This window comes from Pedobacter sp. JCM 36344 (assembly GCF_046546555.1).
Taxonomy (GTDB): Bacteria; Bacteroidota; Bacteroidia; order Sphingobacteriales; family Sphingobacteriaceae; genus Pedobacter.
In genome coordinates this window covers 57,672-115,342 of sequence record NZ_JBKHKK010000013.1, presented here as the reverse complement: position 1 = coordinate 115,342, position 57,671 = coordinate 57,672, and the positions used below count along the sequence as shown (strand labels likewise).

At 39.4% G+C, this 57,671-nt stretch carries 48 protein-coding genes and 1 tRNA gene (1 of these 49 only partly in view); 29 read left to right on the top strand and 20 right to left on the bottom strand.

Translation table 11 applies throughout. The features are described 5' to 3' along the window. Positions 1-7 precede the first annotated feature (7 nt). Positions 8-334 (top strand): hypothetical protein, encoded by a 327-nt coding sequence (locus ACHFIZ_RS13535; protein ID WP_410886724.1) that lies wholly within the window; start codon positions 8-10, stop codon positions 332-334. A 267-nt stretch (positions 335-601) separates the two neighbouring features. Here ACHFIZ_RS13535 and ACHFIZ_RS13530 read toward each other — a convergent pair whose 3' ends face one another. Further along, positions 602-1,282 (bottom strand): type 1 glutamine amidotransferase domain-containing protein, encoded by a 681-nt coding sequence (locus ACHFIZ_RS13530; RefSeq protein WP_410886722.1) that lies wholly within the window; start codon positions 1,280-1,282, stop codon positions 602-604. Positions 1,283-1,297: 15 nt separating this feature from the next. After that, a complete protein-coding gene (locus ACHFIZ_RS13525; protein ID WP_410886720.1) occupies positions 1,298-2,293 on the bottom strand; it encodes an NADP-dependent oxidoreductase in 996 nt (331 codons plus the stop codon). A gap of 518 nt (positions 2,294-2,811) precedes the next feature. Between ACHFIZ_RS13525 and ACHFIZ_RS13520 the strand changes: the two genes are divergently transcribed. Both ACHFIZ_RS13520 and ACHFIZ_RS13515 read left to right on the top strand, forming a co-directional pair. After that, positions 2,812-4,914, top strand: coding sequence for an InlB B-repeat-containing protein (locus ACHFIZ_RS13520; RefSeq protein WP_410886718.1), 2,103 nt, complete (start codon positions 2,812-2,814; stop codon positions 4,912-4,914). Between the two features lie 14 nt (positions 4,915-4,928). Beyond that, on the top strand, positions 4,929-6,881 hold the full coding sequence (locus ACHFIZ_RS13515) for an OmpA family protein (RefSeq protein ID WP_410886716.1): 1,953 nt from the start codon (positions 4,929-4,931) through the stop codon (positions 6,879-6,881). 146 nt (positions 6,882-7,027) lie between these two features. On the opposite strand, the gene ACHFIZ_RS13510 is transcribed toward ACHFIZ_RS13515, so the two are convergent. After that, positions 7,028-8,005 (bottom strand): family 43 glycosylhydrolase, encoded by a 978-nt coding sequence (locus ACHFIZ_RS13510; protein ID WP_410886714.1) that lies wholly within the window; start codon positions 8,003-8,005, stop codon positions 7,028-7,030. Between the two features lie 473 nt (positions 8,006-8,478). On the opposite strand from ACHFIZ_RS13510, the gene ACHFIZ_RS13505 reads away from it, so the two are divergent. The 11 genes from ACHFIZ_RS13505 to ACHFIZ_RS13455 all read left to right on the top strand — a co-directional run bounded on the left by ACHFIZ_RS13505 (position 8,479) and on the right by ACHFIZ_RS13455 (position 21,139). Continuing rightward, positions 8,479-10,803 (top strand): PSD1 and planctomycete cytochrome C domain-containing protein, encoded by a 2,325-nt coding sequence (locus ACHFIZ_RS13505; protein ID WP_410886712.1) that lies wholly within the window; start codon positions 8,479-8,481, stop codon positions 10,801-10,803. 2 nt (positions 10,804-10,805) lie between these two features. Continuing rightward, on the top strand, positions 10,806-12,254 hold the full coding sequence (locus tag ACHFIZ_RS13500; RefSeq protein ID WP_410886710.1) for a DUF1501 domain-containing protein: 1,449 nt from the start codon (positions 10,806-10,808) through the stop codon (positions 12,252-12,254). A gap of 1 nt (position 12,255) precedes the next feature. After that, positions 12,256-13,281: a hypothetical protein gene (locus ACHFIZ_RS13495; RefSeq protein ID WP_410886708.1), complete on the top strand. Its 1,026-nt coding sequence runs from the start codon at positions 12,256-12,258 to the stop codon at positions 13,279-13,281. Between the two features lie 6 nt (positions 13,282-13,287). Beyond that, positions 13,288-15,459: a c-type cytochrome domain-containing protein gene (locus tag ACHFIZ_RS13490; RefSeq protein WP_410886706.1), complete on the top strand. Its 2,172-nt coding sequence runs from the start codon at positions 13,288-13,290 to the stop codon at positions 15,457-15,459. Between the two features lie 227 nt (positions 15,460-15,686). Next, positions 15,687-15,833 (top strand): hypothetical protein, encoded by a 147-nt coding sequence (locus ACHFIZ_RS13485; protein WP_410886704.1) that lies wholly within the window; start codon positions 15,687-15,689, stop codon positions 15,831-15,833. Positions 15,834-16,033: 200 nt separating this feature from the next. Beyond that, a complete protein-coding gene (locus tag ACHFIZ_RS13480; protein WP_410886702.1) occupies positions 16,034-16,369 on the top strand; it encodes an arsenosugar biosynthesis-associated peroxidase-like protein in 336 nt (111 codons plus the stop codon). 3 nt (positions 16,370-16,372) lie between these two features. After that, complete coding sequence (gene arsS / locus ACHFIZ_RS13475; protein WP_410886700.1) at positions 16,373-17,419, top strand: arsenosugar biosynthesis radical SAM (seleno)protein ArsS; 1,047 nt, start codon at positions 16,373-16,375, stop codon at positions 17,417-17,419. 68 nt (positions 17,420-17,487) lie between these two features. Next, positions 17,488-18,078 (top strand): TIGR04282 family arsenosugar biosynthesis glycosyltransferase, encoded by a 591-nt coding sequence (locus ACHFIZ_RS13470; protein WP_410886698.1) that lies wholly within the window; start codon positions 17,488-17,490, stop codon positions 18,076-18,078. Between the two features lie 15 nt (positions 18,079-18,093). Then, positions 18,094-18,789, top strand: a complete 696-nt coding sequence (locus ACHFIZ_RS13465; protein WP_410886696.1) for a TIGR04283 family arsenosugar biosynthesis glycosyltransferase — start codon at positions 18,094-18,096, stop codon at positions 18,787-18,789. Positions 18,790-18,820: 31 nt separating this feature from the next. Next, a complete protein-coding gene (locus ACHFIZ_RS13460) occupies positions 18,821-20,257 on the top strand; it encodes a dihydrolipoyl dehydrogenase family protein (RefSeq protein ID WP_410886694.1) in 1,437 nt (478 codons plus the stop codon). Positions 20,258-20,350: 93 nt separating this feature from the next. Then, positions 20,351-21,139: a sterol desaturase family protein gene (locus ACHFIZ_RS13455; RefSeq protein WP_410886692.1), complete on the top strand. Its 789-nt coding sequence runs from the start codon at positions 20,351-20,353 to the stop codon at positions 21,137-21,139. A gap of 475 nt (positions 21,140-21,614) precedes the next feature. Here the strand turns inward: ACHFIZ_RS13455 and ACHFIZ_RS13450 are convergent, their stop codons facing one another. From ACHFIZ_RS13450 to ACHFIZ_RS13440, 3 genes are all read right to left on the bottom strand, one after another. Beyond that, positions 21,615-23,303 (bottom strand): PAS domain-containing protein, encoded by a 1,689-nt coding sequence (locus ACHFIZ_RS13450; protein ID WP_410886747.1) that lies wholly within the window; start codon positions 23,301-23,303, stop codon positions 21,615-21,617. Between the two features lie 23 nt (positions 23,304-23,326). After that, complete coding sequence (locus tag ACHFIZ_RS13445) at positions 23,327-24,259, bottom strand: PAS domain-containing protein (protein WP_410886690.1); 933 nt, start codon at positions 24,257-24,259, stop codon at positions 23,327-23,329. A 101-nt stretch (positions 24,260-24,360) separates the two neighbouring features. Next, a complete protein-coding gene (locus tag ACHFIZ_RS13440; protein WP_410886688.1) occupies positions 24,361-24,561 on the bottom strand; it encodes a hypothetical protein in 201 nt (66 codons plus the stop codon). Positions 24,562-24,738: 177 nt separating this feature from the next. Between ACHFIZ_RS13440 and ACHFIZ_RS13435 the strand changes: the two genes are divergently transcribed. Then, positions 24,739-27,102, top strand: a complete 2,364-nt coding sequence (locus ACHFIZ_RS13435) for a beta-L-arabinofuranosidase domain-containing protein (protein WP_410886686.1) — start codon at positions 24,739-24,741, stop codon at positions 27,100-27,102. Between the two features lie 690 nt (positions 27,103-27,792). Beyond that, the gene (locus tag ACHFIZ_RS13430) at positions 27,793-28,419 is read left to right on the top strand and encodes a discoidin domain-containing protein (RefSeq protein WP_410886684.1); all 627 of its coding nucleotides are present in this window, start codon (positions 27,793-27,795) and stop codon (positions 28,417-28,419) included. Between the two features lie 648 nt (positions 28,420-29,067). Here ACHFIZ_RS13430 and ACHFIZ_RS13425 read toward each other — a convergent pair. Further along, entirely contained in the window at positions 29,068-29,937 is an 870-nt protein-coding gene (locus ACHFIZ_RS13425; protein ID WP_410886682.1) for an AraC family transcriptional regulator, read from the bottom strand. Positions 29,938-30,064: 127 nt separating this feature from the next. On the opposite strand from ACHFIZ_RS13425, the gene ACHFIZ_RS13420 reads away from it, so the two are divergent. Together ACHFIZ_RS13420 and ACHFIZ_RS13415 are read left to right on the top strand one after the other, a co-directional pair. Beyond that, the gene (locus ACHFIZ_RS13420; RefSeq protein WP_410886680.1) at positions 30,065-30,886 is read left to right on the top strand and encodes a phytanoyl-CoA dioxygenase family protein; all 822 of its coding nucleotides are present in this window, start codon (positions 30,065-30,067) and stop codon (positions 30,884-30,886) included. Between the two features lie 5 nt (positions 30,887-30,891). Beyond that, a complete protein-coding gene (locus ACHFIZ_RS13415) occupies positions 30,892-31,725 on the top strand; it encodes a sugar phosphate isomerase/epimerase (RefSeq protein WP_410886678.1) in 834 nt (277 codons plus the stop codon). Positions 31,726-31,931: 206 nt separating this feature from the next. Here the strand turns inward: ACHFIZ_RS13415 and ACHFIZ_RS13410 are convergent, their stop codons facing one another. From ACHFIZ_RS13410 to ACHFIZ_RS13390, 5 genes are all read right to left on the bottom strand, one after another. Continuing rightward, on the bottom strand, positions 31,932-32,090 hold the full coding sequence (locus ACHFIZ_RS13410; protein ID WP_410886676.1) for an Arm DNA-binding domain-containing protein: 159 nt from the start codon (positions 32,088-32,090) through the stop codon (positions 31,932-31,934). A gap of 312 nt (positions 32,091-32,402) precedes the next feature. Continuing rightward, a tRNA-Lys gene (locus ACHFIZ_RS13405) sits at positions 32,403-32,475 on the bottom strand. Positions 32,476-32,555: 80 nt separating this feature from the next. Beyond that, positions 32,556-34,493 carry a KUP/HAK/KT family potassium transporter gene (locus tag ACHFIZ_RS13400; protein WP_410886674.1) on the bottom strand — a complete coding sequence of 646 codons (1,938 nt, stop codon included), beginning with the start codon at positions 34,491-34,493 and terminating at the stop codon, positions 32,556-32,558. 90 nt (positions 34,494-34,583) lie between these two features. Beyond that, the gene (locus ACHFIZ_RS13395) at positions 34,584-36,635 is read right to left on the bottom strand and encodes a beta-L-arabinofuranosidase domain-containing protein (RefSeq protein ID WP_410886672.1); all 2,052 of its coding nucleotides are present in this window, start codon (positions 36,633-36,635) and stop codon (positions 34,584-34,586) included. A gap of 8 nt (positions 36,636-36,643) precedes the next feature. Continuing rightward, positions 36,644-38,500 carry a glycoside hydrolase family 2 protein gene (locus tag ACHFIZ_RS13390; protein ID WP_410886670.1) on the bottom strand — a complete coding sequence of 619 codons (1,857 nt, stop codon included), beginning with the start codon at positions 38,498-38,500 and terminating at the stop codon, positions 36,644-36,646. A gap of 144 nt (positions 38,501-38,644) precedes the next feature. Here ACHFIZ_RS13390 and ACHFIZ_RS13385 point away from each other — a divergent pair, with 144 nt between their 5' ends. The 3 genes from ACHFIZ_RS13385 to ACHFIZ_RS13375 all read left to right on the top strand — a co-directional run bounded on the left by ACHFIZ_RS13385 (position 38,645) and on the right by ACHFIZ_RS13375 (position 42,865). Then, positions 38,645-41,497 carry a two-component regulator propeller domain-containing protein gene (locus ACHFIZ_RS13385; RefSeq protein ID WP_410886668.1) on the top strand — a complete coding sequence of 951 codons (2,853 nt, stop codon included), beginning with the start codon at positions 38,645-38,647 and terminating at the stop codon, positions 41,495-41,497. 184 nt (positions 41,498-41,681) lie between these two features. Beyond that, on the top strand, positions 41,682-41,849 hold the full coding sequence (locus ACHFIZ_RS13380) for a hypothetical protein (protein ID WP_410886666.1): 168 nt from the start codon (positions 41,682-41,684) through the stop codon (positions 41,847-41,849). A 557-nt stretch (positions 41,850-42,406) separates the two neighbouring features. Continuing rightward, positions 42,407-42,865 (top strand): ferritin-like domain-containing protein, encoded by a 459-nt coding sequence (locus ACHFIZ_RS13375; protein ID WP_410886664.1) that lies wholly within the window; start codon positions 42,407-42,409, stop codon positions 42,863-42,865. A gap of 34 nt (positions 42,866-42,899) precedes the next feature. Here the strand turns inward: ACHFIZ_RS13375 and ACHFIZ_RS13370 are convergent, their stop codons facing one another. Continuing rightward, a complete protein-coding gene (locus ACHFIZ_RS13370) occupies positions 42,900-43,079 on the bottom strand; it encodes a hypothetical protein (protein ID WP_410886662.1) in 180 nt (59 codons plus the stop codon). 80 nt (positions 43,080-43,159) lie between these two features. On the opposite strand from ACHFIZ_RS13370, the gene ACHFIZ_RS13365 reads away from it, so the two are divergent. After that, the gene (locus ACHFIZ_RS13365) at positions 43,160-43,285 is read left to right on the top strand and encodes a hypothetical protein (protein WP_410886660.1); all 126 of its coding nucleotides are present in this window, start codon (positions 43,160-43,162) and stop codon (positions 43,283-43,285) included. A gap of 23 nt (positions 43,286-43,308) precedes the next feature. Here the strand turns inward: ACHFIZ_RS13365 and ACHFIZ_RS13360 are convergent, their stop codons facing one another. After that, a complete protein-coding gene (locus ACHFIZ_RS13360; protein ID WP_410886658.1) occupies positions 43,309-43,650 on the bottom strand; it encodes a hypothetical protein in 342 nt (113 codons plus the stop codon). Between the two features lie 725 nt (positions 43,651-44,375). Here ACHFIZ_RS13360 and ACHFIZ_RS13355 point away from each other — a divergent pair. Then, positions 44,376-45,236 (top strand): NAD(P)-dependent oxidoreductase, encoded by an 861-nt coding sequence (locus ACHFIZ_RS13355; protein ID WP_410886656.1) that lies wholly within the window; start codon positions 44,376-44,378, stop codon positions 45,234-45,236. Positions 45,237-45,339: 103 nt separating this feature from the next. Here the strand turns inward: ACHFIZ_RS13355 and ACHFIZ_RS13350 are convergent, their stop codons facing one another. Next, complete coding sequence (locus ACHFIZ_RS13350) at positions 45,340-45,792, bottom strand: rhodanese-like domain-containing protein (protein WP_410886654.1); 453 nt, start codon at positions 45,790-45,792, stop codon at positions 45,340-45,342. Between the two features lie 85 nt (positions 45,793-45,877). Here ACHFIZ_RS13350 and ACHFIZ_RS13345 point away from each other — a divergent pair, with 85 nt between their 5' ends. After that, a complete protein-coding gene (locus ACHFIZ_RS13345; protein WP_410886652.1) occupies positions 45,878-47,227 on the top strand; it encodes a Gfo/Idh/MocA family protein in 1,350 nt (449 codons plus the stop codon). Here ACHFIZ_RS13345 and ACHFIZ_RS13340 read toward each other — a convergent pair. Together ACHFIZ_RS13340 and ACHFIZ_RS13335 are read right to left on the bottom strand one after the other, a co-directional pair. Beyond that, positions 47,224-48,273 carry a phosphotransferase enzyme family protein gene (locus ACHFIZ_RS13340; protein ID WP_410886650.1) on the bottom strand — a complete coding sequence of 350 codons (1,050 nt, stop codon included), beginning with the start codon at positions 48,271-48,273 and terminating at the stop codon, positions 47,224-47,226. The genes ACHFIZ_RS13345 and ACHFIZ_RS13340 overlap by 4 nt on opposite strands. Positions 48,274-48,349: 76 nt before the next feature. Beyond that, positions 48,350-48,733, bottom strand: coding sequence for a response regulator transcription factor (locus ACHFIZ_RS13335; RefSeq protein ID WP_410886648.1), 384 nt, complete (start codon positions 48,731-48,733; stop codon positions 48,350-48,352). Positions 48,734-48,853: 120 nt separating this feature from the next. Between ACHFIZ_RS13335 and ACHFIZ_RS13330 the strand changes: the two genes are divergently transcribed. Both ACHFIZ_RS13330 and ACHFIZ_RS13325 read left to right on the top strand, forming a co-directional pair. Beyond that, positions 48,854-49,390 (top strand): pyridoxamine 5'-phosphate oxidase family protein, encoded by a 537-nt coding sequence (locus tag ACHFIZ_RS13330; protein WP_410886646.1) that lies wholly within the window; start codon positions 48,854-48,856, stop codon positions 49,388-49,390. Between the two features lie 356 nt (positions 49,391-49,746). Then, on the top strand, positions 49,747-51,909 hold the full coding sequence (locus ACHFIZ_RS13325; RefSeq protein ID WP_410886644.1) for a GH92 family glycosyl hydrolase: 2,163 nt from the start codon (positions 49,747-49,749) through the stop codon (positions 51,907-51,909). On the opposite strand, the gene ACHFIZ_RS13320 is transcribed toward ACHFIZ_RS13325, so the two are convergent. Then, the gene (locus ACHFIZ_RS13320) at positions 51,910-53,103 is read right to left on the bottom strand and encodes an MFS transporter (RefSeq protein ID WP_410886642.1); all 1,194 of its coding nucleotides are present in this window, start codon (positions 53,101-53,103) and stop codon (positions 51,910-51,912) included. A 69-nt stretch (positions 53,104-53,172) separates the two neighbouring features. On the opposite strand from ACHFIZ_RS13320, the gene ACHFIZ_RS13315 reads away from it, so the two are divergent. Further along, positions 53,173-53,922 (top strand): DUF1080 domain-containing protein, encoded by a 750-nt coding sequence (locus ACHFIZ_RS13315; RefSeq protein ID WP_410886640.1) that lies wholly within the window; start codon positions 53,173-53,175, stop codon positions 53,920-53,922. Here ACHFIZ_RS13315 and ACHFIZ_RS13310 read toward each other — a convergent pair. Further along, a complete protein-coding gene (locus ACHFIZ_RS13310) occupies positions 53,919-54,389 on the bottom strand; it encodes a hypothetical protein (RefSeq protein WP_410886638.1) in 471 nt (156 codons plus the stop codon). The genes ACHFIZ_RS13315 and ACHFIZ_RS13310 overlap by 4 nt on opposite strands. Before the next feature lie 152 nt (positions 54,390-54,541). Here ACHFIZ_RS13310 and ACHFIZ_RS13305 point away from each other — a divergent pair, with 152 nt between their 5' ends. Further along, positions 54,542-55,147, top strand: coding sequence for a competence protein (locus ACHFIZ_RS13305; protein WP_410886636.1), 606 nt, complete (start codon positions 54,542-54,544; stop codon positions 55,145-55,147). A 625-nt stretch (positions 55,148-55,772) separates the two neighbouring features. Here the strand turns inward: ACHFIZ_RS13305 and ACHFIZ_RS13300 are convergent. Continuing rightward, the gene (locus ACHFIZ_RS13300; protein ID WP_410886634.1) at positions 55,773-56,777 is read right to left on the bottom strand and encodes a LacI family DNA-binding transcriptional regulator; all 1,005 of its coding nucleotides are present in this window, start codon (positions 56,775-56,777) and stop codon (positions 55,773-55,775) included. Between the two features lie 120 nt (positions 56,778-56,897). Here ACHFIZ_RS13300 and ACHFIZ_RS13295 point away from each other — a divergent pair, with 120 nt between their 5' ends. Continuing rightward, positions 56,898-57,671 carry the 5' portion of a glycoside hydrolase family 2 TIM barrel-domain containing protein gene (locus ACHFIZ_RS13295; RefSeq protein WP_410886632.1) on the top strand. The gene runs 1,977 nt beyond the window's last position, so 774 of the gene's 2,751 nt are visible here — the first part of the coding sequence; the start codon lies at positions 56,898-56,900; its stop codon lies off the right edge, out of view.

Below are 57,671 nucleotides of genomic sequence, written 5' to 3'. Positions count from 1 at the left end.
AACCACTATGAAGGCAATAGTGGACAAAGTATCTAAAACATTCAATGCGTTTCCGTTTTCCATTGTCGCTTACATTATATCTTTGGTACCATGGGCTATTATTTACATTGCCTTAATCAGAATAAACTTAGATCCTGCTCCCAAAGGCATTAAAGACTTTAGAGGTGAATTTTTAACAATAGGGGTAATATTTGCGCTCTTGTTGGCTGGGGTTTTGGTAATTATAACAAGTTTAAACCTCATATTTCAAAAGAGTAAATCCTTTTATACCAAGCTACTTGCCGTGATCATCATTGGAAACTTAGTTTTATATAGCGTTGGGATGATTGTATAGCGCTATATTGCAGGTCTACCCACCTTGTGCCCAATTGCTCTGTGTAAATTGCCTTTAACTATAGCACCCAATTTCCCACCAATGAATATCAATTATTGCTACAACCTTACTCGATGCTTTCATTATATTAAAATTAGTGTTTGATCGCCACATGCGATTAACATTCCAATTCTAGTAAGAACAGCTTAATAAGCTAAATAATACCCTACCAAAATGAAAAGGTTATTTGCATTTTAGTAGGGTAGACTGTTAAAAGACTTTTAACGATTAGCCTTTTAACATTTTCAATAATTCTCGTGCCGCCTCTGCAGATGAACCAGGGTTCTGTCCCGTAATCAATAAGCCGTCTTTGAGTACATATGATCCCCAATCGGCTCCTTTACTGTACTTTCCACCCAGCTTTTTTAATTCATCTTCTACCAAGAATGGAACGACATTAGTTAGCTTGACAGCTTCTTCTTCAGTATTCGAGAAACCGGTTACTTCTTTACCTTCCACCAGCGGTGTACCATCAGCTTTTTTAGTTTTGATCAACACACCCGGAGCATGACAAACAAGGGCCAATGGTTTTTTGTCGTTGTAGAATGTTTCAATTAGTTTGATAGAATCAGCATCATTGGCTAAGTCCCATAGCGGTCCGTGGCCACCCGGATAGAACACAGCATCATAATCAGCGGCATTCAGTTCACCCAACTTGTGCGTGTGTGCTAATTTATTTTGAAGTTCTTCATCTTTGTCGAAACGATGAGTAGCGTCTGTTTGAAAATCAGGCTGTTCACTTTTAGGATCTATCGGAGGTTGTCCGCCTTTTGGTGATGCCAAGTCAGTTTCCACTCCTGCATCCGCCAGCACATAATAGGGAGCTGCGAATTCTTCTATCCAAAAACCTGTTTTTTCGCCGGTGTTACCCAGTTCACTGTGTGATGTCAATACGATTAATACTTTCATTGTTACCTATTTTAATTAAATTTTTACGATCATTTTTCCTTCGTTTTTACCGCTAAACAAATCGATAAACGTTTGAGATGTGTTTTTAAAGCCTTCGACAATGGTTTCAGCATAAGTTAATTTACCCGCCTTGTACCAAGCTAACAACTGGGCTATAGCTTCAGGAAACTCCTTCGCATGATCAGAAACGATGAAGCCCTGCATTAGCACACTGTTTTTCACTAGTATCGGCTGCAAACGCGGGCCTTTAGCTTCTGCTGTGTTGTTGTAAAGAGAGATAGCGCCGCAAACTGGTACACGGGCATATTTATTCAGATGTGTCATTACTGCATCGGAAATCTCGCCGCCAACGTTATCAAAGTAGATATCTACTCCATTTGGACAGCTTTTGCCGATTGCATCAGCCATATTGGTAGTTGTTTTGTAGTTAATGGCATCATCGAAGCCAAACTTTGATTTTAGTAGCGCAACTTTTTCGTCGGTGCCAGCTATTCCAACTACGTGGCAGCCCATAATCTTACCAATTTGGCCAACAATACTACCTACGGCACCAGCAGCCCCAGATACGACAATAGTTTCACCTTCTTTCGGTTTCCCGATTTGGGTCAGGCCTATTTGGGCTGTCAAGCCTGTCATTCCCAAAAGTCCAAGGTAGGCGCTTAAGGGCGCAGCATTAGGATTAACCTTTGAAAGCCCTTTCCCGTTCGATAGCTGGTTTTCTTTCCATGGTAGTTGGCCTGCTACGAAATCACCGGCCTCGAAATCAGGATGATGAGATGTGGTAACTTTGGCAATTATCAAGGACTGTATAGGCTTATTTAACTCAAAAGAAGGTACATAAGATTTTACATCACTCATCCTGCCTCTCAGGTAAGGATCTACCGAAATGTATAAGGTCTGCAAAAGCACTTCTCCATCCGCGGGTTCTGGTATGTTTTCTTCAATGATTTTAAAGTCGGTTAGTTGGGGGAGACCCACTGGTCTGTTATTTAATAAGATTACTTTGTTCATGACTTAATTTTTAAACTTTCTTTCTTGGCTTATAAATGTTTTCTTCCAGGTCGGTTGCTCTTTAAACACAGAGTTGTGGCAAAGGTTTCCCTTACCCTGGGTAGTCAAGTTATTATAACAAACAGGAGACAAAGCCAACCCATAGCTGGGAAAATTCCATATAAATGCGTAACAACGGTGATTTTACTTTAATATATAGATGTTTATCTTCGAAAACATTAGTCAAAATGTTACACTAAATCCTAAATAGAGAGCATTCTAGAAATTTACAGTACTCGTTGATATCTATTCTTAAAATCCAATATCGAAGAGGCATACCGCTTCTGCTGTAGCCTGGGATAACTAAATCAGAAAATATATGTTACTTATAGTTATTATTATAATCTAAAAAGCCGAACGTGGCATCTTGCTTGCAATCGACTGTACAACTGAAGGTTTTATTCACCATATTCCAATCTTAGAGCGACAGACTGTCATTTATTTAGATCTTCATTCACATTTTTTAAAAATTACCTATAATGAAAAAAACATTTACCTCTAATGGGGTTAACAATTCTGTGCGCCAACCTCAGCGCTATCTTAAACTGCTTACAATCATCATTTCTTCAATGGTGGTTCTTACTTCATTCGTGATCGGATGTAAGAAAGACGATTTTAAAGGTGAAGTATTTGGCGATTGTCCGGTGGTCGTCTCTACAGATCCCATGGATAAAGCTGTAGATGTAGTAGTCAATAAGCTGATTTCCATAACGTTTAACACGGATATGGACGCGACTACGATAAACAGTACTACGCTAATCATAAAGCAGGGAGCAAATCTAATTTCTGGTAAAGTAGAGAGTACTGACAACCCAAAAACGTTTACATTTAAACCTGATATGGCTTTATCGCCGTTTGTCGTTTATAATGGAACTGTTACTACGGGTGCGAAAGATCTTTTCCATACTGCCATGGTAGCAGATTATTTATGGAGTTTTACTACGATTCCAAATGTCACGTTAAGTGTTCTCCCAGTTTTGGGTGGTACAACTACAGGTGCTGGATCGTTTGCTCAAGGATCTACAACCACAGTAACCGCAGCGCCTAACACAGGTTTTACCTTCACAAGTTGGACAGAAAACGGAACAGTAGTCTCTACGAGTTCTAGCTATCAATTTACAATGGCTGGTAACAGGGCATTAGTTGCCAACTTTACTGCGATACCTGCAGGGAGTGTTGCAGTTTTACTATCTTCAAATCCAACTGCGGGTGGTACCAATAGTGGGTCAGGTGCTTACGCAATCGGTTCAACAGTTACCATTGCGTCAGTAGCTAATGCAGGTTTTACGTTTGTAAGTTGGACAGAAAATGGTACAATCGTTTCACCCAGTTCAAGTTATTCGTTTGTGATTGCGAGCAACAGAAATTTTGTTGCCAACTATAAGGCAGTTCCGTCATCGCAATTTGCTGTAGTCTTAACTTCAAATCCAACTGCAGGTGGAACTACAGATGGAGAGGGCTCTTATGCTTCAGGTACTTCGGTAACCATCACAGCTGCCCAGAACACAGGCTATACTTTTGCGAATTGGACTGATAAAATTAGCGGAGTAGTTGTCTCGACAAGTCCTAAATATTTATTTGCACTGACTACAAATAGAAGTTTCGTTGCGAATTTTGTGATCAATACCTACTTGTTAAATGTAACGGCGGTTAATGGCGTTGTGGTAAAAAATCCAAATCAACCGACTTATAATCATGGTACTCAAGTTTTGCTTACAGCAACCGCGAATCCTGGTTATGTATTTAGTTCTTGGTCTGGAAATGCTTCAGGATCTGCTAATCCACTTACTGTCATTATGAATGATGATAAGAATATAACAGCTAATTTTACGCTGATTCCGCCACCATCTATACTAGGTAGTGCAGCTTTATTTGGAGCCTTCGGAGGTAACAAAGGTATAACCAATGATGGATTATTTACGGTTATCAATAATGGCAGCATTGGTACGACGGCGGCTTCATCCTTAATCACCGGATTTCATGATGGAACAACAAATGATGTCTATACGGAAACCCCTCTTAATAAAGGTAATGTAACCGGAAGAATCTATACTGCTCCACCAGCTCCTGGAGATGCAACTTCATTTGCTATTGCTCAGCAGGCATTACTCGACGCTAGGAAAGCCTATGATGCAATTTCACCCGCTTCGAAACCAGGAGGAATTGATCCAGGTGCAGGAGAGCTAGGTGGGTTAACGTTGGCACCTGGTGTTTACAAATCTGCCAGTGGTACGTTTAAAATTACCAATGGTACGCTTACACTTGATGCTAAAGGTGATCCGAACGCAGAGTGGGTCTTCCAAACAGCCGCGAGTCTTACCGTAGGTATTGCTGGTCCGGCAGGTGCTAGAAGTGTAGTCATTATCAATGGTGGTTTTGCCAAGAATGTGTACTGGTATGTAGGAAGCGCAGCTACGATAAACGGAGCTGGAGGTGGAGTAATGACTGGTACAATCATTTCTACTGCTGGCGTAACTTTCTCTACTGTTGGAAATGTTGTTCAAACAGTTCTAAACGGAAGAGCACTTTCATTAGTGGCATCGGTAACTATGGTTAACACAACTATTAATGTGCCTCAATAAGCTAATCATCTAAATTGAATTATTTTAAAAAGAAAAATTTAACCATGAATAATATCATAAAAACACTTATCAGCTTCGGCTTGATGATGCTGCTCATACAAGTTAATACCAAGGCACAAACAGTGCAACCAAAGTGGTGGTTCGGTGTATCGGGTGCAGCGAATGCAAATTTCTACGATGGTACTACACAGCGATTAAACGATAATTTGATTGTACCAACGGCTTTTCACAAAGGGAAAGGAATACGTCCATTTGGTTCAGTTTTAATGGAGTATCGTCCTAACCAAACCTGGGGAGGGGCTTTAAACATCGGCTATGATGGGCGTGGAGGAAAATTTGATGACAAAGTAGCTCCATGTAATTGTCCTACTACTTTGAACACAAATTTAAGTTACCTAACGGTAGAGCCAACCTTGCGCTTAAACCCATGGCAAAGTGGCTTTTATATCTTTGCCGGGCCAAGATTCGGTGTGAATTTAAAAAAGAATTTTTCGCATACCCAATTAAAACAGCCAAATACAGATGCCGAGTTTAGTGAGGTACGTAAATATCTATTCTCTGGCCAGGTTGGAGTGGGATATGATATTCCAATGTCATCTGAAAGCAGCACCACAAAGTTTGTAATTTCGCCCTTTGTTTCTTTCCATCCATATTTTGGACAAGACGTAAGAAACATTGAAAGTTGGTCTAATACTACAATAAGGGCAGGTATTGCTCTTAAATTTGGAAGTGGTAAAAAAGTAGTAGAGGTTGTAGCTCCTCCAGTAGTCCCCGTGGATGTAAGTTTCAGTGTTCAAGCCCCGGGTCCACTTTTATCAAAGCGTGTGGTTAGTGAAACATTACCGTTGCTAAATTATGTTTTCTTTGATCAAGGTTCAAGCCAAATTCCTAACCGCTATACCAGTTTATCAACTTCGCAGGCTGATGGATTTAAAGAAGTACAATTACAAGAGGAAGAAACATCAAATAGTAACGGTCGTTCTGCCAGACAATTAAACGTTTATTATAATGTCCTTAATATATTGGGAGATCGTATGCGTGCAGACCAAAGCATTCAAATTACTTTAAGTGGTGCCTCACTAGCTGGACCAAATGAAGGAAAAGCGTTTGCAACTTCAATTAAAGATTATTTGGTAAATATTTTTGGAATAAGTGAAAATAGGATTGCAACCAATGGTCGTACCAAACCTATACATCCATCAGAGCAGCCAGGTGGCAAGAAAGAGCTCAACTTACTTAGACAAGGTGATCGTAGGGTCGATATCCAAAGCTCATCTAATACCCTTATGATGGAAGTTGGGGGCGGCATGATGATGCCAGTAAAAATCAATGCTACTCAATCAGATTCAATGGCAGATCAAGTAGTATTCAAAGTAGATAAGGCAAGTGAAATATTAACATCATACACTATTGATTTAACTGATCAAAGCGGTATGACTAAACAGTACGGGCCATTTACTAGAGGTCAAGAGCGTATTTCTGGTAAAACCATTTTAGGAAGCGATAAAGTTGGCGACTATAAAGTGGTGATGGTTGGAACAGCAAAAGATGGTTCAACAATTAGAAAGGAAAGTACGCTTCATTTAGCAATTCAAGATGAGAAAGTTGAAAATGGTTTACGTTACAGTGTGTTGTTTAATTTTAACGAATCCAATTCTATAGCAGCTTATGATCAATTTCTGAGAAATATTGTTAGCCCTTTAATTATGGATGGGTCAACAGTTATTATTCACGGTCATACTGATATTATTGGATCTGAAGCGTATAACTTTAAGTTATCTCAAAATAGGGCAGAACATGCGAAGCAAATTATTGCCGATGCGTTGGCAAGTAGTGGAAAAGGCAATGTCAAGTTTGAGGCTTATGGCTTCGGAGAAGCATTGGATAAAGCTCCTTTTGATAACAATAGACCAGAAGAACGTTTCTATAATAGAACTGTAATTATAGATATTAATCCCGGAAAGTAATATCTATTTCCATTTGTAAAAAAAGGGTGTCGACTTGCGTTGGCGCCCTTTTTTGCATTGCATCGTGTTCCCAAAAGATGCATCAGCAGCCAGATTGCTTTAGGCAGATTGAACAATTGTTGTTAAGAAAAAAGAACACATCTACTCTATTTTGGCCAATCCCAGGTGCTCAAGTCATCGCTCCAGGCTATGCCGATAGATGCGTTTTTATCAAAATCTCCTTCCTCTTCCGTTTTAGGGCCTGAAGCGTGGAAAAACATTACATATTTTCCAAAGCGCTTATTCTTCTTAAGGTTAATTACCGTTCCTGCGGTAATTCTGCCTTTGGCCCAAGACCAGTTGTTTTGTCCGAGGGTAATCAACGGCCCCCAGTCTTGCCAAGTTTTTAAATCTTTGGACTTCTTGATCCCAATGCCGTTTTTAAGAGAATGAATCAAAACATATTCCTTATTCTCGTAAAGTACACAAGCATTTTCTCCGGATTCTGTGTAGCCAAAGAAGTTCCATTTCCGTAAATCATAACTGTAGGACATGCTTACGCCATTTTGCTTATAAAAGCACCACCATTTGCCAGGTTCGCTTTCATCTTCCAATAAATATGGATCAATCATTCTTCCCATGTCATTAAAGGAAACTATGGGACCTTTAACTTTCATGATTTCTGGAGTACTCCAATGTTCTAAATCTTTGCTGCGGATTAAATATATGCGGGCATCTCCAGTTCCAAACCGAGGCATTTCACCTACCTTATAATTGGGGCGAGGGTAGGTTTGTAAACATAAAACCCATTCATTATTAAACCTTACGACGTTCCCTGGACTTGAAAAATCCAAAGTCATATCTCGTGGCGTAATGATTTTAAGAGCTGACCAGTTTTTCAAGTCTTTGGATTTACGCATGGCGGTGTAAGAGTATACATGACCTTCTTCGGTACGTATCAAGGTGAAAAACAGATACATCGTATTGTTGTGGTATAAAACTGCCGGGTCACGGAAAGCTGTTTTCTCATCACCCTTAAAAATAATAGGAGATTTGAGGTTTTTTAAGATTGTTCTTTGAGGATAACAAAGTGTACAGCCCAATAATAACAGTATAAAAAACAGATACTTTAAAGGTTTATTCATGTGAAAACTTAATAGGTAATGCAATTTGAAGATTTATTGGCTAATATCCAATTCGAATTGGATTGGTCGCATTGTCAACATGCCGTCTGTATCACTAATATAGCTTCGATGTTGATTTTATTATTCATCTTAATTTGCAATAGCCTACAAAGTCTGTTTATCGTTCCGCATTTTTCCATACTTTTAAGTGAAAATACTTCTAAAATATAATGGCAGAAGAAGGATACGAGGAGATGCATTTTCAATTTTAAAGTGACGTCACCGAAGAAGAAAAGGTCGAGACTATGTTGGCTATAGAAAGATATTTGCCCTTATTTTGGTAACCAGACACTTTTATATCGTGACTGGCGGTATGTTTTTGATCCTCGAATCTGGGATCTATCTCGAAAATAGGTTTGCGATTTACAAGTTTTTTCCCTAGATTCGTAGAAGACAGGGTAACTTGTCTACACAAGACACCAAATGATTATTGTATGAACCGGAGGCTTATTTACTTAATGCTGTCGTTGCTAGTTGTTGTATACATTATACAATCATGTAATAATTCGCCTACTCCTCAAAATGCAGAAGAAGAATTGCCTGATAGCATCAGCTATAATTACCATGTAAGGCCAATCCTTTCCGATAAATGTTTTACCTGCCACGGACCGGATGCCAATAAAAGGGAAGCGGGATTAAGATTAGATCTTCCTGAGGAAGCCTTTAAAGCATTAAAGGATAATCCATCCGCCCATGCGCTAGTCCCTTTCAAACCTTCGACATCTGAGGTTTTTCTTAGGATCTCATCGAAAGATTCTGCTGTAATGATGCCTCCAAAATCTTCAAACCTAAAATTAACCACTTACGAGATCGCTTTGCTTGAAAAATGGATTAAACAAGGTGCCAAATATGAAAAGCACTGGGCTTTTGTACCTCCTGTTTCACCGCCAATACCAAAGGTTATAAAGGCTGACTGGGCAAAAAACGAGATCGATTATTTCGTTCTTAAAATGCTGGAGCAGAAACATCTGGAGCCTAATAAAGAGGCAGATAAAGAAAGATTATTGAAACGATTAAGCTTTGATCTAACGGGGCTGCCGCCAAGTATCCCGATGATGGATCAATTCCTGGCAGATAACAGCAGCAAAGCATATGATAAAATAATTGACCAATTACTGCAAAGTCCTGCGTACGGTGAAAAAATGACCCTTCATTGGTTAGATATTGCTCGCTTTGCTGATTCTCATGGTTACCAGGACGATAATTACCGTTCTCAATGGCCTTGGCGCGACTGGGTAATTCATGCCTTCAATGAGAATATGCCCTATGATCAGTTTATAAGCTGGCAACTTGCCGGTGATCTTATGCCAAATTCCACTAAAGAACAATTACTGGCAACTGGTTTCAATCGGAACCATAAGATTACAGAAGAGGGTGGTGTTGTCGATGAAGAATATAGGGTTGAATATGTAACCGATCGTACCAATACATTTGGAAAGGCCATTATTGGCGTAACATTAGAGTGCGCTCATTGTCACGATCATAAATACGACCCTTTCTCTCAAAAAGAATATTACCAGGTGTTTGCATTTTTTAACAACGTAAAAGAAGTAGGAATTGAAGGCGTTGTTGGAGGCCCGGAAACCTATGCCAAGAAACCACTGATGGTGATCAGTAATGATGACGTGAAAAACATCCTAAGCTTTGTAAATAAGCAGGACACTAGCAGATTAATTGTTTCAGTTATGGGTGATCAGGATACCCTGAGAAAAACCTATGTACTTAATAGGGGTGGTTACGATGCCCATGGTGAAGAAGTCACAGCAGGTACTCCTAAAGCACTGTTAAGTTTTAGTGACAAATATCCTAAGAACAGACTTGGGCTAAGCCAGTGGCTTTTTGATAAACAAAATCCGCTTACTGCAAGGGTTTTTGTTAACCAGATCTGGCAGGAGATATTTGGTAGAGGAATAGTAAAAACCTCTGGTGATTTTGGAATGCAGGGCGAACTGCCAAGCCATCCTGATTTGCTGGATTGGCTTGCGGTTGATTTTATGAAACACAATTGGGATATAAAACGCCTAATGAAACAAATTGTTAGTTCTGCCACCTATCGTCAGTCAGCCGTTGTTACCCCAGAAATGCTCAAGGCTGATCCAGATAACGTATTTATGGCTAGATCTTCCCGATATCGTGTGCCTGCAGAGATCGTTAAAGATGTGGTGCTGGCCAGCAGTGGTTTACTCGATAGAACCATAGGTGGGCCCAGTGTTAAGGCATATCAACCGGCGGGTTTATGGGAAGGTGCAACATCTGGCCGTGGTCAGCTTGCTACTTACATTCAGGATCATGGCACAAGTCTCTACCGCAGGGGAATGTACAATTTTATCAAACGCACAGTACCGCCACCTAATATGGGAATATTTGATGCAAGCAACAGAGATCAGTGTGAGGTTAGAAGAAACAAGACCAACACGCCGCTTCAGGCATTGGTGATGCTTAATGATCCTACAGTTTTGGAGGCTTCTCGTGTACTTGCAGGAAATTTATTAGAAGAAAAGGGAACAACTGATGCCATGCTTTCTAAAGCTTTTCGACTGATTGTTTGTCGCACGCCAAGCGATAAGGAAAAGCAAGTACTTAATGCCTATTATGCAGATCAGCTAAAAGTATATTCAAAAAATCAGCAGGATGCCGCTAAGGTGATTGCCGTTGGCGAATATCCTATGAATGAAATGGTGAACAAAATAAATTTGGCTGCTATGATGGAGGTCGTTACGGCTATATATAACCTGGAAGAAACCATTACAAGATCTTAACTATGGAGAAGGATTTTTTAGAACACGGGTTAAACTTTAATAGGAGGCGCTTTTTATCAAAGTTAAGTCTTGGCCTTGGTAGCGTAGCGCTCGGCTCATTGCTGATTCCTGATTTGTTTACAGCGGCAATGGATGAGGCCGGCTTGCCGCCTGGAATTCCTGATTTTGCACCCAAAGCCAAGCGCGTTATTTACCTTTTCCAAAACGGCGCACCCTCACAACTGGAGAGCTTTGATTATAAGCCAAAGCTAAGAGAAATGATGGGACAGGAGCTACCGGCATCTGTAAGAGCCGGTCAGCGATTAACTGGCATGACAGCCAATCAGGCATCGTTTCCATTGGTCGGGTCATTTTACGATTTTAAACAATATGGACAGTCAAGAGCATTTATAAGTGACCTCTTTCCGCATACCGCAAAAGTAGTAGATGACATTTGCATCATCCGTTCTATGCACACTGAGGCAATTAATCATGATCCCGCATTAACATTCTTTCAAACAGGAGCACAACAGGGCAACAGGCCAAGTATGGGCGCATGGTTAAGCTACGGTCTTGGTAGCGAGAATAAAAATTTACCGGCCTTTACGGTGTTGTTATCTCGCGGTAAAGGTAACGGTCAGGGTGTTTATTCCAAACTATGGACCAACGGATTTCTAGATTCCACGCATCAGGGTGTACAGTTCAGTGCTGGTGAGGATCCCGTATTGTATCTTAAAGATCCCGACGGGCTAAACCGTTTTGAACGCAGGAAGATGCTAGATAAGCTGGCAGAAATGAACTCGATATCGTACAAGGAGTTTGGTGATCCTGAAATAAACGCCAAAGTACAGCAGTATGAAATGGCTTACAGAATGCAGACAGCTGTTCCGGAAATTACAGACGTTTCCAAAGAACCGGATGATATTATAAAAATGTACGGGTCAGACTGCCTTGTGCCTGGAACTTTTTCCGCAAACTGTCTTCTAGCCCGTAAACTCAGTGAAAACGGTGTCCGTTTTGTTCAACTCTATCACCAGGGCTGGGATCAGCACGGTAATTTACCTAATGAAATGGCCGGACAAGCTAAAGATGTTGATCAGGCCTCGGCTGCATTGATAACCGACTTAAAGCAGAGGGGGTTATTAGACGAAACTTTAGTTATCTGGGGAGGAGAGTTTGGAAGAACCAATTATAGTCAGGGAGCCATGACTAAAGAAAATTATGGACGTGATCATCATCCCCGTTGTTTCAGTATTTGGATGGCCGGGGGGGGGATTAAACCCGGAGTATATGGTGAAACCGATGAATTCGGTTACAATATAATCAAAGATCCTGTACATGTACACGATTTTCAGGCTACTGTATTACACCAGTTGGGGTTAAACCACGAAAAACTGATTTTTAAACATTTAGGACGCCGATATAGATTAACTGATGTATCTGGAAAAGTAATAAAGGACATTATTGCATAATATGGAAAGAAGAACTTTTATCAAAAGCGCTACTGTTGTTTCGGCAAGCTTTTTTATTGCTAAAGACATGCTGGCAAAGCCGAAAGGACCAGTCTACGGGCACAATAAAATGCAATACAGTATGGATACTAAATGGGGCCAGTTGAATCCCTCTGTTAATCCTGTAAATGATTGTCATGAAATGGTTCAGGATGGCAAAGGGCGCATTATTTTACTTACCAATGAAACCAAAAATAATGTCTTAATTTATAATAAATCAGGTAAGCTACTCGAATCCTGGGGGCATGATTTTCCGGGTGGACATGGACTCACGCTATCCAAAGAAAATGGCAAAGAATACCTTTTTATAACAGATACCAATCGCCATCAGGTTTATAAAACTACACTGGATGGAAAGGTGATCATGACCATCGATTGTCCGATGGAAACTGGTCTTTATAAAAAAATAGAGGAGTTTGTGCCTACAGAAACTGCAGTTGCAGAAGATGGTAGCTTCTTTATTGCTGATGGGTATGGGCAACAACACATATTTCATTATAGCGCAGATGGTAAACTGATCAGTCATTTCGGCGGGCGGGGTGAAGAAACCAAAAACCTTGATAACGCTCATGGTGTGTGTATTGATAAACGTAAAGAAAAGCCAACTTTACTGGTAACAGACCGTACCCGCAATTGCTTCAAAAGGTTTGATATGCAGGGTAACCTTTTGGAGGTGATTGGATTGCCCGGTGCCTGCGTTTGCAGGCCTGTAATCCATAAAGATCATCTATATGCAGCCGTATTGCGCTCGCCAGACCTAAATAAGGAAAATACCGGCTTTGTAACTATACTCGACAAAAACAACAAAGTCGTGTCTAACCTCGGAGGTACTGCGCCCGTATATAAAGATGATATTTTGCAACCTATGGCGCAGGCCGATAAAATCTTCGCTAACCCACATGACGTTTGCATAGATGATGACGAAAACATATATGTGGCGCAGTGGGCGTCAGGCAAAGTCTATCCTTATAAATTTACCCGCGTATAGCATTCTATGAGATTGACCCTTAAAGGTTTTGCAGAAAATCTACTAGTGGCTGCTGATGTGTTTATCGTTTTCCTGCTAATAGCTGGAAGCAGCGTTATTGTTCCGGTGTGGCTAATGCCAGTCGGCAGGATGCATCCTATGTTACTCCATTTTCCAATCGTACTTCTTATGCTGGCCATGGTACTGGAGTATTTTAGATTCAAGTCCGTTTATACCCAAGAACCCCTCTATCAAAGCTTCGCATCGGGCCTTATGCTTACTTCCGTAGTGTTTTCTGCTATAACGGTAATCATGGGATTATTCTTGTCAAAAGAACCGGCATACGGAGGCTCTTTGCTTAACTGGCACAAATGGACTGGAGTTAGCGTGGTATTTCTCGGCTCATTGATCTATTGGTGTCGGAATGCTTTGTGGTATAAGGCTTCGGCAGCAAAAACCGGGGCGGTGTTGTTAACATTGGTGTTGATTATAACGGGCCATTACGGAGGCACACTAACACATGGAGATAATTTTGTACTTGAACCGATAAGTAAACCAAAAGCGATCCCTAAAGTCCCTATCGAACAAGCAAGGGTGTTTGAGGATGTAATTCTGCCTATCTTTTCACAAAAATGTCTTAGCTGTCACAACCTTGAAAAAGCTAAAGGCGGATTGGTGCTATCAGATGCACAATCTGTTGTAAAGGGAGGTAAAACCGGGCCACTATATGTGCCTGGTAATGCCCAGATGAGCCTGTTATTACAGCGCATTCATCTGCCAATGGATGAAAAGAAACACATGCCTCCTAAAAATGAGGCGCAGCTGACTAACGATGAAATGGCCATCCTTAAATTTTGGGTACAACAAAATGCAGAGTTGAAGAAGAAGGTGCTGGAACTTGCAGATACTGATTCTTTAAGGATTCTGGCAGCAATATATCTTACGCCTGTTGAAACGATTATAGATGAGGAAGAAGATTATGATTTCAGTGCTGCAAATGAAGAGGATGTTAAGAAGTTAAATAACAATTATCGTTCGGTATCGCCTTTGGCCAAAAACTCTCCTGCTTTATCGGTCACTATTTTTAATAAGGGAAGCTTTAAGTTAAGTGTGCTTAAAGAGCTGGAGCCTATTCGTAAGCAAATCATTTCTTTGAATTTGAGTGGTATGCCTGTGTCTGATGAATACTTAAAGCAAATCAGTGAGTTTATAAACTTGAGAAAGCTCAATCTTAACTTCACGAAGGTAAAGGGCGGCGGACTAAAATACCTTAAGAAGCTAGCATCTCTGCGTGCTTTGTCGCTTTCAGGTACCGATGTAACCTTCAAATTTGTTAATGAGTATACAGCTAAGAGCACTATCAAACGTCTAATTTTATGGGAAACAAAGCTAAGTCCGGCAGAAATTAAACAATTGCAAAAGCAATATAAGAAGATCCTCATAGTTGGTGGTTTTGATGGCACAGGTCAATTTTCTTCTAAATTAAATCCACCAAAGCTTAATGTAGAATCCAGTCTATTTAAACAAGCTTTTAATTTGGAGTTGAAGCATGTTATTAAAGGGGTGGAGATTAGGTATACTTTAGATGGTTCCGATCCTGATAGTTTAAAAGCAATGCTTTATAAAAATCCTATCCCGGTGAGCACCAATATTGTACTCAAAATGCGGAGTTATAAGAAAGGCTGGATCAGTAGTGATATGATTGAGTTTCCGCTGTATAAAAGTAGCTATAAACCAGATAGCATCAGCAATGTGCTGCTTCCGGAAGAGAACCTCAACGGAGGAAGAGCACCTGCATTAATAGACGGTCAATTTGGTACTGTAAACATTTTTCAGGGCCGCTGGGCAGGGTACATCAAAAATAATATGGAAACCCTAATGCTCTTTAAGCAACCCGTTTTGGTACAATCAGTAGGCCTAAATGCCATCCGCCATTTGGAGAATAGCGCCTTATTGCCGCAGGTTGTAGAAGTGTGGGGTGGGAAGGATTCAAAACACCTGAAACTGTTGGGAACCAATCATCCCACAGCAGCAAAGAAGGGAGATCAACCATTGTTAGTAACTATGGAGATACAGTTTAAGCCGCAGTTGTTGTCTTGCATTAAGCTGGTAGCAAAAACTATAAAGAAATTGCCTGAGTGGCATCCTGGTAAAGGAAAGCCTCCAGTGTTGTTTGTAGATGAGATACTAATCAATTGAGGCTTTTTACTATGCTACTTGAATATTTAGTCTAGTATCGTCCACGCTGCTATTGGTCTTACAATCATAAAATTTACGATTCACAACTCAAGGATCCGGAAAATTTCAATCTATTACCGGGTTTTGGGCATGAGCTACCCGAAATCTAACCTGTATTAGGCTAAATAATAGATAACAAACAAAATCTAAAATTGGAAACCCTTGTTCCACTAGATTGTTTATCTGGTATGTTCAAACTTCAAAAGTGGCAAACCGGCCTGGCTATTGGACTAGCCACTAAAGCTATCGCCGTTAACTTTTTATCCTGTGTGTCGATTCCAAATGGGGAGAGAGAGGTTAGTCCGTTTCAAAAAGATCGCTATTTTGGAAAATAGTATGAAATTGCGCGGATGGATTTGCCTGTGGATATTTTTTAGAAAAAAAAGTGTTCCTGCCGATGTTCAATAAGTTATACTGACGTTTGCAAGGCAACGTTATCGCACCAAGGGAGTATTTTTAGTTAATGCAGTCGAAAATTTAAAATGGTAAAAAAACGTACGAAAATGTTAATTATAAACTTAAAAGGATAAAACAAATGAGAAATCATTATTACAACGCTGACGATCTGCCCAAGTTTGGTAATATCGCCGAATACCAAAAGGAGATGGCTGACAAATTTTTCTCTTATTATGGAGATGTATTTAAAGACAGTTATTTAACCGCGAAGGAAAAGTCATTAATTGCGCTTGCTGTTGCTCATGCTGTCCAGTGTCCGTACTGTATAGATGCTTACAGCAGCGACGCTTATGAAAAGGGTTATAGTGAACAGCAGATGATGGAAGCTGTCCATGTTGCCGCTGCAATCAAAGGTGGCGCAGTTTTGGTGCATGGTGTACAGATGATGAATAAGGTAAAAGAGATCGGAATGTAAGATATGAAGTCACTGAAGGTCTTAAATCACCATTTAGCAGATTCCCATAATCAGCTGGCAATATTGGAGGATGAGGGAATGCATAAGCATGCTTCATTTAAAGATAAACTGGCAACTACGGGTAATTTCCCTTTGCAAGCTAATGGAGTAGAAATATTTCAAGTAAATGTGGGCAAAATGTGTAACCAGGTTTGTAAGCACTGTCATGTTGATGCAGGTCCAGATCGAAAAGAGATCATGACTAAAGAAACTATGCAATTGTGTTTAAATGTATTGGAGAATTCTACTATTGAAACAATTGACCTTACTGGTGGCGCGCCGGAGATGAACCCAAACTTCCGTTGGTTTGTTGCCGAGATCAAAAGATTAGATAAACACATCATTGTTCGGTGTAATCTGACGATTTTATTGGCAAATAAAAAATATCATAATCTTCCTGAATTTTTCAAGGAACACAACGTCCAGGTCGTATCATCGTTGCCAAGCTTTACTAAAAACCGTACTGACAGGCAACGCGGCGATGGAGTTTTTGAAGACTCTATTAAAGCATTACAAATGCTAAATGCAGTAGGATATGGCGTACCTGACAGTGGATTACAACTTAATTTGGTCTATAACCCTGCAGGTGCATTTTTACCTCCATCGCAGTACGCATTGGAAAAGGAATACAAAGAGGAACTCTTTAAAACGTTTGGTATTCGTTTCAATAACTTGTATGCAATAACAAATATGCCAATCAGCCGCTATCTTGATTATTTACTGTCGACCGGCAATTACGATAAATATATGGAAAAGCTCATCACAGCCTTCAATCCCGCTGCCGTTCAAAATGTGATGTGCCGAAATACCATTTCCGTAAGTTGGGATGGATTTCTTTACGATTGTGATTTTAACCAGATGCTCGAACTTCCCGTAAGTACAATCGAATCAAGACACCTTAAAGATTTCGATCTAGATTTACTGAATAATAGAAATATTATGCTTAAACAACATTGCTACGGATGCACTGCTGGGGCAGGCTCAAGTTGTGGTGGTGTAGTGGCTGACTAACTATTGGTTTAGAGAAACCTAAGCGGGTATTGGTGGTTGCTGATGTATTTAAAAATTAAATAGGTAAAATGAAACACTCACTACTAATTTTTGTTAAAAATGCAGTTAAAGGAAAGGTGAAAACAAGACTAGCAGCTACTTTAGGTGATCATGAGGCGTTAGCTATTTATCAGCGTTTATTAGTCTACACTGAAAAGTGTGCACATTCCCTTTTGGCTAAAACAATTGTCTTTTATTCAGATTACCTCGAAGTTAAGGATACATGGAATGATTCCATTTATAAAAAGCAAATTCAGACTGGAAACGATTTAGGTGAAAGAATGAAAAACGCATTTGAATATGCCTTTGAAAACGGAAGCGAGCGGGTTGTCATTATAGGATCTGACTGTTTTGAAATAACTTCCGAAATTATTGAAAGTGCATTTCTCCAACTCGAGCATTTCGATGTTGTTATCGGTCCGGCGTTAGATGGAGGATACTACTTATTGGCGCTAAAAGCTCCTTGCGAAAATCTTTTTCAAAATATTGAGTGGAGCACAGATATGGTGTTAAGCCAAACCATGCATGTATGCCAAAAATTGGGATTAAAAACAACAACGCTTCAAGAATTATCAGACATTGATAATGAGAGCGATTTAATAAGAATGGGCGATCAATAACTCAATAATAAGCGAATGATCAGCATAATTATACCAGTATTTAACGAAGACGATGTAATCGCAAAAAATATCCTAAATACGATAGCTGCATGTGGAGGTGAGTTTGTGGAAATTATTGTGGTTGATGGGGGAAGTACTGATGGAACTGTTGATGCTGCCCTACAGGTAGGGGCGATTGTTGTAACAAGCGAAAAGGGCAGAGCCAGGCAAATGAACTATGGAGCATCAGTTGCTAATGGGGAGATATTGTATTTTCTGCATGCAGATAGCATACCTCCTTCGCATTTTCACGTTTCTATCTTGAATTCCTTTAATAGAGGAAGGCTGAGCGGATGTTTCAGGTTGGCTTTCGATTGTAATCACTGGTTTTTAAAAGCAAATAGTTGGTTTACCCGCTTTGATGTGAACGCAGTTCGGTTTGGTGACCAAAGTCTTTTCGTTTCAAAGGATGTATTTAATAAATGTGGTAGATTTCGAGAGGATCTGATGATAATGGAAGATCAAGAGATCATACATCGGATAAAAAGATACGGAAGATTTGAAGTGATGAATGATTTTGTTGTAACATCTGCAAGAAAATATCTCGAAAATGGGGTCTATCGCATGCAGGGTATCTTTTTTCTTATCTGGGCACTTTATTATTTCGGGTATCCGCAGCAACATTTATTAAGAGTATACAAACAGCTGATTCGCAAACATAAATTGGGGTAAAACAAAATAGGTGGGCTTTAATCTATATAAAATGGTAAAATACGAATATGACATGATAGCGATCGGTGCTGGCTCAGGCGGGTTAAGTGTTGGGCTGTTTTTAAACCAAGCTGGCTTCAAAGTGCTAATGGTTTCCAAATCAGATCATGACATTGGTGGCGACTGCCTAAATGAGGGTTGTGTGCCAAGTAAGTCCCTGATACATGTTGCAAAACTTGTGAGGAATGCCCGGAAAGCTTCACAATTTGGTGTCCAGGTAAGTGGTAAAATAGATATTAAAAAAGTAATTAATTATATCCGCTCAAAGCAATCGCTTATTAGAAAGCATGAAAATGCCCAGTGGTTGCGAGATCAAGGAATAACAGTGGCTTTGGGAAATGCCTCTTTCACTGGAAAGCATGAGATTTCGGTCAGTGGAAAACTATATTCGGGTAGGAATATAGTTATTGCAACGGGTTCGAAACCTCGTAAACTTAGTGTTGAAGGCGTAGAAAAGGTAAGTTACTTTGATAATGAAAGTATCTTCCATCTCGACACATTACCCGAGAAAATATTATGTATAGGCGCCGGTCCTATCGGGCTGGAGATGGCGCAAGCCTTATCTAGCCTCGGAAGTAAAGTGACTGTGGTACATCATGGGGCGGCAATTCTGGAACAGGATGATCTTATCGTTACCGCCATTTTATTGGAACAGTTGGAGAAACAGGGTATAATATTTTTATTAGAGACACAAATTGAGCGTTTTACGTCGGCTAACGAAGCCCTGATCAAAACAAAAACAAATCAAACAGAACTTATCCAGTTCGATGCAGTTTTTGTAGCGATTGGTCGTGAACTGTCATTGGCTTCACTTAATTTGGAACAAGCAGGGATAGTGGTCGAAAATAATCGAATTAAAATCGATCGTTATTTAAAAACCACCAATAAGAATGTCATGGTTTGTGGAGATGTTGCTGGCGATCTCCAGTTTTCACATGCAGCAGAGTTTCATGCCCGACTAGTCCTAAATAATCTTTTTTCTCCCTTTAAGGAAGATCTAAATAATAAATACATGTCTTGGGTTACCTTCACCAATCCAGAACTAGCTACATTCGGTTTAAGAGAAAAACAACTAATAAAACAGGGTATCGACTATCGCAGATTGGAGAAAGATTTTGAGAAAGATGATAGGGCAGTAGTTGACGATTACAGGTATGGGAAATTAGTTTTATTTGTGAGCAAGAGGGGACTGTTTAAAAAACAAAAGTTGCTGGGAGGAACTATGATTGCACCAAATGCAGGGGAGCTCATACAAGAACTAGTCCTGGCCAATGCCTCAAACCTTTCAGTGAAAGTAATATTCAACAAAATCTATGCGTACCCTGTTGCAACGCGAATTAATCAAAGCCTAATTACCGACCTCATGACAGAGGGATTGACCCCAATAATAAAAGTCCTGTTGCGGAAAGCTTATCAAATTTTTAGCTAATGGAATGGTTGCAAACTTTCAATGAATGGTTTTATATGAAGTTTATTCAGGTTCAGCTAAGGCTAAAGCCAAAACAAAGCAAAAATAACTGATATGGGATTGATTAATAAGATATTTGATAAAAAAGCAGCTCCGTTGCTGATTGCCATTTATGTTTTACTATTTGTTGCTGAGCGGAGAAGGAAACTTAGGAAACCTACTGAGCCTTTGACCAAAAGAATAGTAATCAATTCAATTGTAGCTGTGCCAGCTTTCGGTTTGCTTCGTTTCGTTTTTCTTCCTGCGATGGTAAAACTGACATTAAAAAACAAAACTTACGGTGTAGGTTATCTATTGCCGTTACCGTCATTTCTTCGTCTGATCTGCACATTCCTAATTCTTGACTACGGAAATTATCTTTGGCATGTGCTTAACCATAGAGTACCGTTGCTATGGCGTTTTCATGTAGTACACCATACCGATCTTGACCTTGATACCAATACCGCACTTCGCTTTCATTTTGGAGAAATGATCGGTTCCGTCTTTTTTAGAGGATTGTTTGTTTTGCTCTCTGGTGCAACAGCAAAAGAGGTGTTGGCTTATGAATTAGTCTTTGAAGCTGCGACCCAATTCCATCATAGCAACATGAAACTTCCTGCGGTCACGGAAACTTACCTTAATAAACTTATCGTTACGCCAAGAATGCATGGTATACACCATTCGATTAATAAGGATGAAACGGATAGTAATTACTCCGTAATCTTTTCCTTTTGGGACAGGATGCATCAGACATTTAAAATTAACCCTTATCAAAACCACATCATTATTGGTGTACCTGAATACCGTGATGCTAAACAAATGACTGCTAGGTATTTATTGACGATGCCATTCAAAAAGTTATAGTCAGTAAAAATTAGATTATTACACCGTATCAACATGGTCTGTAAACTTCGAATAGAACCAAAACACGACATAGAGGAGACCTACAAGATCGCTCTACAGGAAATTAAACGTTTGGGTACCAGATGTAATAGGGATTCTGCCGGCGGTAGGTTTGATCCTGAAATTTCAGGAAATGAAATGAATTTTTACGATGTTCATCTGTTTGTGTGCTGTAATTGACACAAATGCACAATTAACGGATAGTTACAGATTCAGTTGGCTCGAAAATGGCTTGAGGATTAATTATGATCCCATTATTGCGACATAGGGAACACTTGTTAATAAAACCTTTTGCACTATACTTTTTTTGCAAATTAAGGACTCAGAGAGAGCTAGAAGCATATTTTGAGGGCAAAGATTCCCTAATATGGCAATGGAATTTTGTAGATCTAAATGATCACTAACTTTTACTTTTTAACCGAAGTAAATTATTTAGCTAATTTGGAGGAAGACAAATAGTAAAGGTGGTACCTCTGTCAAGCTCACTTTCCAATGATAGCGTACCGTTTAGCGCTTCGACGTGGCTTTTAACAAGAAATAACCCTAAACCCTTTCCTTCGGCCTTAGTTTCAAATCTTTTGTAGGGCTTAAAAATTTCATCTTTATGTTTTTCAAGGTCGATACCAATTCCATTATCCGCTACTTGTATAATTAAGCCTTCTTCGGTATTTTGGGCACTTATTATTACATGAGGAACGTGGGCCGATCTATATTTAATTGCATTTGAGATGAGGTTGAAAAAAATACTATATAAATATGCCTTACTTGAATGGTAGACGATCAAATCACCCGAATATCGAATCTTCACACCTGAATGTTCAATGGCTTTTGCAAGGTCTATTTGGATGTTTTCTATTAATTCTCGAAAGTTTACAGGTTCTTGTATTAAAGCAGCAGATCCATCCGTTGCGGATAAGACTTTGCCCAGGTCCTTGATCACGCCATCCAAGCTAGTGACAGCGATCTTTAAGTTTTTTGCGCAATGCTCAAAAGTCTCGGGGTCATCTTTACCCATAAGGAGCAGGTCAGTTATGCCCATAATATTCGCAACCGGAGAACGCAGATTGTGAGAAATTACGTATCCGAATTGCTGGAGCTCCTTGTTTCTTTTAAAAAGCTCATCTGCGAATAATTTTAATTCTTCGTCTGCATTTTTTTGTTGCGATACATCCCGCGCCACAGTTATCCAATGAGTAAACCATCCGGTCTCGTCGGCGATTGGGGTTACGGAAAAATTAATCCAGAACTCTTCGCCACTTTTTTTATAATTAATGGTTGTAACCTCGCAGGATTGCCAATTCCGAATGGTCTCGCTCAGCCGCTTTAACTCTTTTTTATCTGACTTTGGCCCTTGTAAGATTCGTGGTGTTTTTCCGATAAATTCCTCGGCTGTGTAACCGGTCATTCTCGTGAAAGCTTGGTTTACGTAAACAATACGCGGTCCCGGTTCATCAAAAGGCTCTGCTTCTGTAATCAAAATGGCATCATTCGTATTGACAACTACAGATTCCAGCAATTTTAACCACTGCTCTTCTTGTTGGTGTTTCGTAATATCATGCATTGCACCGACCATCCTTGTCGCTATACCAATACTATCTCTAATGACAAACCCCCGATCTACAACGTATGCATATGTTCCATCGGATTTCAGATACCTGTACTCGTCCTTCCAATTTGTATCAGTTCCGCCGATAACAGAATAAATTCCGTCAATTGTTTTAGTCTTATCTTCCGGGTGAAGAAAATCTGCCCATGACCGTATAGGGGAGTACGAGTCAGACGAGTCGTGACCAAAAATCTTTTCAAAGCCCTCTCCCCAATATAAGGTGTTTTTTTCTAAATCCCAATCCCATATAGCATCTGAAGTAGCTTGACTTACAAGGGAATACCTTTGGTTGCTCTCTTCCAGCGACAATGATAATAGTTTTTGAGCGGTGATATCCTGTACCGTCCCATGGAAAATAGCTGCATTCCAAGATTCATTTTTTATCACTTTACCTATTTCGTGAACCCACTTAACCAATCCATCAGGGAGTATAATGCGATATTTTAAGTCGATATCCTGCATCGCTTTCATTGAAGTTTTTTGCGCCGAAACAAATTGCTGTCTGTCTTCAGGATGTATCGTTTGCAGGAAGGATTCGTTATTTAAAACAAAGGAATCCCTTGATAAACCCCATATTTGTATAATTCATCTGACCAATATCGGTTATCTCCATTAACATATGTTTGCCAATAACCTAATTTGGCAATCCCCGTAGCTGTTCTCAGTTTCTCTTCAGAGGATTTTAGTTCATTTTCTGCCTTAAATTTATCGGTAACATCGTTAATGAGTACTAACGAGGCCTGCCGTCCATTAAAATCAACGACATGACCGGTGACCTCAACATTAATGAGACTTCCGTCTTTCTTCTCATGTCGCCAAGTACGCCGATGGATACTTCCGTATATTTCTTCATGAACTGTAGCTGATTCAATCAAGGAAATGTCTTCCTCCGGCCTTATCTGCCTTATAGTCAACTTTAAGAATTCGTCCCTTGTATATCCATATTTAATCAGCGCCTCCTGATTGCAGTCAATGATTTTCAACGTTTCAAAATCCCAGATAAACATAGGAAGCGGATTGTTTTCAAAAATGTACTTATACTTCCTTTCGGATTCAGCAAGCGCTGCGTCTTTTGCTTTCTGTTCTGTGATATCACTAAAGGCGATTGCCTGTCCTTTTAAGATGCCCTGATCGATGATCGGGCTTGAGGAATACCTGATGGAAAAAAAAGAACCGTCAGATTTCCAAAATACTTCCGCTGGTTGTTCCTGAATACAAGAGCTGCTCTTTGATTGACAGAGAGAACAATTATTTTCCGGATAATCACTCCGATCTTTTCGTTTGGAATGAATAAGCTGATGCATATTTGTTCCAATACAGGCTTCCAGATCATAGCCAAGCATGTCAAGCGCTGCCTTGTTGATAAACGTGCAATTGCCCAAATTGTCTATAATGTAAATACCCCGATCGATCGAATCAATAATTAAGGCCAATTCGTTTAATGAATGATTTAGAGGTTTTTGATTTGAGGCCATTGTTTCATGAGACTTTTACGGATCTTTCAACATACTAGTTTATTAAGAGTAAAGAAAATTATCTTCAATGGATTCTATATTTGTAATGTTAAAGTTACGGTTTATTTCGAGTAATAGTCATCCTCCGGTTTTCTCCAATTTTTTTTATACACGGTAATCCAATCATTAAAAATAAAAGTATTAGATAAGTTATAATTTTTGACTATCTCTTTTACTGATTGATTATGATGTATGAATAATAATACCAGTTCTTCCTTAAACTCATCGGTGGAGCTAAACCGCTCCAACATCTTTTCTTCCATTTGGAATGAGTTTTATTCCAAAACTGTCAACCCATAGGTAAATAAGACCTTTGCTAAAAATCACGAATAATCAGTTAAAATCCAATACTTATTATTCACGACATATATTTATGTTTGCCTAAATTGTTGTTTATAACATTCATGATGGATATGAATAGCCTAATAAATATGTAAAAAATGAGATCATATGTCACCCTAATGGTTTTTCTGGTAGGTATTGTTTTTGAGTCTACAGACTTACATGCACAAGATTTTTCAAGATATAAAGTTCAGCCTAAAATAAATTTAAAAGCGCTTCCATTTGACTTAAATACAATTCGTTTATTGGAAGGTAGCCCTTTTAAAAAGGCAATGGATGTAAATGCTAAATATTTATTGCAGTTAGATGCTGACCGGTTTTTAAACCGTTGGCGAATTAATTCAGGGCTAAAAGCTAAAGCATCTTTGTACGGCGGTTGGGAGGCTACTTCTTCGCATATGTTAGGTCATTATCTTTCTGCTTTGGTGTTACAATATGCTTCTACAGGCAATAAATTATTTTTAGAAAAGGCTAATTATATTGTTGACGAGTTGGAAGAATGTCAGACTGCTCGTAAAACTGGTTACATAGGTGGTGTACCTGATGAGGAGCGGATATGGAAAGAAGTAGTGTCGGGAAATGTAAAAACATCGGGTTTTGATTTAAATGGCGGTTGGGTACCCTGGTATATGTTGCACAAAGTTTGGGGCGGTTTAATTGATGCCTACATGTATACCGGAAATGAAAAAGCAAAACAAATTGTTATCAAATTGTCGGACTGGGCTTATACCAATTTCATGAAATTGCCAGATTCTCAATTTCAGCAAATGCTGGAATGTGAATTTGGAGGAATGAACGAATCTTTGGCGGAAGTATATGCAATAACTGGAGATAAAAAATACCTTGATCTTTCCTATAAATTTTATCATCAAAAAGTATTAAATCCGTTGGCAAATCGAGTAGATCAGTTAGGAGGATTACATGCAAATACTCAAATTCCAAAGGTATTGGGTTCTGCCCGTCAATATGAGCTTACTGGTAATCAGCGAGATTATAACATTGCTGATTTCTTTTTTGAGGCGGTTACAAACGACCATTCCTATGTAAATGGGGGGAACAGTAATTATGAGTATTTTTCTCAAAAAGGTAAACTTACGAATCAGATAAGTACAAATACTTCGGAAACATGCAATACGTATAACCTGCTAAAAATGGTTCGACATTTATTTACTTGGCAACCTGATGTTAAATTGGTAGACTATTATGAAAGAGCCTTATATAATCATATTTTGGCTTCTCAACAGCCAGAAACTGGCATGATGTGCTACTATGTAGCTTTACAATCTGGAAAGGAAAAGGTATTTAGTACGCCTTTCGATTCGTTTTGGTGCTGCGTGGGAACAGGAATTGAAAACCACGCTAAATATGGTGAGTCGATATATTTTAAGGGTATAGACGGTGGTTTATATGTAAACCTATTCATCCCGTCTGAACTGAATTGGAAAGAAAAAGGAATTGTTATTCGTCAAGAAACAAATTATCCAGAAGATCAAACGACCACCATTAAGATAGATTCAAAAAAGCCTTCGAAATTTACAGTCTACCTTCGCTATCCCGTTTGGGCTACACATGGTATGCAATTGAAGGTTAATGGTAATCCTTTAAAAATAAATGTCAAAGCAGGCAGCTACATTACTATAAATCGTGTTTGGAAAAAGGGAGATCAAATTGAGGCTACCTTTCCAATGGAACTTTATACAGAGGTGATTAAAGACAACGAAAATAAAACAGCAGTTTTATATGGGCCATTATTGATGTCGGGTGCTTTAGGTAAGGGTAAAGTTACCAGTGCGCAGGTTCCAGTTCTAATTACTAATGGAGCTCCTGTAACTACTTGGATTAAACCTTTAAAAAATAAAATATTATCCTTTAAAACGGTTGGTGTTGGTCGTCCGAACGAAATAGAATTAATTCCTTTTTACAAAATGTATAATCAGAAACACATTGTTTATTGGGACTTATTTACAGCGCAACAATGGACAGAAAAAAAATCAGCTTACGAGACCGAACAAAGAAGACAATCTGAATTAGAGATACTTACGGTTGATATGCTGCGCTTAGGTGAGCAACAACCAGAGTTAGATCACAAGGTAACAGGAGAAAATACTGGAATTGGGGAACACGATGGCGAAAAATTTAGGGATGCTACTTATCGAAAAGATCCAAAGGGTGGTTGGTTTACTTTTGAGATGAAATGCGACCCCACTACACCCTTAGCACTTTACTGCACGTATAATGGTAGTGATGGGGGTAACCGAAAATTTGAGATTCTTGTAGATGGTAAAACTATAAAAACAGAAGAATTAGCAGCAAAAAATCCTGGGAAATTTATTGATTATGTTTACCCTTTGCCCTTTGAATTGACCAAAGGAAAGGAGAAAATTGAGGTTAAATTCCAAGCTTACCCAGATAATGTTGCAGGCGCACTTTTTAAATGCAGATTGGTAAAAATCAAAAAATAATCCTTACCTAAAGGAATTACATTAATCACACAAATTCGATAAAATTGAAATTTACTTTTCTGCTCTTAATGCTATTATTCTCTGGATTTGCGGATGTTGAGCTGCCGGAACTTTTTGCCAATGGCATGGTATTATAAAGAAACCAAAAAATTCCACTGTGGGGTTGGGCAAAAGGAGGCGAAAAAATCGCTGTTCAATTAAAAAATAGCTAAAAAATACCATTGAAGATAAATTTGAAAAATAAAATTGATCTTGACTCTGAAAAAGAAGGTGGTCCATTTGAATTAAAAAATAATGGTGAAATGAGATTACTTCTAAAGATGTATTAATAGGCGATGTGTGGATATGCTCTGGGCAGTCTAACATGGAATTCCCAGTCGATATTACGGCTAATGCAAATAGAAACCGCACAGGCAAACTACCCTTTAATTAGGTGTTTTAACGTTCCAAAAACAGTTAGTGTTCAACCTAATGCTACACTAAATGGAGGGAACTTTATCACAATTTGAAAATGCTTATTGGTATTATCAGAACAGATGTTGGAGGTACCATCATAGAAACGTGGATCAGCTGCAAGGCATTCGATTTTGGAGCAGTCCGTCCGGTGCATACTGTAAAGATATATTTCGTAGAAGATTCTCAACTAAAGGTGCCTAGAACTTACCATTTAGAATACTAAAATGGAAATGTGTGGGCCAAAGTTTTAAACTCAAACGCGTCCTTAGCCAGCAAGAGGGTAATAAAGCCAATACCATTTATTTTGATGAAATCAATACGACTAAACTTAGGGTGGTAATGAAATTGGGTAGCGGTATGGCTGTTGGTATTTCTGAATTTGAAACATGGGGCCCTATATCTGCAAATTTGCAAAATAGCATCACAACTGTTACTGCTAACCTGGCATATAAAACTCGGGCCAATGTATCGGCCTCTTACACTTTAAAGTTCGACAATATAGATTTTATAAATGATGGTTTAGCTCATCCAAACTCTCGCTGGACTACGTTCGAGTCTCCCTCAAAAAGTGACTGGGTTCAGTTCGATTTTCACAAAATACAAGAGATAAATGCTGCATATTTATATTTTTTTAATGATAAGGCAGGGGTACAGCCTCCCCAAGAATACACGATCTTGTATTGGAATGGTGCGGATTGGAAAGCAGTAAAAAGCATGATAAAAAAGCCGGCACAGCCAATTGGAGATTTAAACGTAACCACTTTTAAAAATATTAAAACATCAAAAATAAAGGTTGTTTTTTCACATCGAGGCGAGAAAATATTTACGGGATTGTACGAAATTGAACTGTTTGATAACTAATTGTCAAATCGATAAAAAAATGGTTATAAGGAGATAAAGATCACGTTTTGATCAATGCTTAGTATTTCGCTTTGTGTTAAATTTTGCTGTAAATGTACAAAGGGTAACAAAACCACTAATCACAGGTTATCAAAAAGGCAATGATAACCAACCCGCACGTATTGCTAAAATCGGATACTTTTTATTGCAAATACATAGATGCTTCTGGTACTTTTGCTGTATCTTTTGCTAAAGCTTCAGATTTTGCACTACTAATGGCTTCAGATTTTGCTAGTATAACGGATTAATATCATCGTAATTAATGGGCTCTGGGAATCGGAGGAAATGTTATCTGATGCCCAAAACAAAATATATTTGGTTATTTCGATATTAAATATTTTGGAGAAAATATCATGCTATATGAATTCAGTCATCATACAAGGGTGTATTGTATAAAGTAGAGTCTCTTTCATACTAAGACCGTTACCGATTTTACTGGGCAGAAGGCTAGGAATGATGGTTTTGTGATATTTTAGGTCGCGTATACGTTGGTCATCATATTCTTTATGATGTTTATTTTGGACTAAACATAAAATACGAAATACTTTAACTTCCACACTTGATTTTGCTACTTCCAATATTTGTGACGTTAACATTTTCAAAACATAATTATATCTGTTTGTTGAATTTCTTTCTGTAGGATAGTGGGCTCATTTTCATCTTAGTTTTGAATAATTTATAAAAGTGAGAAATATCGGTAAAACCACTATCAAAGCAGATTTGGGATACAAGCTGGTTGGTGTCAACAAGTTGTTGAACCGAATAATTAATTCTGTACGAGATCACCGTTTCCATAAACGTTTCACGTGTGATCTTTTTAAAATATCTACAAAACGCATTCGGAGTCATGTTTGCTATTTCTGCGGCTATATTTAACGAAACACTCCTTTTAAAATTTTCTACTATGTAAGTAAAAACAGGATTTATTCTTTGTTTATCCGCCAATGACTGCTGTGCATTTATAGCGTCGTTACTCAACAATTTGAAAGACTCTGTGGTAGATAGATCGTGTAAGATTTCTAAAAAGCTCATCAACTGCTTAAAATTGTTTTCCTCCTCTACAAGAGCAATCATGCGTTTTTTTGTAATGTGCTGTATCTCTTCCGAGAATCTGATTCCATTCCCGCTCCTTTGTAAAAGTTCTTGAATACTTGAAAATTCAGGTTTGAAAAAAAAATGCTCTCCCAAAAAATCTTTTGAAAACTGTATCACTATAGAATGTGCATTTATCTCACCTTCAATAATATCGTCTGTTTTCCAACAATGAGGTAAATTAGATCCAAGGAGTACTAAGTCTCCACTAACGTAATCTTCCATGTTGTGATTTACAAAACGCATACCCTTACCCTTTAAAATCAAAGTCAATTCATATTCAGGATGAAAGTGATACGGGGCAGTAAATGCCATTTCTTTAAATGATCTCAACAGAAATGAATTTTGATGAAATGATTGTAGCACTTCGAAAGATGGCTTGTTCATTGGTCTTTTTTATTTCAAAAAGTCAATTTACGAAATTTAAGGTTAAAATAAACCACTTATTTGAGAATTTATCCATTTTTTAGGTATTTCTGATTCATTAAATTTGATCATATCAAAATTAAAATCAATGTCAGCCACCTTAAATAATTTACCCACATTAGATGGTTTTAAAGAAATCTCAAAACAACAAATAAGCGAATTCCACAAAAATGGACATGTACTTATAAAAAGTGTCATCAACAAAAAAGAAGTAGGCGAGTACAGAAATGTAATTGCCAATGCCGCCGATAAATACAATACAGAAAAGCGAAAAATAGAAGATCGGGATACGTATGGTAAGGCCTTTTTGCAGGTCATGAATTTATGGTGCTCTGATGAAAGAGTAAGGCAATTTGTGCTTTCAAAACGTATGGCTAAAATAGCTGCAGACTTATTGAACGTAGAGAATGTGAGAATTTATCACGATCAGGCTTTATTCAAAGAACCTGGGGGAGGACCAACACCATGGCATCAAGATCAACACTACTGGCCGTTAGACACACATAATACCATCACTATGTGGATGCCTTTAGTGGATATTAATACGGAAATGGGCATGCTTACCTTCGCATCAGGATCGCATAAAAAGGGGTGTGTTTTTAATAATGAAATATCAGATGAATCTCAGATAGAGTTTGAGCAATACATAAAAAATGAAAATTTAGAGGTATCAAGAGCAGAAGAAATGGATGCTGGCGATGCAACCTTCCATTACGGCTTCACGATACACAATGCACCAGGTAACCATTCTAAAAAAATGCGCGAAGTAATGACGATCATTTACTTCGCTGATGGTGCACGTATTACACTGCCACAGCACAAATGGCAGGTTAATGATCATAAAACTTGGTTAATGGAATTACCCGTTAGTGAGTTTGCTGCATCTGAGTTAAATCCATTGGTACTATAAAAAATATGCAAATCAAATTCTTCTGCCCGCATTGGGGCCACGAGCACTTATCAAAACAGATATTCGCTGCAAAAGTTAGTGCAGCAGGCTATGATGGGGTAGAAATGGTTGTGGCTACAAATAAAAAAGAAAAATCTGATTGGAAAAAGCAATTCAATGAACACCAACTCTTGTTTATTGCCCAGGTAACAGCAGCTGGTAAGGATGGTGGATTCGAAGAACACTTGAAAGAAACTACCTATTATCTGGAGAATGCAATGGCTATGGATCCGTTAAAAATAAATTCTTTTACTGGGCGTGATTATTTTTCTTTTGAACAAAATATGGAAATCATCCAAATGAATTTAACAGCAGCATCAACACTAGGAATACCCTTGGTACATGAAATTCATCGGGGACGTTTTTCGTTCAGTGCGGCAACTATGAAGCCTTATTTGGATGCCTGTTCAACGCTTAGGCTGAATGCAGATTTTTCGCACTGGTGCTGTGTAAGCGAATCGTATTTACAGGAGAACGAATTATCGGAATTGATGAAGGAAACGATTAGAAGATCATATCATATCCATGCACGAGTAGGTTATCCGCAGGGACCACAAGTAAACGACCCGCGAGCACCAGAGTGGAAGGATGCTTTAAATTACCATTTAACCTGGTGGGATGAGATTGTTTCTCTGCATTACCTGAAAGGAACGGCTCTGTTTACCATTACACCAGAATTTGGTCCGGCGCCCTATTTAAATGCTTTACCATATACACAAAAGCCTGTTGCAGACCAGTGGAAAGTAAATATTTGGATGATGGACCTATTAAAAAAAAGATACAGCAAGTATACTCAATAAAAAACCTAATGAATATGAACACATTCATTAGGTTATGGTAGCCAATAGGTTTGATCGTTTTCTCCAAAATATGTTTTTTAATTGATTAAGCGGTAATGTCATGTCCAGATTTAAGAAGTGCTCCATGCGCATCATATACCATATTCTGCAGCTGGTTTAGATATGCGCTTATTGATCTGGAATTCTCTTTTGTACCGATAGACCTTCTAGATTTGCAATTCCAGCGGGTCTGGTTTGCATGATCTACCAGCTGAAGATTCTGCTCTTTTTACGTTGACGGTAATGCGGATGTAGATTGGCGCAACGCCCTTGATGTAGTTCTTTTGCTTCTTCATGTAGAAGAGCAGGCTAAAATTAGTTTTCATAATGTGAACATTAAGAGTGATCAACCCGAGCCCGATTTTTGGGCAAGAGCTACATCGCCATTAAAAACAATTTAATTAGCGATGTAAATTTAGCGTTGCAGAATGACGTTTACAAGATGCACAGTTATTGAACTAGTTGTAATACAATTGGTTATAACTAATTCGGTGAGTCGTGAACTTTTTTAAAACTACTCACCGAATCACTCACCATTTAGATGAGAATTGGTGCATATTTTGGTGTTTTCCCTAAAAACAAAAACCCTACAATCATTTGATTTGCAGGGCTTTGTGTTGTTTTGATATTGAATCTTGTGATCCCGCTGGGATTCGAACCCAGGACCACTACATTAAAAGTGTAATGCTCTACCAGCTGAGCTACGGAATCATTCTCCTTTTGAGAGCGGCAAAGATAGAATTTTTATTTTATGATGTTAAATAAATTTTAAAATAAATAAATGCTTTAAGTTACTTCACTCTCTTCAAGCGAATTGGTTCTGGAATGTCAACAATTAATGGAACCTGTTCTGTAGTAACGAAGCTTGAATCTAGTCCGAAACCTGTCCTTTCAGACATGCTCATCATCTTCAATACCCGGTGACAGGACATCGTAATACGCTCAATGAAACGTAAGCTATTCGAGTTGGAGAGATTTTTCTCTATCACAACGAAACGGAAATCGCCCGGGATCTTTTGTGCTTCCAGTGATTTGTACTTACTGGTAATGTCAATCTCGCCAGCAGCAACCATTTCTTCAACAACCTTTCTGAAGAGTACATTCACGCGTTGCTCTACTCGGAAACCTAACCTAAAGTCTATTCTAATGAATTTGTCTGGGATCATATAATCCACTTCATATTCCATTGTGTAGGGTTCATCGGTAACGTCAACATGGAGTAACCAGTAAACATCAGCGCGTTTAGGGTGTTTTTGAATGATGGAATAGATCACTGAGGATTCAATCTCTGTATTGAAGTTCGCGCTGGTCAGGTAGACCAGGTTGGAGGCGTATTTGGGAATGGATTCATCAGTGCTAATGTTAGTCAGGATAGGGAAGAATTCCTCCACGTCCGCAAATTTCATGTACCTGTTTCGAATCCGGCGACCGTTAGTCCATGCCCACATCACTGCAAATATGGACAATCCCAGTATCACAGTAAACCATCCGCCATGCAGAATCTTTGCAGCGTTACCAGCAAGGAAGGTTAGCTCTAATATTCCGTATACAACAAGAAAGAATACAACGATATACATTGGCACTTTTTTGCGCATCAGGAACACCGAAACAAGGATTGTGGTCATCAACATCGCCACGGTAATGGAAAGTCCGTAGGCGGCCTCCATATTAACTGATTTTTCAAATATTAATACCACAACGATACACCCTGCCATTAGGATCCAGTTCATCGATGGTACATAGAGTTGTCCTTTTTGCTCACTTGGATAATTGATCTTCACTTTAGGCCACAAGTTTAAACGCACGGCTTCAGCGATTAAGGTAAATGATCCGGAGATTAAGGCCTGACTGGCAATCGAAGCTGCAACAGTAGCAATTAGGATCCCATAAAGTAAGAACCAGTCTGGCATAAGTTGGTAAAAGGGGTTCACATCTCCCAGCTTAGTTCCCTGTAAATGCCATAACCATACACCTTGACCGAAATAGTTCAGGATTAAACAGGTTTTAACGTATACCCAGCTGGTACGGATATTCCCCCGACCGCAATGGCCAAGATCAGAATATAAGGCTTCAGCTCCCGTTGTACATAAGAACACCGCGCCTATGATTAAAAAAGCTTCCGGATTAGTAGTTAGAATGTGATAAGCGTAGTAAGGATTGATCGCTTTGAGGATCTCCGGCATTTGCATAACGTATACTAGACCAAGTACGGCGATCATGGTAAACCATAACCACATAATTGGACCGAAAGCTTTGCCAACCAGTGAAGTACCAAACTGTTGCAATACAAACAAGACAGTCACAATCGCTATTACAATTGGAACGGTCGGCAAATCATGATAGATTAAGCCAAGTCCTTCGATAGCCGAGGAAATAGTTACCGCTGGCGTCATGATCCCATCGGCAAGCAAAGCTGCCCCACCAATCATCGCCGGGATGATCAGCCATTTGGCTTTTCGTTTTACCAAAGAGTAAAGTGAAAAAATTCCTCCTTCGCCTTTGTTATCAGCTTGAAGAGTAATTACCACATATTTGATAGTGGTTTGAAGGGTAAGTGTCCAGAAGATGCAGGACAATCCGCCTAGAATAAGATCTGGAGTGATGAGTCGTTCGCCGATTATTGCTTTGAAAACATAAAGGGGAGAGGTTCCTATATCTCCGTAAATGATACCTAAACTAATTAATAAACCTGCTGCACTTAACTTTTGACTGTGTTTATGACTATTCATCCGTAATAAAAAATAATGCGCCAAATGTATGAAAAAATAAAAGGCTGGTATCAATTAAATACCAGCCTTTTAACTTAATTGTTTTACTTCTTATTTTATGACTGGAAAGGCTGAAATTCTTAGTCTCGCACCACCCATTGGAACAAGTGTAAGTGCCGTCTCCGACTCCGAATTGCTGATTGGACTGGTCGGCAGGATGTCTACCAGACCAAATTTGTCTATTTTCCATTCTGGAATCAATTTCCCTTTGGCCTTTAACTCAATCGGTGCATTGCCATTAGTAAATGGATTACCATCTTTTGGCCATGATTTCTTTACAACTGTAAAGGAACGCTCAGGATTTAATTTGTCTAACACTAATCCGTAATTCCAGGCTGAAGTCGGGTGGATCTCGTAAGATGGCCATTTCTTCGGGTCAGCACCTTGCTGCCATTGTGAATCGCCAATAGCAGTTTCTTTGCTGTCTTTCATAATGTAGTTCTCCGCTATCTTTAAGGAATAGGTAAGGGGACCGTAGTTTACGCTTACACTATTTTTGTTCTTTTTCCATTCCCTAATTTCAATTGCCATAGGTAGTTTTAGCGTTACTTGATCTCCGTTTTTCCAAAGGTTTGTCAACTTGATATATCCTTCAGTCGCCGCTACTTTTACAGGTTTGTCATTGACCATCACTACTGCATCCTTGCACCAGGCCGGAACGCGGAGGTATAAAGGGAAGTTCACAACTTTCGGTGTATTGATTCGGATATTTACTTGATCTTCAAATGGGTACTTGGTTGTCTGATGAAGGGTAACCTCAACACCGCTGCCCACTTTCACCTTTACTGAACTTTCTGCATAAAGGGTAGCAGCAATGCCGTTGTCGGGAGTGGCCATCCAGGTGTTTTCAGCATAATAAACCCAACCTGCCGCATGGTTATGCTGGCAACATCTGGAGCTGAAAGGGTTCATCATCAAAAATGGGCCTGAGTTGTCGATACCAGGGTTATGGTTTTTAGCATCGCTAATCACCATGTTGGGTGCAGTTAAATACCTCAGCGCTTTGTAGTCTGGTGTAAACGCAGCAGAAAAAGTATTAAAAGCTACATCCTCACAGTTTTCCGCCCAGTAGGTATCACCGGTAATGCCCAACATCATTTGATCTGAGGTCATCTGTTCTACCATTCCGCAAGTTTCTACTGCCTGTCTGGGATCGTCATATCCTTTCCTGGAGTTCTCGTCGCCACCAAACATACCGCCCGGAACTTGTCCGTAAATATTCCTAATCAACAACTGGTTATTATAGCTCGCTTTAAGGTCTTGCTCATTATGGCTTTGTAGATAATAGGTTCCAGGTTCTCTGAAACATTGAGCGATATTTACGTTGTGCCAGTTGGGCAGGTTGTCCGACTGTCTCCAGTTGGCGGTATTCTTGTCCATCTTTGTAGCTAGGTCCAGTAAAAACTTGTCGCCAGTACGGTTGTAAAGCCAGTAAATGCTCACGATATTATCGCCACCTCTGCTATTTTCCCAATAATCTTCCAGCAGAAGTTCGTCAGGTATAGTTAGTTGCCATTTGAAGTATTTTGTCATCAGGACAATGACTTTTGGATCTTTGCTGTATTCGTAGTAGGATTGCAGGCACCAAAGCATGGGCATGTTTGTCCATAAGTCTCTTTTGCCTTTGCCTTTTTCTATTATAGGCCCAAAGTCTCCGCTTTCACGTTGATTCTTCAAAACTGCGTCGATCCAAAATTTTGTTTCCGCAAGCATTTTAGGGTCTTTAAGCATATAGCCGATGTTGGCATATCCTTTTAACCAGTAGGGAAGTTCTTCCCAGCCATGCTTTCCTTTCCCATCTTTATTTAACCAGGCATTATCATCTTTGGATAGCCAGATGCTGATCTCGCCAAGGTTTCCAGTAAGACCGTCTTTCTGTAAAACGAGTACGTTCTTAAGCCAGCCACCAGGTGTGATGCTTCCTACCGGTAATTTGATGAAATGGTTCTTTAACAATGGGGCTTTATTGCCGACGTAAAAAGCGTTGGTAGCCGTGTTATCGGTGTTTCTTACAGCGATACCAGCGGGTGTTTGTGCCGTAACATTTAAGACCTGCATTCCTATTATCAGGAATGAAGCCAGCATTTTATTTTTTGTCACCATCTTAATGCTTATTTCAGCTCTACTAATGATTTGTTGTATAGTTTATTTGTAACGCCTTTCAGCCTTTCTACCGGTACTTTAATCACTTTTCTGTCGTACGTCATGAATCCGTTGGTCTCATTCTCTACATCAGTTGTTTGTGTGTAAACAGCTGCAGATAAGCCTTTTTTGATGAGACCTTCCATAGTCACCATGAATGATGCATATTTATCGAACAGTTCGTCGGCCGTCTTAAATGTCTGGTAACCCCAGTTTTTATCTTGCAACCACGTATGGTCTTTAATAGGGAGGCCTAGTCCGCCAAATTCTCCTAAAACAATTGCATGTGTCGGGCCGAATAAATCTGGTCTCGGCATTTCAGGATTTGGATAGTGGTGCAAATCAACAATGTCTCCAGTGATTACGTGATTACCACCGCTCGCGCTGTTCACCAGGCGTGAAGGGTCTTTCTGTTTAGTCCATTCTGCAATTTCTTTAGTCTTAAATTGTCCCCATGCTTCGTTAAACGGTGTCCAAACAACTATACTTGGAAAGTTATAGAGGTCATCCATGATCTTATTCCATTCTTTACGGTAAATCTCCTCAGACGCTAGAGTACGGTTTTTATCAGTTCCGCCCATTTGTCCAAGGTTTGGTTCCCATCGGTTACCCAAGTCACCACTCGGCATATCCTGCCAAACCAGTATTCCTAATTTATCACAGTTGTAATACCAAAGAGCCGGTTCTACTTTAATGTGTTTACGGATCATATTGAAGCCCATCTCTTTCGTTTTGATGATATCAAATATCAATGCCTCGGTTGTGGGAGCGGTATACAAACCGTCTGGCCACCATCCCTGATCTAATGGGCCGTATTGAAATACAAATTCGTTGTTTAATAACATTCTTTGCGTACCGTTTTTATCAGGTCCAATTGATGATTTGCGCATCGCAAAGTAGCTACCGATCTCATCCACAACTTTACCGTTTCGAATAATTGCTACTTTTAGATCGTAAAGGAAAGGAGTGTTCGGCGACCATAATTTAGGGTTTGGAACGCTTAAAGCTGCTGTCTCGGTCGCTGTCACTTGTGCCTCGCCAACTTTAACGCTGCCATCAAACGCAGTGATTCTTAACATATCTCCAGTTTGAGCACTTTCCAAGATTGCTGATACAGAAATTGTTTTAGCATCTATATCTGGCGTTTGTTTAGTTGAAGCAATGTAGGTTTTAGCTACTCCTTCCAACCATACGGTTTGCCAAATCCCTGATACTGGGGTGTACCAGATACCTTCAGGTTTCATTAATTGTTTACCTCTTGGTTGCGGACCGCCGTCTGTTGGATCCCAAACGCTTAATACCAATTCCTGCTTGCCACCCTTCTTAATGAATGCAGTGATGTCGAACGAGAATGGATCGAATCCGCCTTCGTGGGTGCCTACTTTAATGCCGTTTAACCAGAGGTCTGTTTTCCAGTCTACCGCACCAAAATGTAACAATACGCTGTTCTTCATGTTAGATGGTATTACGAAAGAAGTCTTGTACCAAAGCAGGTTGTCTTTAGTTATGCTTTTGCCAACTCCTGAAAGGGAAGACTCTACTGCAAAGGGAACCAAAATTTTTCCCTGATAGGCTTTTGGAGCAGCTTCATCTTTAGTTGTGATTGCATAATCCCAAAGACCATTCAGGTTTTTCCAGTTGTTTTTTCTCACCAAATGTGGTCGTGGATACTCTGGAAGGGGACTTGCAGGATTTAACTTTTCTGCCCAGGGAGTAGAAATTTTTCCAGCTACAGGTTTCCAGGTTTGAGCTTGTGTACCTGTCGTCAGCGAAACTGACAATGTTTGTGCGACACATAATCCAATAAAATAGGATACTAATTTCATAAAATGTTATTTGGTTAATAAAGTGTGTTCTTATGGCTGATGGCCATAATTGTTAATCCAAAGTAAGCGATTACGATTTTACAAATCGGCTCAAATGTTAGGCAATTTGTCTCAATATGATAGGAATATGCTAATTTGGTGCCGGTGAAATGCTTGCTTAGACTTTTATTGCTCCTGGTGCTGCTAACTACTAAAGTTAGCAGTCAGTCCTACGATTTCCGTCATTATCAGGTAGAGCAAGGACTATCCTACAATTCTGTTTTCAGCATCCTTCAGGATTCAAAAGGTTTCATGTGGTTTGCAACCAAGGACGGGTTGAATCGCTTTGATGGATATAATTTTAAGATCTTTAGGAATGATCCATTGGATAGTACTTCCATTGGAAGTAATGTGAATTTTTGCTTGTACGAAGACCCACAGCAGACGCTCTGGGTTGGCACATCCAAGGGTTTGTATCAGTACAACGATACATTACAACGTTTTACACTTATCTCTGGAACGCGCAATAAGTACATCATTGATATCATGGGCGATAAACAGGGGCATATTTATCTACTATTTGATGGACAAGTTCATAGCTTCAACAAGAAAACAAAGGAGTTAAAACTCTTTTCGGAAAAACAGGATTTTAGGGTTTCTTCTATGTTATTAAACGTCGACAATTCCCTTTGGGTTTCTACAAGTGAGGGGTATTTGAAGCAATATGTTACTGGATATGATAACTTTAGGTCCTTTAACTTATTTAATCACTCCAAGTCGGTGAATGGACATTGGATAGATCGCATCTACCTCACAAAACGCAATTCCATTCTGGTTGGGACTTCCCATCAAGGGGTAAAATTATTCGATCTGAAAAGTCTGAAATATAAAGATATCTTAACTTACAATCCCGATCAGACGGCAGTATTCGCAAAAGAATTCATTCATTATGAAGGTGATGTGTACTGGTTTGCCACAGAATCAGGAATCTTTGTTTATGATCTTTCGACTGGGAAATATACCCAACAAAAAAAGGATCACGACAATCCTTATGCTTTGTCAGACAATGCAGTCTACACTTTCGCAAGGGACAAAGAGGGTGGTGTGTGGGCTGGCACCTATTTTGGTGGTGTAAACTACTATCCTAAGCCATTCACTGCCTTCGAGAAATTTTTCCCTGGAAGCGGCAGGTTTCCAATTAGTGGAAACGCGGTGCGGGAAATTACTTCCGATAAATATGGTAACCTTTGGGTTGCGACTGAAGATGCTGGTTTGAATAAGATCAGTTCTGCAGGCAAAATCCAGCAATTTATGCCCGGCCCTGGTGAATACAGTATAGCCCATACTAATATTCACGGAATTCTGGCAATAGATAATGAGCTCTGGATAGGAACTTATGAGCAAGGATTAGATGTTTTAGACATCCCGACTGGCAAAGTAATCAGGCATTATGATAAAGGAACTGGACCGACTGATATCAAGAGCAATTTTGTAGAATCTATCTATAAAACGAAAAATGGACTGATACTTTTGGGAACTTCAAATGGTTTGGTAAGTTTTAACCGTAAAGCAAATAGCTTTCTTCCTGTCGGGGGTTTCCCCCCGAACTTTCATTACATGAGTCTTTTGGAAGATGCCTCTGGTACAATTTGGGGTGGGACGATCGGCAATGGTCTTCATTATTATAATCCAATTACCAAGGAGCAAGGAGAATACAGGATGGTTTCTGGTGATGAGGGAAATATAAGCGATAATTTCATCAACTCATTGTTTATTGACCGGGAAAATACGCTTTGGGTAACTACAGAAAACGGACTCAATAAGCTTGATTCTAAAAGCAAATCTTTTAGTAAATACGGAACAAAGGATGGCTTTCCCAGTAATGTGTTTTACAGGATTGAACAGGATATAAACGGTATGCTTTGGGTAAGTACGGCAAAAGGCTTGGTTTCATTTGATCCTAAAGCCGTTAAACAACGAATTAAGGTTTATACGAAGGCTAGTGGGCTTCTAAGCGATCAGTTTAACTATAAATCTTCATACCTTGATACTAAGGGCAAACTGTATTTTGGAAGTGTGACTGGGATGATAGCTTTCAATCCCTCCTCATTCACTACAAATACTTTAAGTCCGAATGTTTATATTACAGGTTTCCAGGTATTTAATAAGGAGATTTCGATTGACGGTTCCATTTTAACTAAATCTATTACTTATTCTGATCAAGTCGAATTGGATTATGATCAATCTACGTTTAGTATCGACTTCGCCGCATTAGCTTACACCGATTACGAAACCGCCCAGTACGAGTTCAAATTAGAAGGTTTAGATAAAGGCTATACCCATTTGGATAAGAACAGGAGAGTCTTTTATACGAAATTGTCGCCCGGGACTTACTTGTTTATTGTTCTTGCTGCTAATAGTAGTGGCATTTGGAGCAAGGAGCCAACAAAACTGGTAATTGTTATTTCCCCGCCTTTTTGGAAAACCTATTTGGCTTATGCATTATATGTTTTCAGTTTAGCTGTAATGACTTGGTTTGGTATTCGATATTTGGATAAGAGACGGCTGGCAGCGAATAAGCGTAAAGTCGAAGCGCTGGAGTATCAAAAGGAACGTGAGATTTATCAGGCAAAGGCAGATTCGTTCACGCATTTGATAACTATCACGCAGTCAAAACCGGATCAGGTACTGCTGAATAAACTTAATGATTTTATATTGGACCATCTTTCGGATACAAGTATGGACGTAGATCAGCTGGCAGAAAGCTTGAATATGAGTAGGGCTACGTTTTACAGGAAGGTTAAAGCCATATCCAATTTAACGCCAAATGAGTTGATCAATATCACGCGTCTGAAAAAGGCTGCTGAACTGCTAATACATTCTGATTTAAAAATACAACAAATCGCGAGTGAGACTGGGTTTAGCTCACAAGCACAATTCGGTCGGTCATTTGCGAAGCAGTTTGGAATGTCACCCTCAGAATATGCGCAAAACACACTTCCGCAAACTGAGATATGAGGTTAAGCTTTAATTTGACCATTAACTTTATGAGGAGAATTAAATTATACTGATTAAACGTAATGTGGCGAAAAGTATAGATAGAGGATCGATGCAGTACTTTAACCATTCTGCGATGTATGAATCAATCTTTGAAGAGTCAGTTAACGAAGGAAACAACCAGAGTCATCTGTAAAAGATCCTGATGTTACTGCGCTCACAAACTGGTCATGATTTTACTTTATATAAGCAGAATACCATCACTCGCAGGATAGAAAGGAGAATCGCCTTACATCAACTGCCAGATTATCTCTATTACGTAAACTACATTTGGAAACATCGAACATGGAAGGACTGGATTTTGCTTCTCTAACGTCGTTTTTGAAGTTTCTCCTGATCGCCTTGAGCGCTATTTTGTAAAGAAAAATAATGAGTATGTGGATATGACTGTTGAAGCTCTCAGTAAAGAGGTTCAATTGTATGTTTTTAGATTGGCTCAGGAACTCCTTAACAATTGGTTAAAACATCCCCAGGCTACAGAATACATAGCCCATGTTAAAAATACTTCTGGCAGAAGATCATAATGTAGTTAGAAATGGTATAAAGATGCTTTTGGAAACTGAAAGTAGCATTCAGGTCGTTGGATAAATGGTCAACGGTTTAATTTGCTAAACAAACTAATCAGTAGCGTCGGCCTTAATCAGGATGCTGCATTCAATGAAGGAGACTTTTCATGAAGGGGGGTATTAAAGTAGCAATCAATCTTTATGATGACTTTTGAAGAATACCTTGGACAATTTGAGTCGGTTTGATGTTTAATTATTAGCTTTTTTATTATTTAAATGTTAAAAGCTACGGAAAGAATCAAGATGAAAAACTATTCTGCAGCTAAGAAGTTTTATAATGTATCCAACATTAATCTAACAAAACATGGAAAATAGTAAAGAGATAATCAACGATCTGGAAGGATTGATAAATATCTGCAACGATGGTAAAGAAGGGTATGATCATGCAAGTAAAGCTACCGAGAGTATTGAACTTCAGGGTGTGTTTTTAAAACTTTCAGCACAACGCGTAAGTTATGCTCAGGAATTGAAGGATCACATATCAGTTCATGGAGGTGATTCCCATAACAATGATGGTGGCGTCATGGGCTCATTACATAGAACCTGGATGGATTTTAAGCAAATATTTACCAGTAAAGATGATGTAGCTATATTAGGTGCAATTGATACTGGTGAACAGGCTGCTATAGAAAAGTATGATCGATGTATCATAGATTATCCTTCTCATGAGGATCATTTAGAAATGCTTAAAAAGCAGCGGTTCGGAATAGCCGAAGCGCTAAGGGAAATACAAGCGCTAAAAGCTCAGTTCGAGAAAAGGTAAGGGTGCCGCGCTTCATGGAACGGCAGCGAAGGGTCTAAAGGAATTCTTCGCCCTGATCTTTATTTAAACCAATTTCCGAATTGTTGACATTTAAGTCGGATGAGGCATCCTTCTCCATTTCGGTTTCTGCTACTGCTTCATCCCTTTCAATATTATCCTGGTCTGAGGGTACTTCTTTGTCTTCAACTACCGGTTTATCTTTTGGTGGGGTCATTATCAGTAATTTATTGTTAATTTGAATTTTAAAACAAAATTACAGCTTGAAGGTTTTTTATAGTATAAACTATCAATATCATGGCTGAGAAAAAAGCAGATAAAGACCCTTGTTGGAAAAACCACAAACAGGTAGGGATGAAACATAAAGACGGCAAACAGGTTCCAAACTGCGTCCCTAAAGAATCGAAGTTAAAAAAGAAATAACGTTAAGATTTTTTGTTATTGGATCAATTCAGAAATGCTTCCACAGCGACCTGCACTTCCGAGGGTATTTCTCTGTTAGATTGATTCTTTAAATTATGAAGACCTGAATTAAATTTCTCTATGAAAGTCCCCTCGTCTTTGTTGATTTTCAAATATCCCTGATCAAAAAACCGCTCTTCAACATTGTCGGAAGAATCCATGGAGCGGAACGACAGTAATGATACTTGGAATGAGAACTTATCGACCTGCAACCATTTATAAACATCAGAGATATCAGCATCTTCGGACAAATCGGTGCGCTTAATTTCAAGGATACTCAAGCTTCCATTTTCAAGGTAGTACAGTGTTTTAAAAGCAGGTTTCATAAGTTCGGTTGGTGGAAAGTTTTCAATAATAGTGGTCAATGGATATAAATCAAAGTTTGTGCCGTATTTGGAATTTAAATACCCATTTAGAATATTTCACAGTGATGATTAAGAAGCTACCTATTATTTCGCTGTTTACCTCTTTCTCATCATTTACGCAACAAGAAATACCGCGTTATCCAAAAGTTATTCCGAATTCTTAGATAATTGAAAACTTGAAGATTAGGACACCGAATGGTAGAGTGGACAGCTCGACCAATTATTAGGTTATATTTTGGATGAAAAGCATGAACTTCCTACCTTGGCAGAAAAATCATTCCAGATGAAACCAATGAAAAAAATGTTTCCTGCAATTTTAACGATCGCGTTTTTAACCGCCTGTTCAAACGGTAGTGATCGAAGTCGTACGCGACATCAATTTACACTGTGAGAGATATAGGCGAAAACCCTGTTGCCATAATTCAGCAAATTTGTGTCACTTCATCGGCATTCAAAACCACTGATGGGATAGGTGTTTCCTCCGCATTGGAAGCAATACAAAAAAGTATTCCATTACAAAACTCACCGACGTTACTGATGGTGAAGTAGTGTTGGAAATATATGATAGATTGACAGGTATTGCGTTTGAGACTGATAGCAAAGGAATTTGTAGGGCAGTTATTATTCACCGGGCTAATGAAGGATTAAAAACAACTTCTCTGTCGTTACGTTAAAAAAAAATATATATGACAAAATTAACAATAGGATGGATTGGGCTTGGGACGATGGGTATTCCTATGGCAAACTCACTAATAAAAAGTGGTTATGAATTAACCGTTTATAACAGAAATCCAGATAAAGCGCAAACATTGCAAGATCAAGGAGCCGTTCTTGCAGGTAGTCCAGCTGAGTTGATGTCTAAGGTGGACATCGTTATCATCATGGTGACGGACGACAAAGCAATAAATGAAATCTTTGAAGGAGCAAATGGTTTGCTCTCAAGTCAAAACCAGGGAAAAACGATCATTAATATGAGTACTGTGTCTCCTGGAATTAGCATTCATATGCAGGCGCTTTGCAGTCAGCAAGGCAATCATTACCTGGATGCTCCTGTTTCAGGAAGTGTAAAGCAAGCTACGGAAGCCACATTGGTTATTATTGCTGGTGGGGACGCCCAGGTCTTTGAAAAAGTTAAGCCTGTTCTGGAAACCATTGGAAAACTCGCCATTCGTTTTGGAGATGTTGCTGCCGGAAACCGTGTTAAGTTGATTGTGAATACCTTCCTTGCCATTCAGGCTCAGGCATTGGCAGAGGCAATGCGTTTTGCGGAGGATTTGCAAGTAGATAAGTCTGAATTGATGAATGTCTTAAACAACAGTGCGTTGGCAAGTCCCTTTATAAAAATTAAAGGTGAGGCTATTGTGAGAGGTAATTTTAAGCCAGCATTTAGCTTGAATAATATTGTCAAGGACTTAAAGCTTGCGGAAGATATCGGCCTAAATTATCCTTTAGGTAAGACGGCCCTAGATAGCTACCAGTCTGCGGCTTCCAACCACGGCTTAGAAGATATTATCGGTATCTTCAACGCTTTGAAGAACGCTAATTGACATTTGCTGATGTTGTTTTGCTTGCGAAGCAGCGGTATATCAAAAAGTGGATCGCTGATATTGCCGTTAAGCGGTACATTACGAAGAATTAGTAAGAGTGGGACTAGAATTGCTTCTCAGCCAACTGGAATCCTTTGCCTATCCAATCTGTTTTAAGATTAGTGGGCAAATTTAGTAGGTATGCCTTCTGGATGCGGGCATCTTTTATCGCTCGAAATGCAGGGCGAATGTTGGGACATTTATCCATTGGACAGCATCCACAATAGATCACAACCGTTTTATCTTTCGAAATTCCTTTGATGGCTTTCTTAAAAAGTTCAAGCTTTTCTTGTTTGCTTGCTGCTCCTATGTGTGTGGCACCCTCAATATCTTCTGCCACCCCGATATTGTAGACCAACACCTTTCCGGTCTTCATCATGGTAACTAACGCCGCAGGTTGAAGGAGCTGAGTTGTTGACCATGGGTTACTTTGCAATGTAGCTGCAGGTTGCTGACTGAATGCGTTTAAGCCAGCCATGGTAATTAATAGGGTAAGTAATAACAGTTTGGATTTCATGGCGATTTAATTTATACGTAAAGTTATAAAAAACTAATGGAAGTCAGGAATTGGATTTATTTCTAAAAAATGGTATTATTGATTTATGGAACGCAGAACATTCATCAAACAGGGATCGGTTGCTACAGCCGGATTTTCAATTTTACCAACTGGAAGGTTATTCGCCGTAGATAACGGAAAAGTAAGATTGGGTTATATTGGAGTAGGCGCAAGAGGAATGAGTCATATTTCTGAGGGCGTACTCAGGGATGATGTAGAAGTTGTTGCGATTTGTGACACCCAGGAAAACTCTCTGAGCATATGCAGATCCTTTATTGCTAAAAATGGGCGACCTGCTGCCAAGGAATATACTGGGGGTTTGGACGCCTTTAAGAAGTTGCTGGATAGGAAGGATCTTGATGCGGTAATTATTGCCACACCATGGCAGTTCCATAAAGATCAGGCTATATATGCTATGAATGCTGGCAAGTATGTTGGTTGTGAAGTCATCGCAGGACTAACTGTAGCCGACCACTGGGACATTGTTAATACTTCTGAAAAAACCAAGATGCCTTACATGACGTTGGAAAATGTTTGTTATAGACGAGATGTTATGGCGGCTTTGAATATGGTACGTAAAGGGTTGTTTGGTGAACTTCTACATTTAGAAGGTGGTTACCAGCACAATCTTAGACAAGTTCTTTTTAACGATGGAAAGAAATATTACGGTGGTGGAGTAGAGTTTGGGCCTAAAGCCGTAAGTGAGGCGCAATGGCGAACTCAGTTTAATGTTGATCAGGACGGTGATCTATATCCAACGCATGGAGCAGGTCCAATTCTGCAGTATGCAAACATCAATAGAGGTAATAGCTTTACTAATCTTGTTTCGTTTAGTTCCAAAGCCAGGGGGCTTGCAGCCTATGTGGAAGAGCTATCTCCGGGACATCCGAATGCCAAGATAAACTACAAGAACGGTGATATCACTACTACCATGATTAACTGTGCAAATGGAGAAACTGTTTTGTTAAGTCATGATACCCATTTGCCGAGGCCTTATTCTCTTGGATTTAGGGTGCAGGGAACAAATGGAATCTGGATGGATGTCAACAAGTCAGTTTACATAGAAAAGCAGGCTAAAAATAACGATGTATGGGATCCTGCACAAGAATGGTTCGATAAGTACGATCACCCGCTTTGGAAAAAGTACGAGAAAGAAGCTGTAAGCGCAGGACATGGTGGAATGGATTGGTTTGTGTTTAACGGCTTTGTCGAGGCAGTTAAACAAAAGAAACAAACACCAATTGACGTCTACGATTCCGTAACTATGAGTGTGATCACGCCTTTATCTACCAAGTCTCTTAAAGAAGGCAATATGCCGCAGAAGTTCCCGGATTTTACAAAGGGTAAATGGAAGGATAGAAAGAATACCTTTGCGTTGGATGACAGCGGATTCTAGATAAACTCCAATTCCAAATCCATATAGCGCTGGAGTAATTTTATTTGATTTCCAGCACGCTTGAGGTTATGTAACGGATATTTGATTGGGTAGTAAACATCTCCATTCAGAAAATCTGTCAAGAACCTAACAGCTTGCATATAGATCATAAATCTACCGCTGTATAAGAATAGTTCTCGTTCCACCGCGGTCATTTCTTCGCCCATTTCTTCCAGGTATCCCCTGCAGATCTGGTTAAAAACTTCTTTTCTAACAGTGATCATATCGAAATCCTGTTCTTCCTCGGTAGATTCGGATAGGTAGGTACGCATCATATCGCCAACGTCACTAATAAAGAATCCAGGCATCACCGTGTCTAAATCTATCACACAAAGCCCATTATCGTTATGATCAAATAATACGTTGCTGATTTTTGTGTCGTGATGAATTATTCTTAGCGGTATGAGTTTCTCTTCAACAATTTGATTATAGCGAAAAGCAATATCCATATAGTTTTTAACCTTATGAATTTCTGAGGTTGCCAGCGTGATCCGTTCTTCTTGGGCGTTTTCTAAGGCTTTATTGAACTGTGTTACACGTAGATCGAGGTTATGAAAATTTTCTAATGGGTAGGCAAAGTTATCGGTTTTCAAATCTTTGAGGAGCCTACTGAACTTTGCGAACTGCTTTGCAGCCTGATAGGCTTGACCCGCTGAAGTAACTGAATCTAACGTATATGAACCAGAGATGAAAGGTTGAACTCTATATACTTCATCATTGTGGGCGACCGATATGCGCCCGTCGAGTGTAACTGTTGGTCCAGCGAAAATATATTCTGGATTGCTTTCACTTAGATATGTTTTTATCAATGAAAGGTTATGGTCGATACGTTCTGGAGATTTAAAAACGTTGGTATTGATTCGCTGTAATATATAGGTGCCAGTAATGCTGTTCACTTTCCATGTGCAGTTGATTAATCCTGTGCCGAAAGGAGTTATTTGATCTGGCTCTGCTGAGACGCCATATTGATCGAGAACGTATTGAAGCGCGTTGCTATGAATCATCATCGAGTAGTCCGGTTACCAGTCGTTTCTTCTCGTTCGTAGTTTTCAATGTGACTTTCCATGTATCAGGGAGCTAAGTTTATGCGGCAGGCAGAAATTCATTTACACGATTTAAAATTACGAAAAGATCAAAAGGTTTAGCAATGAAGCTGTTGGCACAAGACTTACTTCTTTCAAATTCTGAAGGAAGGTGTGCTGACATCAGAAGAACAGGCTTTTCCTTGTAACAACTATCATGTTTAATTTCAGAACAGATCTCCAATCCGTCCCCGTCCGGAAGCATAACATCAAGGAGAAAAAGATCAGGAACTTTTAAAAGTAGACGGGTGTGGAAAGCTGCCGAGGTTTCGAAAAGCTCCACATCGAAACCCTCATCGCTTAAAAAATATTGGAGTATGAAACCAATATCTTTATTGTCTTCCACAATATAAATGCTCTTTTTTTTCATAATAATGTAAATCATAGGTAGATGATTTAGTCAAGCTAATGACCCTTACAGCGTAACAAACGTTGTGCCGAGAATCCTACAAACATTTGCAAGAAATCATTGTTAGATTATGGCACCAACACAACACATATTATTATGGACAGCATTAATCAAAATCAACCGGAAGAGAACAAAGAAAACTTGAGTGCCCAGGGTGCCTGGAAGAAGATCAAAGACCAGATTCAAGAATCTGATACCTGCTTCTTCTGTACAGAGCCAGCAACGGGTCCCTCTGCAGGGGTTAGACCAATGAGTATTCAGCAGGCCGATGAAGAAGGCAATCTATGGATAATGATAGCGAACGACAGTCATACTTATCAGGAAGTGTTATTAGATTCAAGAGTTAAGCTTTACTTTCAGGGATCTAAACATGCAGACTTTTTGTATTTAACTGCAGATGCTACAATTCACAACAATGAGGCGAAAATCAAAGAGTTGTGGAATCCTATCTTAAAAACATGGTTTACAGAAGGAGAGGATGATCCAAGGATTGCCTTACTTAAAGTAGTTCCGTCAAATGGATATTACTGGGATAATAAACATGGTAACTTTGTTGCGGGTGTAAAAATGATGTTAGGAGCTGCAATTGGCAAAACCTTAGATGATTCAATTGAAGGTAAGTTGAAAGTCTAAAACTTGTAGAAACTTACTGGGGCGGGATGATTGCAAAAGGTGCGGATACTTTTTGGGAAGCTTATGATACTGATAACGATAAACTTTCTCCGTACAACTTCTTTCCGATCAATAGTTATTGTCATGCCTGAAGTTGTACTCCAGTGTATTTTATACGAAAATGCCCTGAAATCTTTCAAAAATAGTCAGTGAACCTTTTTAAATTAACAAAGGTTTACGAGACTAGGTTATCATGGAAGCAACTTACCAGTCTGTAGCTTGAAGGTAAGCCAGTTAAGCTTAAATAATAAAGATTTAGGGAATATTTTGTGCAAAGATTCTATATTTACGATATACACAAAATATTTTTTGAATTAATGAAACAAATCAACCAACCACAAAAACTAGTTACTCTAATTATCTTACTTTTTACACTGGCCAGCTATTCTTACGGTCAGAAAATAGGTAAGTACACGAAATACGTAAATACCTTCGTCGGTACAGCGCCACTAACCGATCCGAAGATATTGGGCTATGAATTGCCGAAGGGATGGCGTTCCTGGGCGGGTTTGACCTTTCCAGGCAGTTCCCTTCCAAACGCCATGGTCCAATTAAGTCCGATGACAGAATATGGGTCCGGTGCTGGTTATGAGTACGAAGATGATATGATTTATGGCTTTACGCATACCAACAAAGGCCACTGGAACTTATGTAATATTCCATTGTTACCGCTATCCAATCCTGAAGCGAAGTTCGGTTCTAAGTTTTCTCATCAGAATGAAAGCTCATCACCTGGTTTTTATCAGGTTTATTTAGAGGATTACAAAGTGAACGTAAGCCTAACTTCAACCTTGAGATGCGGATTCCATAAGTATGAATACAAAAATAATACTGATAGACAAATCCTTTTCGATCTTGCAAGAGCTAACAATAGAGTAGGCAATTGGACTATAGAGCAGGAGGGGAAAAACGTTTTGAAAGGCTTTCAGCAAGCTGGAGGGAAGATCTATTTCTATGCAGTTTTGAATACTCCTGTAGATAGATTGGAAAGAAAAGAGGAGGGTAAGCAAAATGGATACGCGATAGCGCATCTTGCTAATGGCTCGACTGGAGCTGTCGAGGTTAAGATAGGTCTTTCCTTCGTAAGTGTCGAAAATGCAAAACTCAATCTGGAAGCAGAGATAGCCGGTAAAACCTTTGACCAGGTTCGCACGGAGGCAAATGAGACTTGGGAAACCTTGCTATCATCCATCCAGGTAAAAGGTGGAACCGAAAAGCAAAAGGGAATGCTTTACTCTTGCTTATATCGCTCGTTCTTGTGGCCTGCACTTCGGAGTGATGTAAATGGTGAGTTCACAGACGCTAAGCAAAATGTTTCAAAGGGGGATTTCAACTATTACACAGAACCCTCATTGTGGGATACTTATCGTAACAAGGATGTTTTACTGGGTCTGATTTCACCAAAAGTTACACTTGATGTGATCAAGTCGATGAAAGATGTCGGCGATAAAACAGGATTCATCCCAACATTTTTTCATGGTGATCATGGTGCGTCATCGATAGCCGGAGCGTATTTGAGAGGGATTGATGGCTTTGATGTTAAAGGCACTTACAATATCCTCCTGCGAAATGCGAATATTTCGCCGGGAGCAAGGCCACATATAGACGAGTACATTGCGAAAGGATTTATCTCTGATCCTGACGTTGCCAGCCCAAATGTGGAGACAAAAGCTAATGCTGGTGTTTCCAAAACTTTAGAGTATTCTTACGATGATTATTCCCTTGCGCAGATCGCTAAAAAACTGGGTGATAGTGCAAACTACAAATCACTTATGGCAAGATCTCAGAATTACAAAAACATGTTTGATCCTGCAACAAGATTCATGAGGGGTAGATTGGCAAATGGAGACTGGATAAAGCCATTTAACCCTCAATATCCTTACTATGAATATATGTATAGGGAGGCAAATGCGTGGCAAGTTTCATTTTTTGCCCCTCATGATATGCCAGGTTTAATTAAATTGTACGGGGGTCCGACAGGTTTCGAATCCAAACTAGACTCCTTATTTACTTTGCCATGGAACCCAAAATACATTGCCAGGAACGTGGAAACCATGATAGGACAATATTGCCATGGAAATCAGCCTGACCATGAGGCACCATTTGCGTACTATTTTATCAATAAACCGGAGAAGTCCCAAAAAATCCTTGACAATATTTTGAATAACCTTTATGGGATCGGTAAGGAAGGATTAGCGCTTTCAGGAATGGATGATGCCGGCGAGATGTCGGCCTGGTATGTATTCAGCGCTCTTGGCTTATATACATTCTCTGCTACCGATCCTGAGTATCTGGTAACTGCGCCGCTGTTTGACGAAGTGAAATGGAGATCAAGCAATGGAAAGATGATCACGATCAAAAAGCCGGGAAAAGGGAGAGCGATTACTTCGATCAAGGTTGATGGTAAATTGAATAAAGGATATTTTGTGTCTCATGATCTGTTTAAAAACGGGGGTACTATAGATATTGCCACAAAATAATTAGTCGGCGTTAGTTGTTTTTCCTGCGCTTTTAATCGCATAAGATATCCCGACAAGGAGCAGCAGCGTGGCCGTGAACCCCATTGCTACATCCAGTGAATAGTGAAAGGCAATAAAGCCTAGTAAAGCAGGTCCCGCCAACTGGCCCGTATAACCCATTACGCTAACCACAGGGATTGAGACCGAAGCAGGAACGTTTTTTAAACGTCCTGCTTCGCTAAAAAAGATAGGAACTATGTTAGCTGCGCCCACCCCAAGCAGCACAAAGCCTAGAAGTATAATTGGTAACCAAGTACTGAAAACTACCAAAAAAAGTCCACCGGAAGCGACCAGCGCTCCAGTAATAACTACTATTCGACCATCGAGTTTCATAATTATTTTATCCCCTAGAAGTCGCATCACTGCCATGGCTATGGAAAAGGCTGCATACCCAATGCCTGCGAATTCAGGATCAATACCCCGGTTTTCCCGTAAAAAAAGGGCACTCCAATCCAGCATAGATCCCTCGGATAAGAATACCGCAAAACACATCAACCCTAGGAAAAGCAGGCTTCCTGTTAACCAAGAGAACCTTTGTGGAGGACCTTCTGTTTTTTTAGGAGTAAATTTGGCCATCACTTCTTTTTCCATTGCTAACGTAAATAGGTTCCTGTAATTTATTATAGCGATGAACAGCAATGCTCCTGAAATAGAAAGGATTGCTAACAGAGCGGGCAGACCTAATTTGATTAGAAAGCCAAGTCCTAAAGAACCGAGTAAACCACCGACACTAAAGAGTCCATGGAAGGAAGACATAATAGGCTTGCCATGCTTATTTTGAACCTGCACCGCATGGGCGTTCATCGCTACATCGATCGCACCAACGGCAGCACCGAAACCAAACAGCGCAATTCCCATCCAAAAAATCGAGTTTATGAAGAGGAGTAGTGGTAAGAGAACTGCAATCAGGATGGCTGACCAAAGCATCACGATTCTGCTGCCGAACTTATGGGACAGTATTCCTGTAACCGGCATCATCGCAATAGCACCACCGCCAAGCAAGAGCAATAGAAGTCCAAGGTTTGCATCGTTCAATGCGAGTCGTTCTTTTGCATAAGGTACCATTGGTGCCCAGCTTGATATGCCTATTCCACAAACTAAGAACATGGCTTTTGTAGCCACTTTTGCTGCTATGGTTTTATTTGATGCTTCCAATGCATTAAAGGTAAAATATATCGAGGTACTTGCGAATGCTTAATTGCTTTTATCGCATAATATGAATTAATGCTGGTAAACCAGGTAACTTCTGGTGTCAATGAATTTATCGCTAATTTTCTTACTTTAGTAAACCATATGAAACAAATTCTTTTACTCCTTACTTTATTTCCCTGCGTATTCGTGAATGCGCAAATAAACAAAATAAAACCTATTTTCAATGGGAAAGATTTGGAAGGCTGGACTAAGTTTCTACAAAAACAAGGCGTTAATAGAGATCCGCAAAATGTCTTTAAAATAGAAGACGGTGTACTTCATGTTTCAGGTCAGGATTTTGGATACATTGCCACAAAGAAAAGCTATAAAAATTTTCATCTTTCACTGGAATTTAAATGGGGTGAGAAGAAATATCCACCTCGCGAACACGATAAAAGAGATGCAGGGGTGTGTTACAACGTAGAAATACTGAAGGATAAAATCTGGCCTAAATCTGTAGAATGTCAAATCCAAGAGGGTGATGTTGGCGATCTATGGCTAGTTGACAGTGTCACCGCTTTTGTTGACGGTATAAAAACAGAACCTAAGGACTACGCTACAGTAATGAAAATAAGAGATGGCGAGCGGAGTCATGGGGAATGGAATAAAGTGGAAATCATCTCTAAAAATGGCAAATTTAATTTTATCGTCAACGGTGTTTTGGTGAATGAAGGTGAATATGTCAGCCTAAATAGCGGTCGCATTTTACTTCAATCCGAAGGTGCTGAAATTTTTTATAGAGACATTAAAATCGAAGAATATCCTGATTTGGTTATCAATTAACCATTGACTTGTTTCAATACCAGGTTAGCCAATACCAGAAATATCACATAAGCCGCGATATTTGTCACAATAACCCTTGCGTATTTTGTGCTCATGTTGTTGTCACTTCTAAATGCCTGAAAATTGAATATGGTGGCTGCTATACCCAATGCGCCACCCACAGCCCCACCTACAAAAACGAGTAATACTGGAAGTGCTCCAAGTACAAACTGATACCACTCTAACTTTTTTGCTACTAAATGTTTCCGACCGTCGATTACTAATGTAGGCGCGAAATCCGGAAAGGTAGATTTTGGAAAGCCTTTCACGATACCACTCGTGGTAGGTATCAGGAATGGCTGACCTTTTTCTGTAGACTGCTTCAGTAATTTTCCATCCATGGATAAGTATGACCTCCCAGTCAGAACAGAAGATTCTAATTCAAATGTGGAGTTGGGGTAGTTGTCGATCGTAAATTTGTATTTCAATTTGTTGTGTGGTTTAATGGTTCCCAATTTAACGGATATAAATTGAATCCCGAAATTACAGAATTGTCCAGCGCCATCATGAAGGTAGCTTCAAACATTTTACATTTCTAAAAAATTTTTGAATACTAATGACATTAGTATAGATTTGTCTCGTGTTTAATGCAGAAGTACAATATATTGGAGAAACTCCATGGCATCGGGATTGGAAAAAAGCGTTTGCTAAAGAGTTTAGGGAGGTAAGTTTCGCTGATCCGGCGATGGGGCAATTGCATAGGGCAGACGTTCATACCGCTTGTGGAACTACGCTTGAGTTTCAGAATTCTCCAATCTGTATTGATGAATTGACGAGTCGCGAAACCTTTTACCCTAAGATGATCTGGATCTTGAACGGCAAGAAATTCAAAGGCTTCAGGATTTTGAAAAGTCTTCCCGATGTAGATGATCCCCGTTTAAGTAACTATGAATTTTGCCATACGGATCATTTAAAAATGATCAGGAAGTCTGATATTACGAATGGCTTGGGAAAGCCAAAAGCCCTAACTTTCCATCACCCTGAATTGCGTAGTATACCACTGACATCCCATTACTATTCTTTCTGCTGGAAACATCCACACAGCGTATGGTACCAAGCAAAGGCCCCAATTATATTTGATCTTGGTGGGTATTTTCTGTACCAGTTGAAACACCGAAGACAGCTTTCAGGCGATTTTAGCTATCTTCATATGATACCCAGGAAAGCATTTATCAGTCAGTACTAATGCAATAGGTGACTGTTTGATTTACACAGCAACCAATGTTTTTATAGTCTTTTAAGTGTGCACTTAAGGATTTATGTGCACACTTACCAATTTAAGTGAGCAGTTGACCTTTTTTAAATATTAAATCTGCTTTTTTTAAACAGCAGTATTGTAGGTTCGTTTAAGCAATCAACCAATGCTGCTTCTAATTATGCTACTTTATACTTCTACATTTCCCAATTTTAGGGTCACAAAGAACGGCGTTACTAGTTTATTACTAGTGCCCTCAGCTATGTCTTGGCTTCGTGTCTGCTTCGGGTCTGCTTCGTGTCTGCTAGCGCTCGGCCCGAAGGAAACAGCCATAAAACACATAGCGGAGCGGTATTTGAAAAACTTCAGTACAAACCACATATCAACGACAGTATTTTCTCAAAAAACAAAGTTGGAAAGTTGTGATTGTTTAATCCATTTACCAAGGATTGAATTGTCTCTTTAGATTGCACTAAAGGGACAATAATTCAGGTTAGAGGTAAAGACAAATCATAAATTCGTCCAGTTTCCAATATCATCAACAAGCACTATGGTCGTCAATCATGTGATTAACTAGATCTTTTTAAGAAAATATTGAGGCAGTAGAATAAAACGGTTAAATTCCCCTCCAATGGAGTTCGGCATCTAAAAGTCTAGTTTCAAAATCGTATACCGGATACTTGCTTTCAATAAGCTTGATCAGCATTTCAGCAGCTATTTGACCGATTCCAAAAGCATTCTGTCTGATGTAGGAAATGCCTGGCGACAATAAGTCAATTACATCTGAATTGGAAAATCCAATGATGGTAAGGTTTTCTGCATAGTTGATTTTTGCCAATACACGCATAGTTGAAGTACTGATTTGGTCACTTGCAATAAGTAATGCATCCACTGATCCAGATCTAAATTCAGTTAAGGCGAGTTCAATTTCCTCAATATTGCGTCCTCCCTCATGGCAATGTTTAATTAGTCGATCCTCAAAAGTAATGTCGTTAGCTTCCAAAGCAGCTTTATAACCGTTGAACCTTTGAATAGAAATAGAAAGTTGAGGCGCGTTCCCCAAAAAAGCAATATTTCGGTTGCCTTTTTCTATCAATAGCCGAGTCGCTTCAAATGCAGACTTAAAATTATCAGTTGTCACTTTAAATGTTTCCATTTCATCAATTATTCTGTCGAAGAACACGATAGGCATGCCACGTTCATGGAGTTGGGTAATATGATCGTAATTGGTAGTCTCAGAAGACATAGAAATTAATATCCCATCGACCGAACGACTAGCTAGGTGGCCAATGTTGCTCACTTCCCGCTCATAGGCATCATGACTTTGGGTGATGATTACATGATATCCCTTTTCATAAGCGATTGATTCAATACCATTGATGGTTTGTGAAAAAAAACTATTGGCAATATCGCTTACAAGTATCCCAATAGAGTTACTACGACCGTTCTTCAGGCTTCTGGCAATTGGATTAGATCGATAATTAATCTTTTTTGCATACTCCCGAACTAGCTTCTTCGTTCCTTCGCTTATTTCATGGCTATCACTTAACGCACGCGATACTGTCGAAACGGATACCGATAGTGCATGAGCAATTTGCTTAATTGTGACTGCCTGAAACATAAACAAGTATAGATAAAAAAATAGAAATGAGAACGATTGCGTAGTTTTAGTTGCCCATAACCTTTGTTTGTCGGCCTGTAATTTCTAATCTTGTTTGAAGCATACACCAAATATATCACTATGAAGAAAATATTATTTCCTCTGCTATTTATACTGACCTATTTTCAAAGCCTGGGGCAGGAAACTATCACTAAATATTTATCGGGTACCGATAAGAATAATACCGTTTTATGGGATTTCTATTGCACGGAAGGCAGGAAGAGCGGCGAATGGTTTAAGATACCCGTTCCTTCCAACTGGGAGCTTCAAGGATTTGGAACCTATAATTATGGACATGATAAAGTAAAAGGAAATGAACAGGGACGTTATAAGCACGAGTTTAATGCCGGTAACGCGAAAGGCAAAAAGGTCTTTTTGGTTTTTGAAGGCTCAATGACTGATACTAAAGTAATGGTCAACGGAAAATCCGCGGGCCCTGTGCATCAAGGAAGTTTTTATAGGTTTAAGTATGATATAACGGCTTTGCTAAATGCAAATGATAAGAATCTGCTAGAGGTAACTGTTGATAAAACTTCAGCAAACCAGTCTGTCAACAATGCTGAACGTAAAAGTGACTTCTGGGTTTTTGGAGGAATTTTCAGACCAGTCTATCTAGAACTCGTCCCCGAGCGTTTTATCGATCGGATGGCTATTAACGCTAAGGCAGATGGTTATTTTGCTGTTGATGTGTATCCCTCAAACTTGGTAGGAACAGAAGTAATCGAAGCTGAGGTTCAAACATTAAAAGGAAAGAAAGTGGCTGCTGCATTCTCAAAAGGAGTAGCCAATGTGGACCATGTGACTTTAACATCTTCTTTTGCAAAACCTATGTTATGGTCAGCTGAGTTTCCTAAT

Excerpts from the sequence above, each read along its gene's own strand:
- ACHFIZ_RS13510 (WP_410886714.1), bottom strand. The coding sequence starts at position 8,005 with ATGAATAAACCTTTAAAGTATCTGTTTTTTATACTGTTATTATTGGGC.
- ACHFIZ_RS13325 (WP_410886644.1), top strand. The coding sequence starts at position 49,747 with ATGAAACAAATCAACCAACCACAAAAACTAGTTACTCTAATTATCTTA.
- ACHFIZ_RS13410 (WP_410886676.1), bottom strand. The coding sequence starts at position 32,090 with ATGAAAACTAATTTTAGCCTGCTCTTCTACATGAAGAAGCAAAAGAAC.
- ACHFIZ_RS13365 (WP_410886660.1), top strand. The coding sequence starts at position 43,160 with ATGGCTGAGAAAAAAGCAGATAAAGACCCTTGTTGGAAAAACCACAAA.
- ACHFIZ_RS13440 (WP_410886688.1), bottom strand. The coding sequence starts at position 24,561 with ATGGAAGAAAAGATGTTGGAGCGGTTTAGCTCCACCGATGAGTTTAAG.
- ACHFIZ_RS13415 (WP_410886678.1), top strand. The coding sequence starts at position 30,892 with ATGCAAATCAAATTCTTCTGCCCGCATTGGGGCCACGAGCACTTATCA.
- ACHFIZ_RS13395 (WP_410886672.1), bottom strand. The coding sequence starts at position 36,635 with ATGGTGACAAAAAATAAAATGCTGGCTTCATTCCTGATAATAGGAATG.
- ACHFIZ_RS13400 (WP_410886674.1), bottom strand. The coding sequence starts at position 34,493 with ATGAATAGTCATAAACACAGTCAAAAGTTAAGTGCAGCAGGTTTATTA.
- ACHFIZ_RS13375 (WP_410886664.1), top strand. The coding sequence starts at position 42,407 with ATGGAAAATAGTAAAGAGATAATCAACGATCTGGAAGGATTGATAAAT.
- ACHFIZ_RS13420 (WP_410886680.1), top strand. The coding sequence starts at position 30,065 with ATGTCAGCCACCTTAAATAATTTACCCACATTAGATGGTTTTAAAGAA.
- ACHFIZ_RS13530 (WP_410886722.1), bottom strand. The coding sequence starts at position 1,282 with ATGAAAGTATTAATCGTATTGACATCACACAGTGAACTGGGTAACACC.
- ACHFIZ_RS13525 (WP_410886720.1), bottom strand. The coding sequence starts at position 2,293 with ATGAACAAAGTAATCTTATTAAATAACAGACCAGTGGGTCTCCCCCAA.
- ACHFIZ_RS13490 (WP_410886706.1), top strand. The coding sequence starts at position 13,288 with ATGAGATTGACCCTTAAAGGTTTTGCAGAAAATCTACTAGTGGCTGCT.
- ACHFIZ_RS13335 (WP_410886648.1), bottom strand. The coding sequence starts at position 48,733 with ATGATTTACATTATTATGAAAAAAAAGAGCATTTATATTGTGGAAGAC.
- ACHFIZ_RS13350 (WP_410886654.1), bottom strand. The coding sequence starts at position 45,792 with ATGAAATCCAAACTGTTATTACTTACCCTATTAATTACCATGGCTGGC.
- ACHFIZ_RS13505 (WP_410886712.1), top strand. The coding sequence starts at position 8,479 with ATGAACCGGAGGCTTATTTACTTAATGCTGTCGTTGCTAGTTGTTGTA.
- ACHFIZ_RS13340 (WP_410886650.1), bottom strand. The coding sequence starts at position 48,273 with ATGATGATTCATAGCAACGCGCTTCAATACGTTCTCGATCAATATGGC.
- ACHFIZ_RS13455 (WP_410886692.1), top strand. The coding sequence starts at position 20,351 with ATGGGATTGATTAATAAGATATTTGATAAAAAAGCAGCTCCGTTGCTG.
- ACHFIZ_RS13390 (WP_410886670.1), bottom strand. The coding sequence starts at position 38,500 with ATGAAATTAGTATCCTATTTTATTGGATTATGTGTCGCACAAACATTG.
- ACHFIZ_RS13300 (WP_410886634.1), bottom strand. The coding sequence starts at position 56,777 with ATGTTTCAGGCAGTCACAATTAAGCAAATTGCTCATGCACTATCGGTA.
- ACHFIZ_RS13370 (WP_410886662.1), bottom strand. The coding sequence starts at position 43,079 with ATGACCCCACCAAAAGATAAACCGGTAGTTGAAGACAAAGAAGTACCC.
- ACHFIZ_RS13425 (WP_410886682.1), bottom strand. The coding sequence starts at position 29,937 with ATGAACAAGCCATCTTTCGAAGTGCTACAATCATTTCATCAAAATTCA.
- ACHFIZ_RS13485 (WP_410886704.1), top strand. The coding sequence starts at position 15,687 with ATGTTCAAACTTCAAAAGTGGCAAACCGGCCTGGCTATTGGACTAGCC.
- ACHFIZ_RS13435 (WP_410886686.1), top strand. The coding sequence starts at position 24,739 with ATGAGATCATATGTCACCCTAATGGTTTTTCTGGTAGGTATTGTTTTT.
- ACHFIZ_RS13445 (WP_410886690.1), bottom strand. The coding sequence starts at position 24,259 with ATGGCCTCAAATCAAAAACCTCTAAATCATTCATTAAACGAATTGGCC.
- ACHFIZ_RS13520 (WP_410886718.1), top strand. The coding sequence starts at position 2,812 with ATGAAAAAAACATTTACCTCTAATGGGGTTAACAATTCTGTGCGCCAA.
- ACHFIZ_RS13360 (WP_410886658.1), bottom strand. The coding sequence starts at position 43,650 with ATGAAACCTGCTTTTAAAACACTGTACTACCTTGAAAATGGAAGCTTG.
- ACHFIZ_RS13315 (WP_410886640.1), top strand. The coding sequence starts at position 53,173 with ATGCTGGTAAACCAGGTAACTTCTGGTGTCAATGAATTTATCGCTAAT.
- ACHFIZ_RS13460 (WP_410886694.1), top strand. The coding sequence starts at position 18,821 with ATGGTAAAATACGAATATGACATGATAGCGATCGGTGCTGGCTCAGGC.
- ACHFIZ_RS13535 (WP_410886724.1), top strand. The coding sequence starts at position 8 with ATGAAGGCAATAGTGGACAAAGTATCTAAAACATTCAATGCGTTTCCG.
- ACHFIZ_RS13355 (WP_410886656.1), top strand. The coding sequence starts at position 44,376 with ATGACAAAATTAACAATAGGATGGATTGGGCTTGGGACGATGGGTATT.
- ACHFIZ_RS13465 (WP_410886696.1), top strand. The coding sequence starts at position 18,094 with ATGATCAGCATAATTATACCAGTATTTAACGAAGACGATGTAATCGCA.
- ACHFIZ_RS13480 (WP_410886702.1), top strand. The coding sequence starts at position 16,034 with ATGAGAAATCATTATTACAACGCTGACGATCTGCCCAAGTTTGGTAAT.
- ACHFIZ_RS13345 (WP_410886652.1), top strand. The coding sequence starts at position 45,878 with ATGGAACGCAGAACATTCATCAAACAGGGATCGGTTGCTACAGCCGGA.
- ACHFIZ_RS13500 (WP_410886710.1), top strand. The coding sequence starts at position 10,806 with ATGGAGAAGGATTTTTTAGAACACGGGTTAAACTTTAATAGGAGGCGC.
- arsS (WP_410886700.1), top strand. The coding sequence starts at position 16,373 with ATGAAGTCACTGAAGGTCTTAAATCACCATTTAGCAGATTCCCATAAT.
- ACHFIZ_RS13380 (WP_410886666.1), top strand. The coding sequence starts at position 41,682 with ATGTTACTGCGCTCACAAACTGGTCATGATTTTACTTTATATAAGCAG.
- ACHFIZ_RS13470 (WP_410886698.1), top strand. The coding sequence starts at position 17,488 with ATGAAACACTCACTACTAATTTTTGTTAAAAATGCAGTTAAAGGAAAG.
- ACHFIZ_RS13495 (WP_410886708.1), top strand. The coding sequence starts at position 12,256 with ATGGAAAGAAGAACTTTTATCAAAAGCGCTACTGTTGTTTCGGCAAGC.
- ACHFIZ_RS13330 (WP_410886646.1), top strand. The coding sequence starts at position 48,854 with ATGGACAGCATTAATCAAAATCAACCGGAAGAGAACAAAGAAAACTTG.